Source organism: Brevibacillus panacihumi W25 (assembly GCF_000503775.1).
GTDB classification, from domain to species: Bacteria; Bacillota; Bacilli; order Brevibacillales; family Brevibacillaceae; genus Brevibacillus; species Brevibacillus panacihumi_A.
Genome location: NZ_KI629782.1, coordinates 1232045 through 1289715, shown reverse-complemented (window position 1 = coordinate 1289715; position 57671 = coordinate 1232045). Strand labels below are relative to the sequence as shown.

Sequence of the window (57671 nt, the reverse complement as noted above, 5' to 3'; positions counted from 1 at the left end):
CTATGGAGATAAGCTCGATCCCGCTCATGGCGCCGCATTTTTTCGGGGTAACCTGGTCTTCCAAGTGAATCGCCGAAACGCCGCTGGCCTCATACTCTTGAACTGTACGAATGACATTATTACGGTTCCCATATCCCGTATCTGCATCGGAAATAACGGGGATATCAACGGCTGAAACAATGCCTCTAGCCCTGGAAACCATTTCTGTCATGGTAAGGAAACCCAAATCCGGTTTTCCAATCGCACTAGCTGAGGTTCCGTTCCCTGTCATATATACGGCATCAAACCCGGCACTTTCAATGATTTTGGCTCCCAATGCATCATGACAGCCTGGTGCGACAACGATTCCTTCTCGTTGAAGCAATTGCTTTAAAGGTACTCTATTGCCCATTTTCGTTCCCCCTCTGCTTTCTATGAAAAATCTAGCTCATGATCATACCGCCGCAAATGTTAATAGACTGCCCGGTGATATACTCTGCTTCTGGTGAACTCAGATAGGCTACCAATCCGGAAATCTCATCCAATTCCGCTAATCTGCCCAATGGAATCAAGCCGGTAATATTTTCAATGGCTTTCCCGATCGGCTGATTGTAGATTCGGGCACGATCGCTGTCGATCTGATCCCACATGGCCGTGTGCACGACTCCCGGGCAGATCGCGTTGATCGAAATTTTAGAAGCAGCGAAGTTTGCTGCTGCCGTTTTCGTAATACTCAAGACAGCGGCTTTGGATGCCCCATACACGGAAAGGTCGGGTTTCGTAGGTTGCTTCCCTGCGATTGAGGCGAAATTGATGATTCTTCCACCACCTGTTGCCATCATCTGTTTCGCAGCTTGTTGTACACAGAAGAATAGGGCTTTGGCATTGACATCCATGACGAAATCCCAGTCACTTCCTGTTATTTCCATAAAATCTTTTGTCAAGGCTACGCCAGCTGCGTGTACCGCAATATCGATTCGACCAAAATCTTTGGCAATTGTTTCATATAAGGGGGCAATCGCTTCCGTATGTTTCAAATCCAGCACATACCCTTTGCAATCCTTATCCAGCTCCTTGATTTCGTTAGCCGTTTGGATAATCTTTTCTTCATTTCGATCGACGACGGCTACATTTGCTCCTTCTTTGGCAAGTCTCAGCGCAATCGCCTTTCCGATCCCTTGGGCCGCTCCTGTTACGACTGCTGTTTTTCCTGATAGTTTTGTCATTTTTTTCACCTTTATCTCGTTTTATTTCGCTGCGCCGACTACTTGAAGGAACTCGTTCACGATATCTTGATCCAGTTCTTTCGTATGCTTCTCGATCACTGGCTTGATAATCTCTTTGGCCTTTGTGATTTCTTCTTCGCTAAATTCGTTTACTTCCATCCCTGCGTTTTGCAAGTTTGTAATGGATTGTTGAGCTTGCGCGCGGACATTTTTCTTCTCGTTTTCTCCGGCTTGAATCGCTGCATCCTGGATGAGCTTCTTCTCTTCATCAGACAATTGATCCCAGAATTTTTTGCTCATCAAAAGAGCGATAGGGGAGTAGATATGGTTCGTCAGTGAAAGATATTTTTGTACCTCGTTGTACTTGTTATCTTCAATAGCTCCGACAGGATTTTCTTGTCCGTCAATAGCCCCGCTTTCAAGTCCGGAGAAAACCTCACTGTATGCCATGGGAGTGGCATTGGCGCCTAACGCGTTGAATACATCGATGTGAATGTTATTTTGCTGTGTACGAATTTTTAGGCCTGCAAAATCTTCTACTTTCACTACCGGTCTCTTTTTGTTGGTGAGATTCCGGAATCCATACTCCCAATACGTAAGACCAATCAAACCGTGGTCAGGCAGTTTGTCCAAAAGTTTTTGGCCAACGGGACTGGAAAGAACTTTGTCCGCTTGTTCCGCGTTGCTAATGGTAAATGGCAAATCGAAAATCCCGAAATCTTTCACTGTACCGACTAATGGAGCGGTTGTTGGCGTAGACATTTCCAGGGTGCCGGCTTTCAGAGCGTCGATCATTTGTTTATCATCACCCAGCTGGCTGCTAGGGAAGGTTTGTACCTTGATTTTTCCACCGCTCTTTTCCTCGACTATTTTTTTGAACTCAACCATGGCTTGTCCTACTGGGGAATTATCCGTTGCACCTGATCCGATTTTAATCGTCCGTTCACTAATTCCACTTGCAGCTGGTGGTGCTGATTGCGTTTGTCCTGTTGTTGTTCCCCCACATGCTGCCAGACTCATGACTAGACTGCTTGCCAAAAGAGCACTCATCGTTTTTTTGATCATTTTTTTCATGTTTACCATCCCCTTATTTATTGGTGAAATTGGCTGCCTTCATTTTCTGTAAGATCGCGTCTCTGTCAAAGTTGTAGCGTTCATGCGGAAGATATGCTTGGAGGTTTGTCTTCCCGATAACTTGTCGATTGGCAAGGTATTTCGGATATTCCCCATAAACGAGTACATCCATCACCCCCAAGGCTGTTTTGGATCGAACTTCCACAGCGGCCTCTTCCGAATACCAAGCGGAGTGGGGCGTCAAGACGACATTGTTCATGGAAAGGAAAGGGTGATCGGTAGCAATCGGCTCTTGATCCACCACATCCAGCCCGGCTCCCGCGACTATTCCATCCTGTAATGCTTCAATGAATGCCGTTTCATCAATAACAGGACCTCGTGAAGTATTGATGATCGATACCCCTTTTTTCATCAGTTGGAATTGTTCTTTTCCAATCATCCCCTTTGTAGACGAGAGAAGGGGGGCGTGAACAGAGATTAGGTCTGAATTCTGACAAAGCTCATTCAAAGAGACTAAAGCGACATTCCGGCTTTTTGCCACCTCCTCGGGAATATAGGGGTCGTAAGCGATTACGTGAAGTCCTAATGGCATGACTTTTTCTGCTAATCTTTGTGCGATATTTCCAAACCCAACCAAGCCAAGCGTTAAGCCGGTCAGTCGGTAGATGGGCTGAAGCGGTTTGAAATCCCACTTTCCTTGTTTGACATCCTGGTTCGCGAATGTGATTTTTCTCGCTACATTCATGAGTAATGCCAGAGCATGGTTGGATACTTCATCGATGCCATAATCGGGCGCATTCGCGACACATATTCCCTTTTCTGTTGCTGCATCCAGGTCAATGGTGTTCAAGCCAATCCCGTAACGGGTAATCACCTTGCATTTTTCCAAAGATTCAATAACTTTCCGTGTGATGGGAGCGTATTGATTAATAATCGCATCTGCGCCCTGACAAGCTTTGATGACCTCTTCTTCTGTACGGCATTGAAAGGCTGCTATTTCTACGTCCGGATGGTGTAATACTTGTTCTTCATAACGGAGATCCTCAAATTCCCAATCTGTGATTACGACTTTGTATGTAGCCATATATACCTCCTTTTTCTAGTATTAGCGGCTTAAAAACGCGATAGGTGCGGTGATGATGGATGGAAATACAATTAAGAGCAAGAGAATAACGAGGTGGACGATTAGATAGGGCCAAACCCCTTTCAAAATTCCCTGCATGTCCGTTTTTCCTACACTGCAGGCCACATTTAGAACCGTTCCCACAGGAGGAGTCAACAATCCAATACAGTTCGTGAAGATAAACAAGATTCCAAAATAGACAGGATCGATGCCAGCTTGCAGAACGATCGGCATGATGACTGGCGTGAGGATGAGAAGAGTCGGCGTTAAATCCATCGCTGTTCCGATAAGAAGCACCAGTGCCATGATCACCAAAAGCAACAGGGTTTGATTCTCCATAAACGGACTGAGTAGATGCACCAGATCTGCTGGAATGTTGGCGATCGTGATCAGCCAAGCGGACACCATCGCGGCAGCGGCCAGAAACATAACGGTGCTCGTGGTTTTCGCCGATGCAACCAAAACCTCTATCAAAGCCGAAATGGTCAACTCCCGGTAAATGACAAAACCAACAAACAGCGCATAAAAAACAGCGACAACAGCAGCTTCAGTCGGAGTAAAAATCCCGCCTCTCATCCCTACGATAATAATCACAGGCAATAGAAGCGCCCAAAAAGCTTGCAGGGTTGTTTTGAAAATCTCTTTCATCGATTTACGAGGAAGAACTTCAACCTTCGTCTTTCTACTGAGCATCCACCAGGCAATTGCGATCCCGATCCCCATTAATAAACCAGGAACAATGCCTCCCATAAATAATTTGGTAATGGAAACGTTGGCCGTTACTCCAAAAATAATCATCGGGATGCTAGGCGGGATGACGGGTGCGATGATGCCGCTGCCTGCTATCAAACCGCTGGAAGAATTTCTGTCGTACCCGGCTTTTACCATCATCGGGATCAAAATGGCGCCTAATGCAGCAGTATCAGCGACAGCAGAACCGGAAAGCCCAGCAAATAAAACGCTGCCAATAACAGCTACGTATCCCAGTCCGCCGCGAAGATGACCGACGAGAGCTAAGGCAAAAGCGACGATTCGGTTTGAAATTCCACCTCGATTCATCAACTCTCCAGCCAGAATGAAAAAGGGGATGGCCATAAGCGGAAAGTTATCTGCTCCACTGATCAGATTTTGAGCAATAATTTGCGTATCAAAAACATCGAGATAGAACATCAAGGCAATTCCGCTAAGCAGGAGAGCAAAGGCAATCGGTACACCAATCGCCATCGCTGCGAGCAGGGAGCCCACGAAAATGGTTAAGGTCATTTTCCCTCCTCCTTTGCTAAAGGCTCCGTCAGCTCCTCAGAATCTTTCGTCATGACGAAATGATCTGTATCTTTTTTAAAAAGACCGTTATACAGGTTTCTGAAAATGACGATTCCCATTCCGATACTCGCAATGATGCCTATGCCATAAAAATAGGAGTAGGGCAAGCCTGTTGCGGGTGCGACTGAATCGACGCTGAGCAGGGTTAATTTCCAGCTTCCGTTCAATAGCAAGATCAGACTGTACAGGATTAACAAGTTACAAATGACATAGAGAATCTTTTTGAATCTTCGGGATACTTTCTTTACCAGCATATCGACGCCCAAATGTTCATTGTCTTTCAACCCGAGGATGGCTCCTAAGAAAATCAACCAAACAAACATGAACCTTGCCATTTCCTCTGACCAGGTAATCCCCGAGTTGAAAAAATAGCGCAACACGACATTTCCAAATACGAGAATACACATCACAGCCAGGAGAAGGGAGATCAGGAGAACGGAAAGTCGGTTTGCAAAATGTATGAATTTCTGCATGACAACACTCCTCACTTTCTTTGAATAAGGACAAAGGTAAGCGATTTCAAAAAACGAATAGACTCAGCTCTCCTTTCTTAGTATATTCTTATGGTCAGACCATGGAAAAAAATCAGATCAAAACCTATCTTATCTAGTTAATTAATGATGGTCAGACCAATGTGGAGAGAAAGCTACCAAATTGGATAAAGTCAGTATATGGTAGAGTGTTTTATTAGTCAATACCTTTAGATATTTCTAATAATTTTAATTTGCCTTAAAATAACATACTTCGATCCATGTATTTTGGAGGTTTTGTTGATCAATTTTCTTTTTACGAACGTATTTGTTAAAATCATAGGGAACCCTTTTCGGGAGGAGAATCCGTGGTGAACACCAATAAACATATTAAATCGATTCCCAGAATGTTTGAACAGGTGACGCAACAAATCGTCGATCACATCGACAGCACTCCGCTAGAACCTGGTCAAAAACTGCCAACAGAAAGACAACTGAGTGAGCTACTGCAAGTAAGCCGTTCTTCTGTACGGGAAGGAATTAAAGTATTAGAGCTACTGCGCTTCCTCGAATCCAAACAAGGAGAAGGAACCTTTGTCGCCAGCCCGCAGCCTTATATCATTCCTAGTCGCGTCATCAACAAAAGAATCCCTACGCTAGAGCTGGATCACTATTTTCAGGTTGCTGTGATGTGTGCAAAAACCATCGTCATTTCCTTTCTGAAATCAGAGGAATTCTTGCCTGATCACCAGGAGCGCGATTCATTTTGGGAAAACTTTTGTCAATTGGTTTCGTCATTGGGAAAGGAGATTCCAAACCCGTATTTTCATTCTCTGTGGGAAGAATCGTATCAGCTCTTACTGGCAAACCATTTCTTTGAAGGGAAGCAACAGCCTTTTGAGTGGAGTGAGTTGGATACAGCCATTCAAAAAAGAGATTTACAAGAAACCATTTATTTGCTAGATTTATTGGGAATTGAAGGAGCATAAATCGTATCTACTTATTCATTTTCACTATATAAAATTGGTCTAACCATAAGAAAACCATATGACTAAAAAACGTTTATCCATCGTGCTATTTGGGTCGAAATATTGGTCAGACCACCATATTTATAAAGGAGTTGATTCTATGGCTTTAAAGCCAATCAAAAAGAAACGATTATTTGAAGAAATTATATTTGCGATAGAACAATATATTCAGGAAGAAAAAATCCAGCCTGGAGAAAGGCTGCCTTCAGAAAATGAATTGTCTTCGATTTTTAATGTAAGTAAAACAGCCGTGAGAGAAGCGATGAGCGTCTTAAGTGCTAATGGCATTATTGAAACCCGTCCTGGATCGGGAATTTTTCTTAAAGATATTCATGGCGATTCGATCATCCTGCGTGTTACCTCCAACTTGATGGAAAAAAGAGAGCTAAATGAAGTCCTTGAATTTCGTCGTGGATTTGAAGTAGAAGCAGCTGGTTTGGCTGCTGAAAAAGGAATGAAGAAGGATCTATTAAAAATCAAGGATTGCAATGAGGAATTATTGAAAGCGGTCCAAAATGGCTCCACTGGATTGGAAGAGGATTATTTATTTCATTACTCGATTATTTTAGCTTCACAAAACTCAATCTATATAGACTTTTTCAAAGCTGTTTCAACAAAAATTAAAGAAGTCATCCGAATCAGCAAAATGCACTCCATGAAAGAACCGAATCGCTTTATGCAAGCCTATGATGAGCATCAATCTATTGTAGATGCCATTTTGCAAGGGGATTCAGAGGCAGCTTCGAGGAGCATGAGGGAGCATTTGCTTTGGAATGAGAGAAAGATCTGGGAGATATTTGAGTCGACGAAAAACGCATAATCCCAGCTTGCTTCCTATATGAAATACGTGAAAACACTTGGAAGTGACCCCAAAAAGGTAGACAGTTTTTATTAAGCAGCGCGTAAGGTTTGAGTTCGGTATTGCACCGGACGGGTATTATCCCCTCATGGTGGACAATGAAAAAAGTCTGTCTGATAAGATAGGCTTACCATTGTTGACCGGAGGGGATTTTCGTGTCTGAGGCGAGACGTATCAATAAAAGGTATTCGGATGAATTTAAAGCTGAAGCAGTTAGACTGTACCTAGAGGAGGGATGGAGTCCGTATCGGATTGCAGCACAGTTAGGGGTACGTAGTCTACTAGGCAGCCATTGAATCGTTCTTTTCCCATTTAAAAACGGAAAAAACTTCTGCAAGCTATATCTGAGTACATTTTCTATTATAACCATGATCGTTTCCAGAAAAAATTTAGCGACCGCTCTCCGATTGAATACCGGAAAGCAGTCGCTGCATAAACAGACATTTTATTGTTGTCTACTTGACGGGGTTATGACCAGTCGGCCCCGTATTTTGTTCAACTAACGCACCATTTAATTGAACAGACCAATGGGTATTGTATAAGCGACAGTTAAATAACTGACTACCGAACTGAGCCTGAAAATTCAACCTGCTTACTATTTAACTTCTTTACCCATTCACTATCATTCCATCTATTAGGGTTGTCAATCGTTAGATTTTCTCCACGCACTATGAAATCATAACTATCTTTTCCACCATCATACCAATCAACAATGACTAACTTGCCGTTTACATTACGTACAAGAAATTCAGTAACTTCACCACGACTACCTTCAGCCATTTTTATTTCCGCAGGTAATTTTAAATAGAGAAAACCCCCATCTGCGTCATCAGTATACTCCACTTCCCAATCCACTCCTTGAGTGCCAATATTAACACTCTTCACCACATTATCAGTAAGATTGTGCCTTGAATGCAAGTCAAATTGGTATTGAATCTTCTTTTGCGTATACCGTTTAAGGTTTTCGTTATCGATAAATACACCCAATTCAATATCCGTGCCGTTCCAGACCGCTTTATAATAGTCAGTCAGCACTCTCACACACATTTCATAAGCCGTTTCAGCATCCTGAATAGATATTTCCCTTTCATTTTTAGCTACATATTCGGGAGAATCTTGTAATACATTCCCTTCAGTGTTGGGCGTAATTTCAATGTTTATAGCATGATCTTCGCTGCTATCTCCAGGGACTACAGGCGTATTTTTTTCGTTACTACCATTTGTTTTATCTGCACTACACCCAACTAATATAAGTCCAATTGCTATAAAAAGCATAATAAATCTTGTCAAAACATCAGCTCCTTCCTTTCCTATAAGACGATAATTACTTTACGGAGGTTACAATGCCTTTCAAAATTATTCAAATAATCCATAATGTGAATGCTAATCTAATTATTGACCACCTAGTGGTACATCGCTCATAAAAAAGTTGACCACCTGAGCACCTCTTTCCTGTATCTTGAAGTTGTCGAGACACCAAGATATAGGAGGAAAGGAAATGCTTCAGATGGCTAATTATGAGTTTATCAGGAAACAACACGTTCTGCTAGGAAAGCCAATTCGTCAAATTTCTCGCGAAACCGGCTATTCCCGCCAAGTGATACGAAAAGCCTTGAAATCCTCTGAGATCCCTATGTATCAACTCTCAAAACCGAAGCCAAAGCCAGTCATTGATTCTGTCCAGCCCATCATCTTGGAATGGCTACGCCAAGATGAACAAGCACCCCCAAAGCAGCGACATACTGCCAAACGAATCTACCAGAGACTCGTCGATGAATACGGATTTACCGGAGGTGAATCAACGGTACGCCGTTATGTCAGGCAATTGCGGGTTTCTCCTCCCAAAGCATTTGTCCCCCTCGATTTCCCGCCAGGGCGATTTGCTCAATTTGACTGGGGTGAGGTTACAGTTCTTTTACAGGGTAAACAGGTGAAAATTCAAGTCTTTTGTATGCGTTGCACCTACAGCAGAAAGATCTTTATCAAAACATTCGCTCATCAAAAGCAAGAAGCACTTCTCCAAGGTCATGTAGATGCTTTTGGTTTTTTCGGTGCTGTTCCCCAGATCATTACGTACGACAACCTGACGACCGCCGTAAAAAAGGTTTTGGAGGGCAAAAACCGTGAGGAGCAAGAACGGTTTGTTCAGCTACGTGCCCATTATCTGTTCGAAAGCTATTTCTGTGATCCGGGAAAAGGGCATCAAAAAGGCCAAGTGGAAAATCTCGTGCAGTTTGTTCAGAAGCAATTCTTTACCCCTGTACCAAGTGTTTCTTCTTTAGATGAATTGAATCAAATTCTCCTCGAAAAATGTATCTCTTACGAGAAAACAACCGTTCCGAGGTCTTCCCTAACCGTTGGAGAAGCATTTGCTCAAGAGCAGCTTATCATGCTCTCATTGCCCCCACGACCATTGGAATGTTGTCGTATCGTATCCGTGAAAAGTAATACGCTGTCCATGATTCACTTCGAGAAAAATGCTTATTCTGTCCCAGTTTCTCATGCGTCAACTGAGCTTATTTGTCGTGTGTTTGCCGAAAGAATCGAGGTCTACCACGGCAAAAACCTGATTGCTACGCATGAGCGATGCTTAGATAAGGGAAAAGAGCTTTTGCAGTACGATCATTATCTGGATTTGCTTCTTACTCGCCCAGGAGCCGTTTTATATGCGAGGCCAATACATCAGGCGGGATTGCCTGCCATTTACCAAAAGTTCTTGGACAAGTGCCGTTATCGGCCTGGGGGAATGAAGGAATTCGTTCGACTCTTGCTATTACACCGAGAATTCGATGCATCCCTTGTGGAAGAAGCACTTAATGAAGCTTGTCAAAAGGGTATGTTCCAGTACGATGCCGTAAGGCAATTGTTGTTTCAGCGTACATTGCCAGAACATCGTGTCCCCCAACTCGCGTTGGCCGAGGATAGCTCTATTCCGCGTATTCAAGTAAAATCGCCTGATCTTAGCCAGTACAATCGTTTGTTACATAAAGGGAGTGTGGTTCATTGAGTACAACCTTTTTGCTCGAAAACTATGCGAAACGTCTACGACTACCCGCGATCAAGCGTGTCTATAAGGAAATGGCCCATGATGCTGCTGAACGACAAATTCCCTACGAGGAGTTCCTGTTAGCTCTTTTGGAGCAAGAAGTTCAGCAAAGAGATGCCAATCAAATCGCAAGTCGAATAAAGCACGCCAAGTTTCCGTCCGTTAAAACTCTCGATCAATATGAATTTTCAGCGATTCCATCCCTCAATAAACCCAAATTACTTCAACTGGCTCGTTGTGAATACATTGAAAAAGCTGAGAACATCATGTTTATTGGAAACTCCGGCACTGGCAAGACTCATCTCTCCATAGCACTCGGGAAAGAAGCATGCCATCATGGCTATTCCGTACAGTTTTGGACAGCGGCTAAGATATGCAACGAGCTGATGGAAGCTCAGTCCCAAAAGCGAATCCTCCAGCTAGAGAAACAGTGGCTGAAAACTGATTTGATCATCTTGGATGAAGTAGGATTTGTCCCTCTCAGCAGAACAGGGGCGGAGCTATTGTTTCAATTTTGTGCAGTTCGTTATGAGAAAGGAAGCATGATCATTACGAGTAATCTGGAATTTGCTGATTGGACCCAGATATTTAAAGATGAGCAGATGACGTCAGCCCTGGTTGATCGGCTAACGCACCGAGCCCATATCTTTGCTATGAATGGAGACAGTTATCGCTTTAAGCAGAGCATTCAAAGATCGTGATCATGAAAAAGTTACCCACCCAACGGGTGGATTCATTTTGTCATGGTGGTCAATTTTTTGATGAGCACGGTGGTCAACTTTTTAATTGACATTCACACCATAACCCTCTATTTTTGGCCTTTCCGCCACGTTTTGGTGGTTTATGTTTCGCAATGCCCCGTTGTTCTTTTTGAGAATACAGGAAATAGTCTCGTCAATTTCAAGTTGCCGACCTTTATATTTTCCGAATCGAACAACGTGTTCTGATGAACAATGCGGAAATATGTCTATAAACTTTAACAAGTTGTTAAACGCTTTGCTCACCTTGACAGGGAAAGGGATGGTCCCTAAGCGATTTATTGTTGTGGTGCATATCCGCGGCTATTGTGAGATGATGGATCGAAGATGAAGAGTATTCGTCAGACGAGGAGGGTAAATATGAAGATAGAAAAAGTGGAAGCAGCCGGAGGCAATATCGCCATCGTGAGCAGCAACGAAATCCTGATCGAGGACGTCCAGTCAGCATTGGATCTGATGGCCACGGTACAATATGAAGCTGACTGCGATCGGATCATCATAAACAAATCCCTGATCAGCGAGCGCTTTTTCGATTTGAAAACACGTCTGGCAGGCGAAATCCTTCAGAAGTTCATCAATTATCGCAAGAAGCTTGCCATTGTTGGAGATTTCTCCGTGTATTCCAGTCAAAGCCTAAAAGATTTCATCTATGAATCGAATAAGGGCAACGCTATTTTTTTCTTGCCGTCCGAAGAACAAGCGATTGAGAAGTTAAGCATATAGCACTAACCCATGCCCATATGACATACCTGTCACCAATCTGCGAATTGTCTACGATCCCTGAAAATTTCGCAGATTGGTGGCAAGAGAAAGGGTTTGATTGCGATGAGAGTATGTTCATTCCTCTTATTCATCGTTTTGCTGATGAGTTCGGTCTTTACCGGGAGTGCGCTGGCGAAGGAGAATTCGAAACAAGCGGCTGATTTGATCTTTGAAAATGGTAGCGTTTACACGGTTGACAAGGATCGCAGCAGGGCTGAAGCTGTTGCGGTGAAGGATGGCAAGATACTCTATGTTGGTGATAGCAAAGGAGCCGCCGCTTTCAAAGATTCCAACACCAGAGTGATTGATCTGAAGGGAAAAATGCTTTTGCCCGGATTTATCGACAGCCATGCCCATGCTTACCTGATGGCGGAAAGTCTTTTTTGGTTGGATATTACAAATTATTCGACCTTGGAAGAATACGCACAGGCCATCAAGGATTACTTGAAGGAGCATCCCGATAGTAAGCAACTGCGCGGCGTAGGCTGGAAACGAGATTTAATCGAATCCAGCGGGCTCGCTCCGAATGAATGGCTCGACCAGGTATTTCCTGATATTCCTGCTGTCTTTATCTCGAGCAGCCATCACGATTTATGGGTAAACTCAAAGGCCCTTGCGAATGCAGGGATAGACAAAAACACCCCTGATCCAAAAGGAGGAATGATTGAACGCGATCCGAAAACAGGAGAGCCGACAGGAATTTTACAAGAATTTTCCGCCCATAATCTTGTGATTAACGCTCTTCCCCAATCGGACTTTACGGTGCAGGAATATAAAGAGACGATTATAGCGTGGCAGGAATATTCAGCTAAAAATGGTGTTACCGGCGTATTCGTGCCTATTCACTACCCAACCGAAAACCTGTTGAAAGCATTTGAAGAAATGGACAATGCAGGCAAATTGACTATGCGATACGATTTAGCATTGTGGGCTGATGAAAATAGAGGGACAGAGCAGATCAGTATGTTTAAGGAACTGCGCGACAAATATCAAGGAGAGCTGTACAAGGTAGATTCCATTAAAATATTTGCAGACGGTGTCGGCGACGATCTGCTGGTTTGGGATCAGGATGTATTAGAGGAAACTGTGGCTGCTTTAGATAAAGAAGGGTTCCGCGTCTATGTCCATGCGATTGGCATTCAAGGATTTTACCCTAGTGGCAATGCTTTAGACGCTTTTGAATATGCTGCTAAAGTAAATGGAAGAAGAGATTCCCGGCATGCCATTACCCATATAAGCTGGGTTCGGGAAGATGATGTTGCTCGGTTTAAGAACCTGGATGTAATTCCTGTTCCACAGCCTGCCTGGTTTGCCAGCAGGAAGAGTGATTATGATTTAAGTGAGGAAAATTTGAGGGATCTTCGTCGGATGAACAGCTATTTTGAAGCTGGAATTCCTGTTGCTTCATCAAGTGATTATCCTTCAACAGCTCAATTTCTTAGCGACTTCATACCCTTTACAGGGCTAGAGGTAGGGGTGACCAGATTGGATCGGGATAAAGCCGTCGAAGCTGATCTGGGCAAGGCAGCATGGCCGAAGGAAAGAGCTTCCCTCGAGGATATGATTGCCAGCTATACAATCAACGGAGCCCATTTGATTTTCGCGGAGGATGAAAGAGGTTCTATCGAGGTTGGCAAAAAAGCGGACCTGGTCGTTGTGGATAAAAATCTTTTCGAGCTTCCTGTAACACAGATTAATCAAGCGAAGGTCTTGTTGACTTTGTTTGAGGGCAAGGAAGTATTCCGTGATCGTACATTTATTGACGCATCCTATCTGCAAGCACTTGTCGAGCAATTCGAAAAGGCTGGGGAATTTTCCAACCATGGGGCGGCTCGTTCCTTGCAAGCCCATTTGGACACAGCGGCACGTTTTGAACAACAGGAGGCAGCCGAACAGGTTGTGAAGTACATGCAAAGCTTTAACCAGTTGCTCGATCAACATAAAAAAGCGGGGTCAGTATCCGAGGATGCGTATCAATCCCTGAAAACCCATGCTGAAGCTTTGCTGAAGAAGTGGCAAGAGAGCAGGAAGTAAAACGAAAGTGAATCCCCCCTCTATTCTTCTTACCAAGATAAAGGGGGATTCGTCCCGTGGATTAACCAAAAATTTTCTTCAAGCGTCCTGCAAGAGGGATGACAATGATAGCGGCGATTACGATCTGTAGAACGTTTCCTGGGATGGACCCGAATGGCTGAATCCAGTTGCTGTAAAGGATGACTTCGACAAAGTAGTAGCCCACGACTTTGATAATCAGTGCTGCTGCAACTGCCAGCGTGTATACAAGTGCTCTCTTGCCGGGAACCTTTTCAGAGATGAGTCCGGCTGCATAGCCCATAGCCCCTACGATGACAAAAGTAAACGGAGCCCATGCCATCCAACCGGAGATCACATCGAATAAGCCCATTCCGAAGGCGCCTGCTACGGCTCCCGTTCTTCTGCCGAAAACAAAGGCAGCTATCAAAAGAGGCACGTTGCCCAGATGAATGAGGCCTCCATTTCCCATGATCGGCAGCCTTAGGTTGACGAACATGGTAGCAGCAAGGGTAAAAGCGATGAAAAGTGCATTGATGACCAAGGTTTGTGTTTTCGTCCTGTTTCTTGGTGAAAATGAATCCATGATGACAGCCTCTTTCTTTTTTAGCTATTATCATACTCGTAATTGGAGCATTAATAAATATCCTTCATGCGAGAATCGTAACCACGCTACTTCAGGCGTGGTTTTTTTCGTCTGCCATTTTGTGAACCCACCACAAAGTTATGACAATATATAGGTGAAGGATCCTTCAGAAAGGAGTGCCTACTTGGATATCGACGAGCTAACCAATCTAATCAACATACACGGCAAAGCGGTCTACGGATTTTGCTACAGGCTTGCGGGAAACAAGGAAGATGCAGATGACCTGTATCAAGAAACCTTCCTGAAAGCAATCGAAGTCATCCATAAAATGGACAAGAACCAAAATCCCAAGAGCTTTCTCATCGCCATTGCCATCCGCGTGCGCAAAAACAATCGCCGCAAGTTCGCCTGGAGGCAGCGAATTGCGCCTATAGCAGGGCTCAGCGAGGATGTAGATCATGCTTTTGTGTCAGAAAGTGAAGCGACTCCCGAGGACGCTGTGCTGTCCCATGAGCTTCGCGGCATGATACAAGCTGCTGCGGACAGGCTGGATGACAAGCTGAAAATTCCGCTCTACATGCACTATACCGCTGAAATGTCCATTGAAGAGATCGCACAAGCATTGCGAATTCCGCCGGGTACCGTCAAAAGCAGGCTTTTCAAGGCCAGGAGAAACATGAAAAAGCTGTTGGAGGTGGAGTCCTCATGAATGATTCCGAAAAGTGGGAACGAATGCTCAAGCAAGCACTTGCTGCTCCAGGTGAACCGGAAGAGAAACTGAATCAAAGCATACTCAATCGGGCAGAGGAGAGAAATTCGATGAATCGTGTGTATAGAAAAAGGATATCCGCAGGAGTGATGGTTGCCGCCCTGACGCTTGTCATGTCTGTAACGGCGATTGCGGCCACACAGTTTTTCAGTTCCGACCAGGTTGCTGTTCAACTGGGTGAGAAAATGTTGGCGAAGGCGTTTGAAAGCAAAGACGCTATCGAAATCAATCAATCGGCCGTTTCCGGGGATTACAAATTTACATTGCACGGGATCGTCTCAGGAGCGGGACTGAAAGAACTGAACGACTCCAACTCGACGAATGAGATCCATCCGGAAAGAACCTATGCGGTCGTATCCATCGCCAGACAGGATGGCCGCCCGATGCCGAGAACGAGCGATCCGGAATACGGAGAAGAATCATTCTTCATCTCACCTCTCATAAAAGGCCTGAAACCGTGGCAGGTAAATATTGCTTCGATGAAAGGCGGTTACAGCGAGGTTGTATTGGACGGCATTCAGTACAGACTGATCGAATGCGACGGCGTGGAAATGTTTGCCGACAGAGGGGTGTATCTCGCAATCAGCAGCGGAAGCCCCTTCTATAACAGTGAAGCGTTCGCTTTCAATGAAAGTACAGGCGAGGTAACGACCAAATCCGATTATAAAGGTGTATCGTTGCTGATGGATCTGCCTTTGAACAAAGCTAAGGCCGATCCCGCCAAGGCAGAGACTTACTTAAAAGAACTGTTGAAAGAGCCGGAATCCGGTACCAAGGCTGATCCAGCTGAAGAGGAGCTAGTAAACCAGATCGAAGACCTGAAGAAAAGACTTGCGGATGGCAAGGTCATACCGGAATCCGTCAAGGAAGTAACCTATGACAAACAAGGCAGGATCAACTATGAGTATGACGGCTGGAATGTTAAGCTCTCCCCTGAAACGTTGTTCGCAGAGGGCCAAACCGGTTTCTCGGACTCGGTACAATTCAGCGAGGCTGATGGTCATTATCTGGGGCTTCAATTCCACAAGGATGAGAAAGGTGTCATTACCGGCATGGTAATTGATCTGAAATAAGCGGAAATCCGGCAAGAGCGAAGCTGCTCTTGCCGGATTTTTTTATGCAAAAACCGGGAGCGAAGAGATCGCGTCCCGGTTTTATCTCAATGAGCAGCCCCTGCCTCATCCACATGCCCCACATGGGTACGATTGGCCAGTACGAAAAGAACGGATAGGAGAACAAAACCTGCACCAACGATAAAAGGAACATGAGGGTTGTATATCTCCGCCAGTTTACCAGCCATGAATGGTGCCACCGCACCTCCCAAGAAACGGAGGAAACTGTACGTTGCAGACGCAGTAGCCCGCTCTACAGGAGCTGCGTTCATGACAGCCGTCGTAATCAAGGTGTTGTTATTCCCTAACAAGGCACCCGCAAAAATGACGGCTGCGATGACAACCCATTGCGTCGATGTCCAAATCCCGATGGCGAGCAGATCCAGCGCAAACAAGAACAGCATGATGCACATGGATGTAACGGTTCCGAACCTTTGTTGAAATTTGGGCGCCGTAAAAACGGAGGTAATCGCCAGCAGTACACCCCAGCCCAGAAAGACATAGCCCAAGCCATGCTCATCCAAGCCCATGACGAACGGAGCATACGCCAACAGGGTGAAAAATCCGAAATTGTACAGACAAGCTGTAATGCCAAAGACGAGCAGCGAACGGTGTTTCATAGCTCGGAATGGATCGAGCAACGATGTTTTGGCTTTCGCAGCATGCGACGTTTGCTTGTTTGGCATCATAACGAACAGGCCAACAAACGCTACCGCCATCAGGACAGCAACCCCTAAAAAAGGCCCGCGCCATGAGATGGCACCCAGCTCTCCGCCCAGGAGGGGACCCACAGAGATCCCAAGTCCGATTGCTGCTTCATATAAAATAATGGCCTGCGCAGTACCCGATGATGATAGGGATACAATGGCAGTCAGAGCGGTTGCCACAAATAAGGCATTCCCGAAGCCCCAGCCACCGCGTAATCCGATCAGCTCCCAGATTCCATTGGATAAACCGCCAAGAGCAGAAAAAACAGCTATAATGACAATACCGGCAAGCAAGGTCCGCTTGATTCCCAGCCTGGACGAAACGGTACCGGTAATCAGCATCGCCACCGCCATTACGGCATTGTAGCTGGTGAACAGAAGGGTAACTTCACTCTGAGATGCGTGAAGCTGTTTGGCGATTGCGGGCAAAATCGGGTCTACAAGCCCAATTCCCATAAACGCGATGATACAGGCAAAAAATACAGCCCAAACCGAGCGAGGCTGCTGTAAAAGACTCTGCCCCTCTCGAGGTGAATGCAAGTGATTTTGAGAAGACATGAAGTTTGACACCTTTCTGAGTAAAATGTAATCTAAAAATATGATTGCATTATACAACTATTTTTTTGAATGTCAAATTGATTTCGGGGGATAAAGATGGACGAAAAAGCATTGGAAATCATAGAACTAGAATTAGCAGTATTGGTCCGACATATTACTTCCATTACAACGGAAAAATCGATTGGTAAACTGGAACGATCTGCTTATCTCTTTCTTCACCACATAGCGACCCATGATGCAGTAGGAGTCAAAGCGTTGGCAGAGGAATTTGGCCTGGATGTATCCACGGCAAGCAGACAAATGGCCGCCTTGGAGAAAAAAGGATATGTGCTGCGCATGTCCGATCCATTGGACGGGAGGGCGAGTTCCTTTGAGATAACCGATTTAGGCAAACAGGAATTGGCTGATACGAAAGAGGCGAGATTGGAGAGAGTCACGAAAAAATTGAGGAACTGGTCTTCTGAGGAGCGCCAGCAGTTCGCGCAATTACTGCAGAAATTCAACAGCAAATAGACTGAAGCAAATGAGTGTCTTCCTGGGCATCCGCACAGTCATCTGGTTATGAACCCACATATGGTACCTCATATAGTCAAAAGGTATCCAGCATATAACCGATGAATAGGGGATGCTTCCTTTGCACAGACCAATTCGAGGGCAAGTGTATCAAAACGATGCCTCTCCTCTTACTTTGCTTGATTGGATGCAAGGGGATGTGACGGGGGACGGCGTGGCGGACAACATCTATTTGTACGGCGATACATCGGCAGGAACCGGAAACTTCGCGGATCATATCACGCTGGTGATCCAAGATGGAGTCTCCCAACGCTCTACAAGAGTAGAGTTTCCCAACGATGCAGGCTATAACGCGAGGCTGTTCCTTGGGGATTTTTCAAAGGATCACGTACCAGACATCTTGGTCAGTATCGATTCGGGAGGCAGCGGCGGATACGGATTCTTTTACATGTATTCCTTCAAAAATCATGTGCTCCGCGAGATGTTCGACGTTGATAAATACAATCAAGCATACCAATTCCAGGTGAATTACGAGGACTACTACAAGGTTAGTGTCGGGAGTCGTCGGTTGAACGTGTTCTTCACGATTGATATCAGCCAGAAAGGACGGGACTATTTATCGCAGTATTACTACGATAATGGCAAGCTGAAACAACCTGCGACAGGAGAAGTGCTTGCTCTAGGAGCGCTGTATCCCATCGTGACAAATGAAAACAGGATGGGATACGATCTCTTGGCTCTTCAGCGGATTATTGGAACGATCAATGCTGATACGCTCGGCTATGTCGAAAACCTGATGACGTGGAATGGCGATCAATTTCAATCCGTCCGATTGTCCGTATCCATACCAGGTGCGTCATTTCCCTCAGCCAGATGAACAGAGAAACGCAGCCGATAAGGGCTGCGTTTTTTATGCCAGCCTGGACCCCAAAACCTTCACCTTTTCCAGCCATTTGGCGCGTTTTGCCTCTGTGGATGTGTTGACCGGACTGATCTCGGTGATTCGCACAGGCTTGATTCCGCAAAAATGCAGGATGTTCCGCTTCATGACTTGATGTCCGGCTTGTCTGTATATCCATCTGTTGTACCAGGCTGGCGTATCCATCGTGACGATCAGATGGGCGGTTTTCCCGGTTAAAAGCTTATCCCACAACGAAGAATTTTCACGATATTGATACGCGAAGCCGGGCAAGAAGACGCGATCGAAAAATCCCTTCAGGACAGCGGGCATCGTCCCCCACCAGGTCGGGTAGACAAAGACAAGGTGATCAGCCCAACGGATCAATTCCTGCGCTTCTATCAGATCATCCTCAAGCTCTGTTCTTTTCCGGTACCCGTATTTTAAATTTGGCTCAAACGAGATCTGGCTCAAGTCAATCGTTCGAACATTTGCGGATCCCATCGCTGCTCCTTCCATATAAGCGCGAGCCAAGGACGAGCAAAAGCTCTCCGGGTCAGGATGGCCGTTGATAACGAGAATTTTCAAATTTGTATCCTCCTTTTAGAATGCTTGGATCGTTCAGATCCCTTTGCATTGATCTGTGATATGATGGGAATCGAGATATTTTCAGCATACCTTGATAATTGCGACAGATGTATGCGCCAACACGTAAAAATCATGCTGAATGGCGCATAAGGAGAAGGAGGCTTGGGCGGTGAGCAGTGTCCAGGAATTTGCTATTTCCATGGTGTACCCGATCATGAAAACGATCGTTCAAAAAGGGTATGATTTTGAGCATTTTTGCCGCCAGGTTTCCTTTGACAGCAACCTGCTGCAGGATGTGGAGGCTCGCATTGAGGAGCAGGAACTTGTCCGTCTGATGCAAGAGGCCGCGACCTACACGAAGGATGATCACTTCGGCTTGCATCAGGGGCAGCTAACGGACGTAGCGGACATGGGCATCCTGGGTTATGTGATGATGCATTCCGAAAAGATCGTCGATGCATTGACAGCCTATCAGCGGTATAACGTGATCTTATGCAGCGGCTATCAGGTGAAATGGGAGGAGCGGGGCAACGATGTCTACCTTCATTTTTTGAAACAGACCCCGACGCAAATGTCCCGTCATTGCTTGGAAGATATGGTCAGCTCCTTGTATCATTTGATCGTTCGCATGAGCAATCGCGTCATTCACGTAAAAGAACTGCAATTCGCCCATGCCGCTCCCGCTGATACCAGGCCGTATTTGTCCCTGTTTGGGGTAGAGCCCCGCTTTGGCGGCACAGATACCTGGTTGCGGCTTAGCAGAGATGTGCTGCAATATCCGATCTTGTATGCAGATCCCAGGCTGCGCAGAGCTTTTGAACCCGTTGCTGAGGAGATCAGGGAAAAGCTGATCCGGGGAAGGGAATTTTCAGACAGGGTCTTTCAATGGATGCTGTCATGCATGCCGGTGTTTTTTCCTACCCTGCAGCAGACGGCTGATTCCTTTTATATGAGTACGAGATCGCTTCAAGCCAGGCTGAAGGAAGAGAACACGTCTTACAATGAACTGTCTGCCAATGCTCGCAAGGAAATAGCATTGGGGTATTTGAACAAAAAGGAATATCCCATTACCGAGATTGCCTACCTGCTTCATTTTTCCGATCCAAGCGCCTTTCAAAATGCTTTCAAAAAGTGGACGGGACTAACACCAGGGCAATACAGGGCCAATGCGATGCAGAGGGCCTGAATCAAGAAAACTGCTCAGGCTTTTCATTGCCTGAGCAGTTTCCCATTCCAGCTGCTACCTCATCTATTTACTCCACCAACGGCTTGATCTTGGGGAACACCTTCAATGCGGTCTTGTAAAACACATCCTCGTGATGCTCCACCGGGATCAGCTCTTTCACGAACTCGATGTACGGCTTCACCGGAGCCAAGGGCCAATCCGTTCCAAACAAAAATTTGTCGTAATGATCACAATAGGTGATGGCGTGGCGCAGATGGGCGAAAAAGAGCGGTGAGTCCTTCAGCCGCTGGCAATTGGCCGCATCGCCTACCATCAAGCCGGATAGATCGGCAAACATATTGCGGTTTTTATAGACCACTTCCGCACCATCCAGCACCCACGGGTCGCCAAAATGGGCCATCATGAAGGTAACGTCCCGATGCTTCACGGCCACCTCGTCCAGTGTGAGCGGATGGGAGTATTTCAACAGCCCTCGCTCCGAATACGTATCACCGGTGTGGAAGACTACCGGCACCTGGTATTTTGCGGCCAGCTTATAGACCGGATCATAGACGCTGTCATAGGCGTAGAAGGGATAGTAGCCCAGGTAGATTTTTAATCCGACCGCATTGGGCTTTTGCAGGTCTTCTTCGAGTCTTGCCATCGCCGCTTCATCCAGCTTGAACGGATTGATTCCCAGGCAGTAGACGAGCTGTGGGGGAAGCTCGTCGGTCAAGTCGAGTCCCATCGGAGTGACAGCCTCCGCGTCGGGAAAGCCGTCCTGCTGCGTCTCCGTCAACCCCATGCCGATGCCGAGCACCACCCCGTTTTCGGCATATTCCTGCAGGATGCCTGCGACCGAGTAATCGACAAACGACTTTTCTGCTGCTGTCCGTTTAAACTCCTCGATATGTGACAAATGCATGTGCGCATCAATAATCTTCAATCTGTACCCTCCTTCGATGGATTGGTGAATCGAATCGCCCGCAAGGCAGACAAGGATTCAGAAGGAATCATCTTGTCCGCGAACAGGAAAAAGACGGGCGGGGTAAAGGAGATGCCTTTGTCTGCAAGATTCAGATTGCGCACGATCGAGGCGACAGCCACTTCCTTGTTGGAGTAGGTATGCATCTGAGCTGAATCCAGGTCCGTCACGATCTGCATCCGGTCTTTTCGAGAAGCCGAACCAATCAGATAATCGGAGGTTTCGCTAATGCTCAACTCTCCCTGCGCCAGTTGGTAAGTCAACTCCTCGCTGTTCGCTCCGGTGGTTTTCAACCAGACGTTCTCGCCCGACTCCCCTGTATGCAAAAAGATGTCAGTCGTCCAGCCCTTGTCAGCAAAATACGTTCCGGTATTTTGCACGATCTCTACCGTATGGCAAAGGACTGGCACTCCGGGCAGCAGCAGGTAATACTGATGGCATGTCAACCCGCGATATTTTTCCTGTTTTTTCACATCGTAGCTCAGCTTGATTCCCCGCCATGTATTTTGCCTGTTATCGGTCAGCTCGACGAAGGAGGCTGTTCGCTCTTCTTTGACCAGTGAAAACCCGCTCAGTTCTTCAATATGGTTGCTGATTCCCCCTGTCCACGGATTCCACCATGATTGGGGCCTCCGCTCAGGAAAGGAGCTGGCTAGCCATTCCTGTCCATTGCTGGCAAGGGAGTAGAGCGTAGGGAAAAAGTCCGGCGCTGCTTTGATGCGCAACGGTCCATTGTCGGCAAGGTAGACCGTTTGTCCCTCTTCCTCGGTTACTTCCAGCGTCATCTTGTCTTGTCCAACTGGAAAAACGGTGCTGCGCAAGGAGGTTTCATGTGTAGCAAAATGCCCCTCTACCTGTACGATTTCATACGGAATTCTTGGGGCAGCAAAGGAGAAGCTGGATTCCGTCGCCTCCTCGTCCTCGGTATAGCGCTGAGTGTGTTCAGCAAGAGATTCACTCGACAGGCGAGCTGTCAATTCTCCCTCCAGATACTGCTGCTTGTACTCCTTGACGAGCACGCCAAATTCTTCGCCCGCGACAAACGGGTTGTGTTCATTGGCTGCAAGCTCCAGATGGGCGGTCAAGGACAATTCTGCAGGAAGTGCTTCTTGTCGGGCGAACGCACGGAACTCCTTCCAGTCGGTAAAGCCTCCATGTGCAAGGTAAACAGGACCGAACGATTTTTTCTCTTGCGGCTGCAGAATGCCGAGGTTGTCTTCCAGCGTGATGTACCAGCCTTGGAAATCGAGGCGGTACTCCTCAGGCCAGCACATTCCCCAAGGCGCGGGTTCGTCCCTCGAAAACAGCCAGTTTTCCGTGATGGATTCGCCATCCCAATAATCGGTATCGCTCCCGTAGGAGGATGGTGTCTCGACATAGCGGCCTTGATAGGGCAGAATGGGGCGTTGAAGCTGATGCGAAATGCCCTGATTCAGCCAAAGCTCCGGCGATGTCCGCTCTGCTGAAAGATTTTCCAGCTCTACGTTGTATACGACCGTACCGTCTCCATACAGCAGTGTTTTTCCAATCAGCGCGATTTGAGGATAAGCGCCGGAGTGATAGGTGGCGCGAATGCCAATGGCTCCCTTTTCCTGGATGAATTCTACTCGTTCGGCACGCTTTTTGGAAAACTCGCTGGAATACGGTCTGCCGATCTTGGGGTAGTTGAAATAGGTCGGCTCCTGGCAGGAATCGCTGGCAACGGTAATCTCGTTATCGTCCTTGTTCAAATAGAGGGAGTGTCGCCCATGGTGAATCTCCCAGGCTTGTTCCGTTTCCCCCGACAGCATGGCTCCCAGTCCCGTAAAGGCGGCACCGATTTTTTTGACAAAAGAGACAGAGGTGCCATTTTGCAGCTTTGCCTCCACACGAAGATCCGTCTCGTAGAAGCCATGTTCATAGAGCTCAGCGACTAGAGGGTAGGAGATGCGTTCTTTGCCGAGCAATCGGAGTGTGCGGGGCTGCTCTTTCATGTGGAGAAAGGAACGTGAGGGCAAATCGAATGAAAATGCTGCTTCTTCGGTGAAGTTGTTCTCCACATCCAGATAAAAACGCACCTGCTGTCCCGGGTAGGTCAGGCCAGGTACATGCAAGGAAAGGGAAGCGGGGAACTTGGGAAGAATCCCCACCTGAAACAGCGCGCTTTTTCCATTAATGAGAATCTGTGTGCTGACACGGGGATGGGTGCGCCAGACGCTCTGCTCTTCGCTGATCTCACCGACGAAAAAACTGGCTGACAGCGTCGTTTCCCCCGTAACCTCCAGCTCCTGCTGATAGTCAAAGCGGATTGTTTCGTTGGATTCCCCTTTCAAAGAGAGGTGCAACGGCTTGCCTGATTTGTTGACAATCCGGTAGTGTATCTGGTATTCCCGGCCGAACACCAGGTCCAGCTTCTCTACCTCGACAGACAACAGGTAATTCTCCGTCTCGATGAGGCGCATGCCTCGGCCTCTGCGCTCAAACTCCACGCGCAGGCTCCTATCTCCTTTTTCCCACGAGTAGGTGAAGTAATCAAATCCGTTTTCCTTGCGTCCGTCCGGTTCCACCACAATCTCCCGCGTCGAGTCCCGATACCAGTCAAGCTCCTCAAAATAGGAAGCGATCGCTTCCGTACGCAAAACCGTGGGAATCATGTTCATCAGATGGGTGGAATCGTCCCGGTCTTCCCAGAAAAAGCCGAATTTCTTATAGAGCGGTACAGCCTTCGTGTTCCCGGCCCAGGTGTAGAGGTCAAGCCGCGGCCAGCCAAGCTGAACCGTTTGCTCCAGCACGCGCCCGAGCAGCATGCGTCCCACCTTTTTGCCGTGGTATTCTGGCCGTACATTCAGGAGCGGGATGTATAAGGCCCCGGTGTCCTCCCTGTACTCTGCCAGGCTGCAATAGCCAACCACTGCTTCGCCGTCCATCGCCAGATAGACAGCGAGGGCATCGGAGCTTGCTTCTTCCTGTCGGATCTGTTCGGCTGTCGTAATCGAATTGCCGCCTCCCCAGCTATCCCGGCTGGCATTCCACATATCGGCTACTGCGGCGGCGAGTTCGGGACGGTAGGGGACAATAGAGATGCTTTCCATCTTTTCTTGCACCTCGATTCCATTGTAAAATTTTGTATCCTACTAGAGTGAATACGATGGAGAGATAGGTTTTGTTTCGGGTTTATCCCGTTTTTATTGCTATTTCCATAGAAACTCCAGGAAAAGCATATTGACTTGCCTGGTAAATAACGGTATTCTCTTAGCAAGGAATGTTAGTGTGTACTAACTAACGTCATGGTTTGTAGAAGGGAAGGCGAGGATGTGGACAATAAAAACAAATTGATGCTGGCAGCAATCGATTTGATGGCGGAAAAAGGATACAAAGGTGTTTCCACAAAGGAGATCGCAGCAGCGGCAGGCGTCAGTGAGATGACCTTATTCCGCAATTTTGGGAGCAAGCAGAATCTGCTGGAAAAGGCAGTAGACCACTATCATTATTCGATAGAAATGACCAATGTGTTTCAAGAGAAAATCATCTGGGATTTACGTACGGATTTACTGATGATAAGCCACATGTATTTTGAAATCATGGAGCGTAATCGAAAATTGTTCCTCATCGTATTGAAGGATGATGAATTGTTTGAGATCCGCGAAAAAGCACAGAAGCATCCCCGAATCCTGCTGGATCTGCTGACGAATTATTTCACTGAGATGCAGAAAAAGAAGAAAATGGTTGCAACCGCTGCAGAGACGCAAGCGATTACTTTCATGTGGATGAATTACGGTGCGTTCATGTCGCAGTTGTTTGGTGCGTCAACGATTACCAAAATACCGATGCATGATTTTATCAAGTCGAGTGTTGAATTATTCGTTAGAGCTTTAACCCCAGCATTTTTAGAATGATCAGGTAGTGAGTGCTAACAAACGTCTAGAGGCGAGGTGTGGACGATGAACCAAAAACAGCATTTTGAATCAGGCAAGATCGTTGGCAAGACAGCCGCGGCGGGCTTCCAGGCCGGTGTTCGCAGGACGCTTCCGATCACTCCTGAACGGGCGTGGGCATTTCTCACGTCTTACGAAGGGGTAAAATTATGGATCGGAAGCGTACCGTCCCTTGCCATTTCGGAGGGGGAAACCTTTACATGCGTGGAGGGAATCACGGGGGAATTCAGGGTAGTAAAACCGTACCGCCAACTTCGCTTGAGGTGGGGAAAGAAGGAATGGGAGAAACCTTCCACGCTGCAAATCCGCCTGTTATCCGACAAGCCGGACCGAACCACGATCAGCTTTCATCAGGAGAATCTGGACAACCAGGATACACGGGAACAAATGAAGCAGCATTGGGAGACGGTATTGAATACGATGCGGCAAAAAACAAGTGATGCTGGCAATGAAGAAGAGGAGGGAAGATGACATATGAATAAGTTCAGCCATATTGATCTTCGCGTACATGATTTGCAGCGTGTAATGCCTTTTTATGAAAAGCTTCTGCCCGAATTGGGATTTACTCAAACGTTTCACAGCGCCAATTGGAGGGTGTTCGCCGCGGAAGGAAAACTGCCTGACGTGCCTTATTTTGCAATCACGGAAGACAAGGAGCATCAACCTAATTCCAATTTGATCGGCTTTTGGGCGAAGGATCAGGCTGAAGTGGATCAGATTGCGAAGCTGGTCCAGGAATGCGGCGGAACCATTAACGACGGTCCACGGTTATTTCCGATAAGTCCGACCTATTATGCGGTTTATTTTGAAGATCCTTGCGGGAATAAGTATGAGATGGTGCATCGATTGAATTAGACGGCCGAATCGTTTGGCCGTTTTTTATTTTTCCAACAAAATCCTTTACTATCGAAAAGATACTTAGTATAATTTCGATATAAATATCTGGGGGTGCGCTATGTATAAGTCCGGAGTTACTGTTTGGTACAACGTTTCCAGGTTGGATGCTACAATTGCGTTCTACACGGAGAAGCTTGGTTTTGAGACGATTTTTCACGATGTCGCATCCGGTATGGCGATGGTTAGTACAAATACCCCTGATTGTGTGATCGGGTTTTCCGAAGCCGAAGCGGTTATTCCTTCCACATCCTCGACTGTCTTTGAAGTCATCAACATTGAGGAAGCGATGCAGCATTTGCAGCAGCAAGGCGTCCCGTTTGTCGGTGGAGTCGAAACGATCCCAGACATGGTTAAATTGGCCACATTCACTGATCCTGATGGGCATAACCTGATGCTTGCGGAGACACTGGCCCCGCTTTGATTGCAGTAGATCGCGTCCTGCGGTTATCCCAAGAAATATCCGGTCAGTGGACCGTGCCTGTGCTGCTCACTCTGGAATCCTGCGGCGGCCGCTTTACGCCGCTCCAGAAGAATCTTGGCATCACACCGGCTCGTCTGAGCGATAACTTGAAACGGATGGTCGAAGCAGGCTTGATCCAGCATCTATCTCCTTTCGAGCGCCGCCATCCTTTGCTTCCGGAATATGTGCTGACGGAGAAAGGCAGATTGTATCGCGAGGCGGCCAAAGTGGTTCAAGCAGCGGAAGAGGAGATCGGATTTGGCCGTTTGTCCGCGAAAGCCTGGAATATTCCGATCCTGCTCGCACTCGATTTTGAGTACGAACGGTTTCAAGAGATTCGCCTTGCTCTGCAACAGGTGACGCCGCGCATGCTGTCCACAAGATTGGACGAGCTGAACGGCAACGGATTGGTCCACAAGCTCGTAACGGAACAGCCGCGGCCTTCTTTTTTGTACCACCTCGATCGATCAGTGAAAAAACCCGTTCATCAAATGGCAGCCGATCTAGGTTCTTTGGTGTAGGCTGCCAACCTGACATAAATACGGCATTCAAATTCGTTGGGGGGTTGAATGCCCTCCGCCAACATTTTTCGAGAGAGGTTGACATTGGGGAGGGAATTCACTATCCTATCTCTAAGAATCTGAAATCGAATATGCGACATACGTTGAAAGAGACCAGTAGCCGCTTCGTCCCTGTTCTAGAAAGCCGGGGGTTGATGGAACCCGGTACACACGCAAGCTGGCGAATTACACTCTGGAGTATCTCGGGTAATGCTGAGCGGAATGGCGAACGATACCTCGCTTAAGAGCGGCATCATGGCGTGCAATTGCACAACGGCCATTGGTGCAATCTGGGTGGTAACGCGGTTATGCAATCGTCCCTATGTCTAAGACAAGGGGCGATTTTTTATTTTTTCAACGCGCAATCATGATTCTACTAGCACAACTTTTGAATTGAGGGAGTGGTTTGGCAATGAACATTATCGACGAATTGGAGTGGCGCGACGCCATCAATCAACAGACAGATGCGGAAGGCCTTCGCGAATTGACGGAGCAGAAATCGATTTCGGTATACTGTGGGGTGGACCCAACCGGTGACAGCATGCATATTGGTCACCTGATTCCATTCATGGTGCTCAAGCGCTTCCAGCTTGCCGGACATCGGCCCGTCATTCTGATCGGAGGAGCAACGGGGACCATTGGCGATCCGAGCGGCCGTCAAACCGAGCGTTCCTTGCAAACGCTGGAACAAGTCCAGGCGAACGTGGATGCGCTGACCGCGCAGATGAAAAAGCTGTTCGTGACGGAAGGCGACAACCAGATCCGCTTGGTCAACAATTACGATTGGACCCATAAAATCAATGTTATCGAATTTTTACGTGATTACGGCAAGAACTTCAGCATTAATGCGATGCTTGCCAAGGATGTTGTCGCAAGCAGGCTGGAGAGCGGCATTTCCTTTACCGAGTTCTCGTATCAAATCCTGCAGTCCCTGGATTACCTGCATCTGTACAGAAATGAAGACGTACAACTGCAGATCGGCGGCTCCGACCAATGGGGCAATATTACAAGCGGCCTCGATCTGATCCGCAAAAAAGAAGGACCGGAGGCAAAAGCGTTCGGGCTGACCATTCCGCTGATGCTCAAAGCGGACGGGACGAAATTCGGGAAAACGGCCGGTGGAGCGATCTGGCTCGACCCGAACAAAACAACGCCATTCGAGTTCTACCAGTTCTGGGCGAACACCGACGACCGCGATGTGGTGAAATACCTGAAATACTTCACGTTCCTGAGCAAAGAGGAAATTGACGAGCTGGCACAAAAAGTGGAGACAGAGCCGCATAAACGCGAAGCGCAGAAAAAGCTGGCTGAGGAAATGACCCGATTCGTACACGGCGAGGAGATGCTGGAGCAGGCGCAACGGATTACGGCTGCTTTGTTCAGCGGCGACATCAAATCGCTGACTGCCGATGAGATCGAACAAGGCTTTAAAGACATGCCGACATTCGAGGCTTCCAAGGAATCCAAAAATATCGTCGACTGGCTGGTAGAGGTCGGAATCGAGCCATCCAAGCGACAAGCGCGCGAGGATCTGACCAAAGGCGCGATCTATGTGAATGGAGAGCGCATCAGCGACCTGGAGCTGGAAGTGACGGCGGACCTGGCTATTGGCGGACGGTTTATCATCATCCGCAAAGGAAAGAAAAACTACAGCTTGGTGAAAATTTCCTAACATAAGAAAAGCTCCCCTTCAACCATGAGGGGGAGCTTTTCATTTATTTTACCCCTGTTGCCCATTGCCTTCTGTGCTGATTTGCCACTTGATCCCGAACTTGTCCTCCAAGCGGCCAAACAGGCTGCCCCAGAATTGCTTTTCCAGCGGCATGATCACGTTGCCGCCTTCTGCAAGCCTGGTGAATGCCTGCCTGGCATCTTCCTCTGCTGCGAATTCGAGGTTGAGATCATATCCGCTGCTGTGTCCCAAAGACTCGTGCATGGTATCCGCGATATAGAAATTCACTCCTGCCGCAGTAAAAACCATGTGAATGATTTTGTCCTTCATGGCTTCATCGGTACCGGGGGCTTGACCATATGTCATGTAGTGGCCGATTTCCCCACCCAATGCATCCACATAGAATTGTGCCTGTGCTTTTGCGTCCTGCGAATAAAAATACGGGGTCAGCTTTGCCAAGCTTATCACTTCTTTCCGCTAAAGGTTTATCATCTGGCACTCCTATTAAGATTCCCCAAAAAATGCTCGAGCACCTGTCCAGGGCTTTTCGAATACACTTAAAAGGTTGACGCCTTCCTTGGTTTCCAGTAAGCTACGAGTTATTTACAACTACGTAAACGCAGCGATCTGCGAATCCATATATGCGAATAGGGTGATTGGTTTGAAAATCAAGAAAAAATACGAACATGTGCTGTTTACTTTTTTTATGGCTTTGGGGATGTCATGCTTCATTTCTTTCGTCATGATGCTCATCAACTTCGGGTTCAGCTCCCTCCTTCTAACGAAATGGCTGACAGCATGGCCGATTGCATTTGCGCTGGCCTTTCCTTCCGCCTATTTTTTGCCGCGAGGAATCAGAAAATTGATGAAAAAAATCACGTTTGTGGAAGGCGAATAATCAACGCGGAAACGGCAGAAATGTCGTTTTTTTATTTAGACAATTTTCGACAATAAAATTAAAATAGAAAATGCAGGAAAAATACGTTTCTAGAGGAGGTAATCATGAAGCAAGGAAAGCACTTGAGACTCTTCGTTGCGTTTGTGCTGCTTTTCACCACCATGCTGGCGAGTACTGCCGCTGCCCAAACGTATACGGTAAAGAAAGGCGACAACCTGTGGCGGATCTCTCGAAACCATGGAACAACCGTCGCTGAAATGCAAAAACTCAATAAGCTGCCAGATGTAAATTTCTTGAGAATCGGTCAAAAGCTGCAATTGCCTGAGGGCGCAGCAGCGGTTGCATCCGAGAAGCCTGTCCAGGCAGCCCAACCCGTAAAACCAGCAATACCGGCTCCATCTGCTGCAGCGAAGCCAGTTGAGAACCCAGCCCCAGCCCCTGTACCTGCTGCTACTCCAGCGCCAGCTGAAAAACCGGAAGCCGCAAGCACAACGATCACAATCCTCGGAACCTCGGATGTTCATGGAAATCTCTGGGGCTATACATACGAGGACAGCAAAGAGACAGCCAACAACGGCTTGGCGAGAATTTCCACCTATGTCAAAGAAGTGAAGGAATCCTCTCCCCATGTGCTGCTCATCGATAACGGCGATACCTATCAAGGGAATATTTTGACGGATGACATTTACAGAAAAAAACCGGAAGTGACTCATCCTGTATCGGTTGCGATGAATGCGATGAACTACAATGCCATGGTTTTGGGCAATCATGAATTTAATTTTGGACTTGATTTGATTGATCGCATGCAAAAGGAACTGACATTCCCTGTTCTGAGTGCCAACACGACCACGAAGCAAGGCGAACAGTTCGTCAAGCCGTATACAATCGTCGATGTAGACGGAATCAAGGTGGGCATCATCGGCGTTACCACTCCGAACATTCCGCGCTGGGATGGCGAGAAGGTAGACAGCCTCTCTTTCCAACACATGGGCGAAACCGTTAAGAAATATGCAAAAGAGCTGAGAGAGGTAGAAAAAGTCGATGTCCTCATCGCCAGCGCTCATTCAGGTTTGGTTGCAGAATTTGATGAAGATGGCGGATCGGATGCGGCTTCCAAAATCGTGGAGATGGTTCCCGAGCTGGATGCTCTTCTCGTCGGTCATATGCATATTATTGTGAACGAGAAAATCGGCCAAACTGTTGTCGGCGGCCCGCGCAACCTCGGCCGCGATGTGGTTCGCTTTGATCTTGAAGTGAAACAAGAAGCGGGTCAAGCGAAGGTAGTGGATCGCAAGGTAGAAGTGGTAGACATGGCAAGCTACGAGCCAGACCCAGCCATACGCGATCTGATTAAAGAAGCGCATGAAGCGACAATTCAATTCATCGCTGGCGGCGGTGGCGCTGGCGAAGCAGGTGCTTCGGGCGGTCTCTTCGGAATCGCGACAGCCGACTTCCAGCCTGTCAACGAAATCAACGGCATTCCGGAAGGCAAACTGCGGGATACAGCAGTCGTAGATTTGATCAACAAAGTTCAGTTGAAAGCGACTGGCGCAGATGTATCCGCAGCGGCTCTCTTTAAAGACACCTCTGATCTGAAGCAAGGCAATATTACTTATGCGAACATCTTTGACATCTACAAATTCGACAACACGCTCTATACCGTCAAGGTCACTGGAGCTGAGTTGAAGAACTACATGGAATGGTCCGCCAAGCACTACAATCAGTGGAAAGAAGGAGACATCTCGATCAGCTTCGATCCGGAAGTGCCGGGATACCTGTATGATATGTTTGCCGGTGTGGATTACAAAATCGATTTGTCCAAACCAGCAGGTGAGCGAATCGTAGACGTGATGTATAAAGGCAAGCCATTGTCTGATACCGAGGAACTCACTCTGGCAGTCAATAACTATCGCTACAGCAGTGCATTGAAGGCTTTCAAAATGGTAAGCGCGAACCGCGATTGGGAATCTCCGCGCAGCATTCGCGATTATCTGGTAGAATATATCCAGGAGCAAAAAGAGATTTCTCCTGAAGTAGACAACAACTGGGAAATTATCGGCATCGATCTCGAGAGCCCGTACCGTGATGAAGTGATCAAAATGGTCAACGAAGGCAAGCTCGAGGTACCGTACGAAAAATCGTTGAATGTCAACGAGCTGCTTGAAGCAGGTGTGATTCAAGCGAAATAATAGAATGATTGGCATGGACATCCCGTTTTCACAAACAAATGTGAGGGCGGGATGTTTTCTTGCCTGCAACAGAAAGGAGTCATTATGGACAAGATGAAGGTTTATCTCTTGATTGGTGCTGTGCTGATAATCATCGTCCTGGCCATTGCCATCAAACAGTGGATTCAGGGCAGTCCATCACCCTCGTCCCTTGCTCCTCACTCTGTCGTGACGAATTTTAAAGGCAATCCGCAGACGAGCCGTGCTTTTACCTGGCATACAAAGAGCCCCGATGCGGCTACTGTACTCCAGCTTGCTCCAGGGTCCGGGGTTACGAGCTTTGACGGGAAGGATGTCATGACTTTTTACGGGAAGACTTCTCAGATCCGATTAAAGGATGGGGTCCTGCAAGGGGTTCACAAGGTGGAGGCTACCGATCTGGCACCGGGCACCCGCTATTCTTATCGGGTGGGAAACGGGGAGAAGAACGGCTGGAGCCAGCCAGCAGAATTCGAGACTGAGGCAAGGGGAACGAAGGAGTTTACCTTCATCAATGTCACCGATTCGCAAGGCATCACCGATGATGATTTCAAGCTTTGGGGACAAACGCTTGGCAAGGCATTTGATACCTTCCCGGATGCGAAGTTTATCATCCATAACGGCGATTTGACAGAAGATCCCGAGGACGAAAGCGCCTGGTATTCCTTCTTTCGTCATGCCGAGCCGTGGTTGCGCAGCTCCGCCCTCATGCCTGTTACCGGCAACCACGATGAAATAGACGGCAAGGCAGAACTGTTTCTTTCCCATTTCAACCTGCCCGAGAATGGAGAAAAAAGCGCAAATCCCGGTACGAGCTATTCGTTCGATTACGGACCGGTTCACTTTGTTTTCCTCAACACTGAGTCAAAAGTGAAAAAACAAGCGGAATGGCTGAGAGCGGATTTGGCTGCTACGAATCAGCCATGGATCATTGTCGCCTTGCATCAAGGGCCATACGGAGGCAAGCAGAAAAAATCCATCGTGGAGCATTGGGTCCCGCTTTTCGATGAATTTGGCGTCGACCTCGTGCTGCAAGGACATAATCATGAATATTCCCGTTCGCATCCATTGAAAGGCAATCAAATCACAGAAGAGGGAACAGGGACGGTATACGTCGTTACGAATGCATCAGGCAGGAAATTAAATAAGAAAAAAGACGATCAGTTCTATCATCGCGTTCATCTGCAAAACGGCAAGCCCATGTTTGCCGGCATTCGGATCCAAGAGAATGCATTAGCGTATGAAGCATATGACATCGACGGGGGGCGTATTGATGGTTTTGTTCTTCGGAAATAACGCGGTCTGAAAAAGGGAGAGGGATTGACCGAACCTTCTATATAATGGAAAATGGAGCGAGACCTACGGCAAGATTGGAGGCGTTCCCATGTCCAAACCCCATAACCTCTGGCTCTTCTTATGCATCTCGTTCCTTCTCACGGCATGCTCGATGCAGACCTGGTCGCATAAATACGAAGGTAATTCCGCCAACTGGCAGATCGTCCTGGATGTCGTGCCGGATAAAGACGTGGGGGCCATTTTTATCGGGAAGCTGGACCAGCGATCCACGCATCAGATCCAGCATGTGAATTATGAGATCGAGTTAAAAAACGGGGGCCGCGGAGGCAACCTGAAAAACCCCGAATTCGACCATGGTCCGATCAAGATTTTTGAGGATATCCCCCATTCGGATACTTATCAGCAAGAGTTCAAGGACGGCTTGTACGATGCTGATATCCAGCAATTTTTCACTAGCAACCCCGTCCTGACGATTACCTGGACGGATGATCAAGGGAAGAGTCATAAGGAAGTCATCGAGCTGATCCTCGTCGAATCCAAATAATCAAGCTTGCAAAAAAAGCACTGCCTTCATGCATGAAAGGTGGTGCTTTTTTCAATATTTTCAACGATTTCCAATCGTTCCTGTTTCCCAGGCTACGCTCGCGCTCTTTTCATTTCCCATGCGAAAGGATAAAATTTGAAGAATAATCATCGGTTTCTGGCATCTTGAATGGGGTGAGTGTATGCGTTTTACCTTGACATACCTGAAAAAATACGGCGTGGCGATCGGGGTCTCCTTCTTTTTCCTCGCCGTGGAAGCCATAAGCGACCTGCTGCAGCCGACCATTATGGCGATGATGATCGACCGGGGCGTGGCGAATCGCGACATGGATTACGTCTTGCAGATGGGCGGGCTGATGCTTTTGATTACCGCATTGGGAGCGGTCGCTGCGACGATGCGAAATCTCTTGTCCAGCTACGTGTCCCAGAATTTCGGGGCTTTGCTGCGCTCCGATCTGTTCCGCAAAATCCAGTCCTTGTCCTTCGCCAATGTCGACAAGTTCGACCGGGCATCGCTGGTCACGCGGCTCACAAACGACGTCAACCAGGTGCAAGTCTTCGTCAACGGGATGATGCGGATTTTCGTCAAAGCGCCCTTGCTGTGCATCGGCGGGCTGATCATGGCCGCACAGCTGAATCTGCAATTGTCCGTCGTGCTGGCAGTAGTCGTGCCGATTGTCGGTTTGTTTATTGTGTTGAATATGAAGATTGGTTTCCCTTTTTTTGGAAAGGTACAAGCTGCCCTGGACCGCGTGAACGGGACCATGCGGGAATACCTCTCCGGCGTGCGGGTTGTCAAAGCGTTTCACCGGTACGCATTTGAAAGTGAAAAATTCAATGCAGCCAATGAAGAGCTGCAAGCGAAGACGATCTCTGCTACCCGCATCATGTCCGTGTTCGGTCCGGCGATCATGCTGGTGGTCAATCTCGGGATTGTGGCGGGTCTGTGGATCGGAGGGGACGGCGTCGAAGAGGGAAGCATCGAGGTGGGGCATATCATCGCCTTTACCAACTACATGACCCAGATCCTGTTCGCCTTGATGATGATCTCGATGGTGTTCAATCTGTTCGTGCGCGCCAAGGCATCCGCGCAGCGAATCGGGGAAGTGTTTGCGGAGGAGAATCAGATGACCTGGGATGATTCGCTGCAGGAGACAACCGCCCAGAAAGGCCGAATCGACTTCGAGGAGGTCAGCTTCTCTTACGAGGGGACGGGAGGGGAGCTGGTTCTGAAGAAAATCAGCTTTACGTGTCTGCCGGGTGAGACAGTAGGGATTATCGGTTCGACTGGATCGGGAAAAAGCAGTCTGGTAGGGCTGATTCCGCGTTATTACGATGTGACCTCCGGTACGCTGCGGGTCGATGGGGTAGATGTGCGCCAGGTCGATCCGAAAAAGCTGCGGAAGACAATGGCGATCGTACCGCAAAAGACGGTCTTGTTTACGGGAACTGTCCTGGAAAATATCCGCTGGGGGAAAGAGGATGCAACTCCTGAAGAGGTGGAGCAGGCAGCAAGGATGGCAGAAGCTCATGACTTCGTCGCGGCCACCGAGAACGGTTATGAGGCTCGCGTCGGTCAAGGCGGCGTCAATTTTTCCGGAGGGCAAAAGCAACGGTTGTCCATCGCCCGCGCCCTGGTGCGAAAGCCGCAGATCCTGATTCTGGACGACAGCACCAGCGCCGTGGATGTAGCGACAGAGGGAAGAATCAAGGAGTCCCTGCGCAAGTACGCAAAAGGCCTGACCTGCATTCTGATTGCGCAACGCATCACCTCCGTGATGGACGCTGACAAGATCGTCGTGCTGGACAAAGGTGAGGTCGTCGGCATCGGGACGCATGAGGAATTGCTGCAAAGCTGCGGAGTGTACCAGGAAATCTACCACTCCCAGTTCGGACGGGAGGTGAGCTAATATGGCACTGCAGCAACAACAGCCTAGAGAACAGCCAGTCATGGCGCCGCGGCACGGCAACCGCTTCGGGATGGCAGCCAGAGGAGCGCAAAGCAAACCGAAAAACTTCAAGGCGACGATAAAGCGGCTTTGGCAGTCCTTTGGCAAGGAGAAGAAAGTGCTGCCGCTCGTGTTTGTCATCGTCCTTATCGATGCCCTGCTGATGCTTTCGGCGCCTTATCTGATCGGGGAGTCCATTGATGCGATGACGCGTGGGGAAGCGTTGACAGGCATGCTCGGCGTGATCATTCTCGTCCTGCTCATCGCCTATATTGCGGATGGAATCCTTACCTTTTTGCAGGGCTGGATCATCGCGGGAATCTCGCAGCGGGTTGTGAAAAATCTGCGCCAAGCCCTGTTTGATAAGCTGCAAAAGCTGCCGGTTTCTTTTTTCGACTCCCGTACGCACGGGGAGCTGATGAGTCGGTTGACCAATGACATCGACAACGTCAGCAACTCGATTTCCCAGTCTACGACGCAATTGATGTCCGGTGCATTGATGATTGTCGGGTCGTTGGCCATGATGCTGGTGCTAAGCCCCATTCTCACGTTGACCTGCCTGGTCACGGTTCCACTCGTCTATCTGCTCACACGGACAATTGCGCGCAGAACCAGTGTTCTGTTCAAGGACCAGCAGAAGCAGCTCGGCAAGCTGAATGGACATATCGAAGAGACGATCTCCGGGATATTGGTAGTCAAGGCGTTCAATCACGAGCAAAAGGCGATTCAGGAATTCGATGAGATCAACGACTCGCTGCGCAAGGTAGGCTTGCGGGCACAAATCTGGTCGGGCTTTCTGATGCCGATCATGAACGTGATCAACAATCTCGGATTTGCGTTGGTCGCTATCGTCGGAGGAGTGCTGGCGATTGACGAGATGATTACCGTCGGGGTGATCGCCAGCTTTCTGACCTACTCGCGGCAATTCGTCCGGCCGCTCAATGATCTGGCGAATATTTTCAACGTGCTGCAGTCAGGTGTGGCAGGGGCAGAGCGGGTTTTTGAAGTGTTGGATGAAAAAGACGAGCCAGCCGATGTGGATGGGGCGGTCGAGCTGACCAATCCGAAGGGGCATGTGGTCTTTGAAAATGTCAGCTTCGGCTATCGGCCCGATCAGCTCATCCTGAAAAATGTCAGCTTTGAATCGCAAGCTGGCAGCATCACGGCTCTGGTCGGCCCTACCGGAGCGGGCAAGACGACGATCGTCAATCTGCTGACCCGCTTTTACGATGTGACGAGCGGGACGATTTATCTGGATGGACGCGACATCCGGGAGTACACCCGGGACAGCCTGCGCAGCAGCTTTGGTTTCGTCTTGCAGGATACCTATCTGTTTTCCGGCACGATCAAGGAAAATATCAAATACGGCAAGCCGGACGCGACCGACGCCGAGGTAGAGGCGGCGGCCGCCATGGCCAATGCGGACGTGTTCATCAACCGTCTGCCGAAGCGCTACGATACGATGCTCAACGAAAACGGCGGCAATCTCAGCCAGGGACAACGGCAGCTGCTGGCGATCGCGCGGGTGATCCTGGCGAAGCCATCTCTCCTGATTCTCGACGAGGCGACGAGCAGCATCGATACCCGGACGGAAATTCACATTCAGGAAGCCTTGCTGAAGCTGATGGAGGGCCGCACGAGCTTCGTCATCGCCCACAGGCTGAATACGATTCGCGATGCCGATACGATCATGGTGGTGGAGGGCGGGCAGATCGCCGAGCAGGGAAGCCACGAAGAGCTGATGAATAAGCGCGGTAGCTACCAGAAGCTGTTTTCCAACCAGTTTAAAAACGTGGAAGTGGCCTATTAATCCACAGCCAGCAGAAAACTGTCTTTTGTCCGTAAGGGATGAGGGACAGTTTTTTTGTGGAGCAGGAAGGAAATGGTTGAATGATAGAGAATGTATGTTCTTATCTTGGATGTGGAGGAATCAGGTATGAAATCAGACGTGCTACTGGCAAACCAAAAAAGCTGGAATCAAGCAGCATCCCGTTTTTACGGGCGCAATCCGCTGCCCGAATACGGCCCGCTGGCGCCGAAGGAAGACGAGCTGAATCTGCTGGGAGATGTCGCCGGTCGAAAGGTGCTGGAGATCGGCTGCGGGAGCGGGCATTCGCTTTTGTATATGGACCAACGTCAGGCAGCGGAGCTTTGGGGGCTGGATTTGTCTTCTGCCCAGATTGAAAGCGCGACGAAGCTGCTTGCGAACTGCCAGGCTCCGGTCCATCTGTTTGAATCTCCGATGGAACACGATCCCGGCTTGCCGCATGGCTATTTTGATCTGGTCTATTCTATCTTTGCACTCGGCTGGACGGTCGACCTGCATCAGACGCTGTCTCAGGTTCACCGCTATTTGAAGCCCGGGGGAGTCTTCGTCTTTAGCTGGGAGCATCCGCTGCACAACCGCTTCACCCAACAGGAAGGAAATCTGGTGCTGACCAAATCCTATCTCGAAGAGGGGGCGTACAAGCACGAAGCGTGGCCGGAGACGGCGATCATGCAGCAGTTTCGCGTAAGCACCTATCTCAATGCCTGCATCCAGTCGGGCTTTGTCATCGAGCAGGTGGTGGAGGATGTATCCCTCTCGGACGAGGATATAGAGAAGCATGCAAAGGGCTGGTACAACGCCGAGAAAGCTGCTGCCGTCCCCACGACGCTCATCATCAAATGTCGGAAGGCGCAGGCGTAGAAGTAGACACCCCGAAGTAGCGCAGCACAAATTCCTGAAACCGCTGTGCCGCAGGCGACATGTATCTGCCTTCCACCAATGCCATGCCGATTACCCTGTAACAAGCGGGTTCGCGGATCTGGAGCTGGACGATTTTGCTCGTGTCGATCCCGCGAAGCTCAGGCAAGAGGGAGACGCCAAGCCCGGCACCGACGAGTCCGGCAGCAGTAGCGGCTTCTTCTCCTTCAAACATCACAGGAGGGGTCATATCGATCTGCTGGAATAACGAGTCGGTCGTTCTGCGCAGCGCATACCCCTTTTTCAAGAAAATCATGGGTTCACCCGCCAAGTCCTCCAGGAGAATGCTTTTTTGTCCAGCCAGTCGATGCCCCAGCGGCACATAAGCAAAAATCTCTTCACTCCACAGCGGAGTCCACTGAATCGGCAGTTTGGTTTCGGTAGGCTCCGCGATGATGCATAAATCCAGCACGCCTGCATCGAGATGTTCCAGCAGAGAGTAGCTGTGGTTTTGGATCAGCTGAAACCGGGCAGAGGGGGAATCCAGCCGGAACGTGCCGATCAAGTCAGGGATCAGGCTCATGCCCAAGGTATGCAAAAAGCCGAGGGCGATCTCTCCGTTTTCAGGATGAACCAAGTCCAGCAGCTCCTGCTTACCGCTCTCATATTCGGCAAGGATGCGCTGCACACGGTGCAAAAAAAGCTGGCCGTAGCGATTCAAGGAAATGCTGCGCCCCTGACGGGAGAAAAGCGGGACGCCCAATTCTTCTTCCAATCGGGCAATGGAACGGCTCAGTGCAGGCTGTGACAGGGATAAAAGCTCTGCCGCCTGCGTCACATGCTGGACGCGTGCGAGTGTCTGAAAATACTCGAGTTGCTGCCACTCCATAGAAATACCTCCCGTTCAATCATTACTGTCATGCATCGTTTTGATACTAATAATAAATTATACATTATAAATGATGGGTGATACGATACAAACAAGAGAGTGTGGAGCTGGGGAGGTAGCATCCAAGTGGAACACATCAAGAAAGGGACCAAGGCCTTTCGCAAAACAAATATCGCTTTTTTTGCCGCTGGCTTTAATACATTTGCCATTCTGTACAGTACACAGCCCCTGATGCCGGAGTTTACCAAAGATTTTGGCGTCTCTCCGACGATGGCGAGTCTTTCGCTGTCAGTGACGACGATTTCGCTTGCAGTCAGCATGCTGTTTTTTGGTGTTTTGTCAGAGGTGTGGGGACGTAAGCCTGTCATGATGGCATCCTTGCTGGCTGCGTCTGCCATGTCTGTCCTGACTGCCTGCAGCCCGAGCTTTGAGACGCTCTTGTTGCTGCGGATGATTCAGGGCATTGCCCTAGGAGGCTTGCCCTCGATTGCCATGGCCTATCTGGGGGAAGAAATGGACGGCGGTAGCCTGGGGGTCGCGATGGGACTCTATATTAGCGGCAACTCGTTGGGGGCCGTCTTCGGGCGGATTCTCACGGGAATGATGACGGACTTCTTTAGCTGGCATGTGGCATTGGGGACGATCAGCTTCATCAGCTTTTTGGCTTGCCTGATCTTTTGGCTGAGCTTGCCGCCATCCCGCCATTTTCACCCGCGTTCTCCAGAGCCGCGAAAACTGCTGCTCTCGTTCGGGCACCATCTGAGAGACCGGGGGATGCTTTGCCTGTACGGGATTGGCTTTCTCATTCTGGGGAGCAATGTCGCGCTGTTCAATTACTTAGGCTATGTGCTGACGGCACCGCCCTATCATCTCAGCCAGACACTGGTCGGCTGGATTTTCATCATCTATCTCGTCGGGACGGTCAGCTCAGTATGGATGGCGAAGCTGGCGGACACCTACGGACGGCAAAAAATCCTGATCGTCGCACTGGGACTGACCTTGATCGGCGTACTCATCACATTGGAGTCGAACCTGTGGGTGAAAATGCTCGGATTGCCGATCCTCGTCTTTGGCTTTTTTGGCAGCCATTCCATCGCCAGCGCTTGGGTGGGCAGACGTGCTTTGCAGGATAAAGCGCAGGCCTCCTCGCTCTACCTGTTTTTCTACTATGCCGGTTCGAGTGTAGCGGGTACGGCCGGAGGGGTCTTCTGGTCTGAATATGGTTGGGCTGGCGTAGTAGGTCTGATCACAGGCTTTTTGCTTCTCGCTCTTCTGTTGGCAGTCAGCCTGGCGAAAGCAGCCAAACCAGTCGCAGTCGCGATGCATCACGAACGTTAGAATGACATCGGTTAAACGAAACAACGGCAGCTTTGGACAAACAAAAAGGTCCGAAACTGCCGTTGTTTCAATAATCAATCAAACTCATTTTACTTATTGCATGAATTTTTCGAAGCCCTAGAGCTTCTGCCTCCTCCAAATATTCCCTAACTCCTTCGCCGATGTCCAGTAGCCTCGATCTTATCGGTATCTACCTTTTCTTCAATAAATGCTTTTAACGTAGAATGATCCGTGCCAATCCATTTCGTTTAGCAGCATTGATACGAAAACAACGCATTCTCAAAGCGCTTCGCTTTCAAATCTTCCAAAGAGAGGACGAAGTAGATCGTACCGACATCCCCCCACATAATCCCGAGGTTATCCACATCGGTATCGACCTGCAGCAAAAGGGTGTAAGGGCCGCCATTTTCCTTGCCCTGGAGGTAGTCTACTTCCTCAAAGACATCGCCCTGGATGTTGTTCGGGCGGCCCAGCACCTGGTGGTTCCATGTATGCGAGCCGTTGATCTCGGCAAAGGCGGGCAAAAACTCGTCGTAATACGTGTCCCACAAGGCGTCAGGAACCTTGATCCCGTCCCCGTGAAGCGACAGTCCCTTATTCATCTGCAGATGGTTGGCGTAAAGTACCCCGTATTCCTGGTCGGTACCGGGATAAGGCACGGACTGTACGGCGGAGAGATCGCCATCGTAATACAAGACGCGCCAACCGTCCCTGTTTTCGAGTTCGCCAAATACCGACTGCTCCCTGGCTTCGTAGAAAAAGTAGAGAATGCCGCGCGCAGGCAGTTCGTTGGCTATGCCTAGGCTTTGGATTTCCCCCAGGTTGAGCTGACCGATGAAGACAAGCGGTTCGCCATTGTACAACGGGTAGCTCCAGCCAGGAGGAAAATCGGGATATCCGCCTAATCGGCTCTTGGCTAACTCAGGAAATTCGGTTCGCTGCGGCAGCAGATAGATGCAGGGATGAAGATGAGCGAGGATAGTTTCTTTCATCTCTTCCAAACCATATTTCTCAATGAGGGAAATTACCTTTTCATTCATCGACATTCTCCTTTTCACATTGCCAAATAATAGGTAAGATAGACGCAATCCAATCTGCTCACGATGATGCCAGTAAGAGAGAAGGGTTCGTTTTGAAAATTGAATTCCTTACCCTGTCAGAGGGAACCAGACTTCAATATTCTATTCGGGGAGAAGGGCAGCCAATCCTCGTGCTGCATGGCGGTCATTCCAATTGCACAGAAGAGTTTGGCTATCAGGCGCTGTTGGATGCAGGCTACTCCCTGATCACGCCGTCACGTCCAGGGTATGGCGAGACTTCCCGCGAGCTCGGAGAAAGCCTCAGGACAGCCTGTCAGGCGTATGAAGAATTGCTTCGCCATTTGCAAATCAAAAAGCTCCATGTCATCGCGGTCTCTGCCGGCGGACCAAGCGGCATATTCTTTGCCTCCCAATACCCGCAGCGAATATGTACACTGACACTGCAATCAGCGGTGACAGGCCCATGGCTGACTTCAAAAGACAAGGAGTACAAGGCGGCAAAAATTCTGTTTCGACCCGGAGTGGAGGCCTATGTCTGGAAGCTGCTTGCATCCGTGACCGACCGCTTCCCACGTTACATGTTCAAACAGATGGCCTCGTCCTTTACGAAGCTGCCCTGGAGAGAAGTCGAATCTTATCTCCTGCCCGAAGATTTGGAGGCATTTCGTGCAATGAATCGTCGTCAGCGGTCGGGGCATGGCTTCATAATTGACCTTGTACACCCCGGACAGATTGAGATTCAGCATCTGCAGAACGTGACGTGTCCCGTACTGATCATGCATAGTCGGCAGGATGGGACGGTTCCGCTCGAACACGCCCATCGCGCATCGAAACACATGCCGAACGCACAGCTATGTCTCCTCGATACCTGGGGGCATCTGATATGGCTGGGCAAAGGTTCTGAGCAGGTAAATCAGGAGCTGCTTTCTTTCCTCAGTCAATGGGACAAAAATACGAATGAATCTGAAACTTCAGTCCCCCTTTCACGTATAGACTAGAGATACAGAAATAGAGAAGGGGAGGCGGAATATGAGCGACGATAATGTAGTGAACATGAATTCCTTCAAACAGGGAGGAAGATGGCTTGTTACCATTTTAGTAATTGCTGTCATCGCATTGTTGGGAACACAGTCCTTTGCGATTATTTCGGCAGGTCATAGTGGTATCGTGCTGCAATTGGGAGCCGTCCAGCCGAAAGTGCTGCAAGAAGGTCTTCATTTCAAGATTCCGTTTATTCAAACAGTAATTCCGATCGAGGTCCGTGTGCAAAAGTCAGAGACGAGTCAGACATCTGCATCACGCGATCTGCAAACCGTATCGACAACGATAGCGGTCAACCACCACCTGGATGCCAACAGCGTCAACAAATTGTATCAGCAGGTCGGCCTGGATTATAATACCCGCATTGTAGACCCGGCCATAGCCGAGGCGCTCAAAGCGGTGACGGCTCAGTATACAGCCGAGGAACTGATCTCCAAACGCTCGGAAGTGAGCGCTAAAGTGAAGGAACTGCTGACCACGAAGCTCTCGACCTATTACATTGTGCTGGATGAAATCAACATCCGTGAATTTACCTTCAGCGAAGAGTTTAACCGTGCGATTGAATCCAAGCAGATCGCCGAGCAGCAAGCGCTCAAATCCAAGCTGGATCTCGAGCGCATCAAGATCGAGAAAGAGCAGGAAATTACCAAAGCTCAAGCGCAGGCGGAAGCACTCCGCTTGCAAAAGCAGGAAGTAACGCCGGAGCTGATCCAGCTCAGACAGATCGAAGCGCAGCTGGAAGCGATCCGCAAATGGGACGGCAAAATGCCGAATGTCACTGGCGGCGCCATGCCATTCATCGATGTGAACAAGCAGTAAATAAAAGACGGGTGCTCGGCAGAAGATCAGCTTCTGATGAGCACCCGTTTTTCGTTTCTAGCAGGATATACCTGTCACTTCGCCCCAGCGTTTGTCAGAAGCTCGATCATTTCCTGATACCCGCGCTTCTTCGCGTGCTGCAAGGGAGTCACGCCATCGTGATCAGCCAGGTTAACGTCAGCATCGTGATCGATCAACAGCTTCACAATCTCCTGATGATTTTTCCCGCCGTCGCCCAAAATCACGGCTTCCAGCAGGGCGGTCCAGCCCAGATTGTTGACGTGGTTCACATTGACATCGGAGTTGGCGAGCAGCTCGCGAACGACCTCCACATGGCCGCGGTCGGCAGCAGGAATCAGGGCCGTGCCGCCAAAACGGTTGGTGACCGTCGTATCGGCGCCAGCTGCGATCGCTGCTTTTACGAAATCGAGCTTTCCTTCCGCGCCAGTGTAAAGCAAAGGATTGTCCAGACGCTGATCCCGGATGTTGATGTTCGCTCCTTGTGACGCCAGGAACTGGAAAACATCGAGCTGGTCGGTATGAACCGCGATCATGGCAGAGGTTCTGCCTCTTTCGTCCGTGGCATCAATATCTGCCCCATCTGCCAGGAGCCGTTTGATCTCAGCTTGATCGCCGTGGTTAACAGCCTGTAGCAAAGACTCATTCAACTGCCCCATCTCCTTGTTCACCGCTTCGATTGTTTGCTGCTCTTCACTTTTGAGCAAGTCGTTCGTGTCCCCGCCGCATCCAGACAACGTGATGGCGAGTAAAAGAAGACCGACGCGCAGCATCACTTACCAGCACCTTTCCCGAATTTTACTCATTGCACCGCCAATTCGACCTGGGAGTTGCCTGCCCAGTCGCCAACAGGTGTTACGGTATAGGTAGTCCCTGCTTTCAATGTATCATTTTGCTGGAGATCAAACACGCCTGTAGCGCCTTTGCGGCTGGAATACTTATAGGTAGCCACGAGTTTTTCTCCGGCAGGGCTGGTCAGCTCTACTCTGCGCCCAGAAAATAGCTCGTCGCCTGGGTCTGAGCTCAATGTGACCGTAATCGAGTTATCACTGACGGCTTCTGCTTGGCTCAATTGCAGTGGCGCGATTTCTTCAGCCACAAAGTTGGGATTCGCAATCTCAGCCCACTCCGAGGTTACTGTGTATCGGACGCCTGGTTCCAGTGTCTGTCCTTCTGGAAGACGGAATTTCGGTTCTTGTTTGCCGTCCGTCGATTTTGTGAATGGTACGTAATTGGCTACGATGGGTTGACCGCCTTCAGGAGTGATCGTTACCTGACGAGCCTGCATGGAGGAGATGATCTGATAGGTTTTACCATCCGCGGCATCGTTTTCATCCAGCACGAATGCGTTTGCCCCACGGCCAGCACTGTAAGCGGAGATGACATACCCGTAATCTGTCACACCTGCCGATTTCAGCGCTTCGAGCTCGAAAGTACCGTTCGTCACCTGTCTGGCCTCGGTCATGTTTAGTTTAGTTCCTTGGCCCGCGAATGTGCCCGCTTGTTTCCCTTTATAGGTCAGCGTGTAGATGGTACCGGGTTTTTGTGGTGATGTAGGTACGATATACGTAGAGACAGAACCTGTTTTCAGACGAGGCATGTTGGTCAACGCTAGCCCGTCGCTAAATGCGAATTGTTCTTTTGATACAGCAAAAGCCTCGTCCTCCGCTGTCAAAGGAGCATCAAAGGTGATGATCAGCGTGATTGTATTCAGAGGACGTATGTCGGTGATGGTGGCAGTGGCAGAAGGAATCGCTTGATACGCCGTATTCAACAGATACGCGACTTCTCCGCGTGAAAGCGGGCCATTGGTGGCAGAAACGCGTTCCATCCAGTATTGGACGGATTTTAGGTCGCGTTTGAGAGCTTTGGCAATGATCTGCTCTAATTCTCTAGCTGTTACCGTGCCTTCTGGATCAAAGCGTCCCTTGTCAGCCTGGATAATGTCTTGTCCTACCGCACTTGTGACAAAATCGTAGTACCAAGCATCTTTTTTGACATCGTCAAAGCTTGGCAATTGGGTTCGTTTTTCTTTCCAAACCAAATGTCCGTACCACCATTTTTGCCAGCTCCGCACGTGTGACGGGTTGGTGCACGCCCATCGAGTGATCGGGATAGCCTTGCAAGACCCGCAGTTGAGTCAGTTCATTTACGGCTTGCTGAATTTCTTGCGAGGTTAATGGCGAAGCAGCTTGCGCGTTCAACGCTGCGAAGGGAAGCGTTCCTGCACTGACAGCAGTCGCAAGCAACATGGTAGCTAATTTCTTGGAAAAGGGATTCATCAGTAGATCCTCCTTTTGCATATCAAGGTAAGGTGCCTATACCTGTATCCTAGAGGAGAGACCTAAATTCCCAAGAAACCAGAGATTAATAAATTCTAAAATCCTTCTTAAATAACTCTAAATATTACACAGTAAAACGGTACCCGGCACCCCAGACGGTTTCGATATACTGTGGATTGGATGGATCAACCTCGATTTTTTCCCTCAGCTTGCGTATATGGACGGTGACCGTCGCGATGTCTCCGCTGGAATCCATTCCCCAGATTCGTTCGAACAGTTCATTTTTGCTAAATACGCGATTAGGATGAGTCGCTAAAAATTCGAGCAAGTTAAATTCCCGAGTCGTAAAGACAACCTCCTGGTTACGTACATAGACTCTGCGCGACTCTTTGTCGATGGTGAGACCGCGAATATGAATTTCCGCTTTTGAAACGGGCTCCTGCCTGGAGAGGAGCCGTTCATATCTCGTCAGATGGGCTTTGGCTCTGGCGACGAGCTCGCTCGGGCTAAAGGGCTTGGTGATATAATCATCTGCGCCGAGGTTAAAGGCGCGTATCTTATCGATTTCTTCTTTTTTTGCCGAGACGATCAGAATCGGAACTTCCTTGGACTGCCTGATTTGACTGCATAACGCGAAGCCGTCCATTCCGGGAAGCTGGAGGTCCACGATGATCAGATTGTAATCGCCATTCAAGGCCAGTTGAAGTCCTTCTGTACCCGTATGACATAAATCCACGTCATAGCCATTCAGTTCAAAATAATCCCGTTCCAGTTGGGCGATGGTGGTTTCGTCCTCAATGATGAGAATGGTTGGCGGCATGGGAATCTGGTCCTCCTTGTTCATTTGCGCGTTTGAGGGTAAAGAACAGGCTGGTTCCTACTCCCAGTTCACTTTTTACCCAAATGGAGCCGCCATGTCCTTCGATGATCTGGCGGGCGATGGCAAGACCGAGTCCGCTGCCGCCAGTCGAAGAATTGCGAGACTGCTCCGCGCGGTAAAAGCGTTCAAAAATATGCGGGACAGCCTCAGGCGGGATCCCCGTCCCGTTATCCCTGATTTCAACCGTCACCCATTGCGGATCGCTTTGAAGCGACAGTTGAATCGTTTTGTTCTCTTTGTCCATGAATTTTTGCGCATTTTCCACGATGTTGAGCAGGGTCCGTTTGATTTTCTCCACATCGGCGATCACCTTAGTGTCCGCATCGATCCGCTCCCCCCAGCCGATCTCGATCCCCTTTTTCTCCAGCGCATAGTGCAGCTCGTCGATGCAATCATCCAAGAACGGAACAATTTCCACGTGTTCAAACGTAAACGGCACCTGCTTCAAATCGAGCTTCGAGTAGAGGAACAGCTCGTCTACCAGCCTGTCCAGATCCACGGCCTTGGAGTAGATGATGTTGACGTACTTGTCCATTTTCTCCGGCGTATCCGCGACACCGTCTCGAATTCCTTCGATGTAGCCTTTGATATTGGTAATCGGCGTTCGCAAGTCATGAGAGATATTGGAGATCAGTTCCTTGCGATTTTCTTCATCCTGCAGACGAAGGGCGACAGATTCCTGCAATCGCTTGCGCATGTTCTCGAACGCTGCGTTGAGCTGTCCGATTTCGTCCTTGGAGGAAAGATCGAGAGAGAAATCCAGATTGCCCTCCTTGATCTGTTCCGCAGAGTGGCGCATGGAGTCGAGCGGTTTGATCACACTGCGGGTAATCCAGCGGTACAGCAGGATGTTGGCGATGACGATAAACCCGATAAGCAGAATCAGGAGAATCGGGAGGAGCCTGCGGGTCACTTCGGCAAACGGACTGCGCTCGCGAATGACAAACACACTTCCTTTGGCGCCGTCCGTATAGTGGAAATCGAATTTGGCATAAGCGTAGAAGCGTTCCCCGATGTTGAAGGTATTGCGGATCTGATTGTTGTTCAAATCATAGCCGGGCAGATGCTTGGCCAAATCAGGCTGATGAAACGTCTCGGATGCAAAGACCTGATTGCTCTCCCGGCGGATAAAAAGACCGGCGCGTACGGTTCTGAGCTGAAAATCATAGTCCTTCAGAAGCTGTTCGTCCTGCAGCTCATCCGGAGAGTTTTTGGCCAGGTATTTCAACTCGAGGAAAATGGATTCCTCCTCTTCCGTCTATGGATTGAGCTGATAATGGACTTTATAGAAATCCCGAAAGCTGTGCAGATCGCCAGTCGTTGCGATCGTGATTAATACGGCAGTCAGGAAAAACATAAGCAGGCTGATGACGAGCATGCCTGTATAGGAAAGCAAAAGCTTGAGCCGAATGGACACGGTATTCACCTCTCAGGGTCAAAGAAACATGGGGATGATGTCACATTCATTATATAGGAGACATTGCTGCAGTAAAGGGAATTCAATGGGAGAAGACGAGCTGCCACCCTAAAAAAGGAAAATAAGCAGTTGACTGGCAATGAAAGAGGTGGTAATGTTTTAGAAAATAATTCCGAGTAAACAGGTTTGAATAGTGTAATTTGAAATTGCGGAGAAAGAGAGGATAACCGTATGACCAGTAGACAGATCAAATTGGCAGCCTATCTGGTGGGGACGGGAATGCACGTCGCATCCTGGCGCCATCCAGCGGCTCAAGCAGATGCCAGCATTGATATTGATTTCTACAAAAGCCTGGCGCAGTTGGCTGAACGCGGCAAATTCGACATGGTGTTTATCGCGGACAGCCTGGGGATTAACGAAGCGTCCCATCCCAATATCCTCAACCGATTTGAACCGATTACACTGATTACGGCTCTGGCAGGGGCAACCGCAAAGATCGGGGTGGTGGCGACGGCATCCACCTCCTATATCGAGCCGTACAATTTGGCCCGTCTTCTGCTGTCCGCAGACCAGATCAGCAAGGGCAGAGTGGGTTGGAACATCGTCACGACGAGGGATTTGTCAGGAAATACGGCACGCAATTTCGGCCGGGAGGAGCATTTTGACCATACCCTGCGCTACAAGCGTGCGGAGGAATTCGTCGAGGTGATCAGAGGCCTGTGGGACTCGTGGGAGGAAGACGCCTTTATCCGGGACAAAGCAAGCGGCAGGTTTTTTGACCGGAGCAAGCTGCATCGCTTGGATCATCAAGGGACATTTTTCTCCGTCCAGGGCCCCCTGAATATCGGCCGCTCGCCGCAAGGATATCCGGTCCTGGTCCAAGCGGGCTCCTCTGAATCAGGACAGAATTTTGCGGCGAGTACAGCAGAGGTAATCTTTTCGATCAAATACAACCTCGAGGACGCCCAAGCGTTTTACCGCTCCTTTAAAGGAAAAGCAGCCGCAGCCGGACGCTCCCCAGACGATGTATACATCCTGCAAGGCATCTCGCCCATCATCGGCGGGACGGAGGAGGAAGCGCGACAGATCCAGCAGCAGCTCGACTCCTTGATTACGGACGAAACAGCGTTTGGCTTTTTGACGGACTATTTCAAAGGCATCGACTTTAGCCAGGCAACCCTGGAGACGAAATCGGCGGAGCTGGGGCTGGACCGCCTGCCGGAGACCAAAGCGGATTACCGGAAGCATCAGCCGGTTATTGCCAGGGAAAATCCAACCTTGCGTGAGCTGTACTCGCTGCTGACCGGTTCTCGCACCCACGATGGCTTCGTGGGACCGCCGGAAAAAATTGCCGCTACACTGGAAACGTGGTTTACGCAGAAGGCTGCTGACGGATTCATGCTGATGGCGCCTTTGCTTCCCGATGTTCTCGAGAGGTTCGTCGAGCATGTCGTGCCCATCCTGCAGCGCAAGGGACTCTTCCGCATCGATTATGAACGGGACACCTTGCGCGGACATTTTGGACTGCCAATTCCGAAGAATCGCTATATGGCTTCACCTGCCTTCCCGTTGAAAGGGCGGTGACAGCATGATCGCGATACGCAATCTCAGCAAGTCATACAAGACCCCATAGGGAGCAGTCACAGCCCTTGACAATATCAACCTGGAGATTCAAAAAGGCGATATTTTCGGGATTATCGGATTTAGCGGTGCGGGAAAGTCGACATTGATCCGTTGTCTCAATCGTCTGGAGGAGCCTGATCAGGGGGACATTGAGATCGAAGGCAGGCTGATCACACAATGCACGCCAGCAGAGTTGCAGCAAGCGAGACAAAAAATAGGGATGATATTCCAACACTTCAATCTCTTCGACTCCAAAACAGTCTTTCAAAACGTGGCCTTTCCGCTGAAAGTGGCGGGGCATCCCGAAGCACATATCCAACGCCGGGTGAGAGAAATCCTCGAGCTGGTTCAGCTCCAAGACAAGGAAAAGGCGTATCCCTTTCAGCTTAGCGGAGGCCAAAAGCAGCGGGTGGGCATCGCCAGGGCATTGGTCAACGAGCCAGACGTCTTGCTCAGCGACGAGGCCACCTCTGCATTGGATCCGCAAACGACCTACTCCATCCTGGAGCTATTGAAGGAGATCAACCGGGAGTTGAACCTGACGATCGTCCTGATCACGCATGAGTTGGATGTCCTGCAGCACATCTGCCGCAATATGGCAGTCATCGAACACGGCCGCATCGTGGAGACGGGGCCAGTCGACAAGTTTTTCCTGAATCCCGAGAGCGACACAGCCAGACGCTTTGTCAAAATCATCGAGTATTACCGTGAGCAAAGGATCGTGATGGAAGGAGTGGGGGCCGGCATATGAAGGATGATTTGCTCGAACTGCTGTGGCGAGGACTGCTGGAGACTCTCTATATGGTGCTCTGGTCCTCTTTGTTCGCGCTCTTGCTCGGGATGGCACTGGGAGTGGTCCTGGTTGTCACAGAAAAAGGCGGGCTTCTGCAAGCCCAAAGGCTGCACAAGGTGATCAGCACGGTGATCAACAGTGTACGTTCGCTTCCTTTTATTATCCTGATCGTCCTGCTGCTGCCGCTCGCCCGTTTTGTCGTGGGGACGACACTGGGTCCGACTGCCGCCATAGTGGCGCTGTCGATCGGAGCGGCTCCGTTTCTTGGTCGCATCATCGAGAACTCGCTGAAGGAGGTCAGTGTCGGGAAAATCGAAGCGGCGAGAGCGATGGGGGCGAATGCATCCACGATTATTTTCCGCGTGATGATTCCGGAAGCCCTGCCTGCCTTAATTCGCAGTATGACTATCGGTATTATTGGTATAGTCGAGTTCACTGCCATCGCCGGGGCCATTGGCGCAGGAGGGCTCGGCAGTTTGGCCATCCGCTTCGGCTATCAGCGGTTTCGGGAGGATGTCTTGCTTTCCACCGTCATCCTGATCATCGTGCTGGTTCAAGTTATCCAGTGGACAGGTGATACGGTCGCGGGACGGATCGAGAGAAAGCGCACCAGATTTGAATAATGGCAACCAAATAAGGAGTGGAGAGTTCATGTTCAAGAAAAAAGGCTTGTTCAGTGTTTCCGTAGTATCCGTAATCCTCGCTTCGCTGCTTGCCGGCTGCGGCTCGGGTACCAGTGCCTCAGAAAGCTCTTCCCAGCCGCCAAAGGAGGTAACGCTCAAAGTAGGGGCGGCTCCCGTTCCGCACGCGGAAATCCTGGAATTTATCAAGCCGAAGCTGAAGGAGAACGGGGTCCAGCTCGAAGTGATTGTGCTGGATGACGAGGGTCAGCTCAACCCATCCCTGAAAGACGGGCAAATTGACGCGAACTTTTTCCAGCACGTACCCTATCTGGATTCGGTCAGTGCGGAAAAAGGCTTCGACTTTGCCGTTACAACCAAGGTTCATGTCGAGCCGATCGGCTTCTATTCGCAGAAGCTGGGCTCTAAGGATGAACTGAAGGAGGGAGCCAAAATCGGGATTCCCAACAACCCCTCCAACGAGTACAGAGCATTGGTCTTGCTGCAGCAGCAGGGATTGATCAAGCTCAAGGACGGTATTAACAACTATGAGGCGACACCTAAGGATATAGCGGAAAATCCAAAAAAGCTGGAATTCATTGAGACGGAAGCAGCGACACTGCCGAGAGTTTTGCCCGACCTGGACGGTGCAGTGATCAACACCAATGTGGTATTGGAAGCCAAACTCGATCCCAACTCCGCGCTGTTCCGGGAAGACAAGGATTCTCCCTATGCCAACGTAATCGCGGTTCGCAAAGGTGACGAAAACCGCGAAGAGATCAAAAAGCTTGATGCCGCTCTGCAAAGTGCCGAAGTGAAAAAATTCATCGAAGAAAAATACGGTGTCGCAGTCGTGCCAGCTTTTTAACAGATTTTCTGATGAAAGGGGAGGGATTCAGATGACGATCCAATTGAGCTTGCTAGATCAAAGCCCGATTTTCCCGGGGGAGACTGCGGCTGAGGCTTTGCATCGCACCGTACAACTCGCCAAATTTGCCGAAGAGCACGGCTTTCATCGCTTTTGGGTGTCAGAGCACCATGATTCAGACTTGGTGGCTGGTTCATCGCCAGAGATTCTGATCGCGTATCTTCTTGCCCATACCGAGCGCATTCGGATCGGTTCGGGCGGGGTGATGCTGCAGCATTACAGCCCGTATAAAGTGGCGGAAAACTTCAATGTCCTCGCTTCCCTGGCACCGGGCCGCATCGATCTGGGAATAGGCCGGTCGCCTGGGGGATTGCCTCTCTCCACGCGGGCATTGCGGCAGGGAGCGGGCCCAGAAGGAACTGATCTCAAGGAAAAAATCAAAGAGGTGGAAAAATTCCTCACGAATTCGCTGGAGGAGGAGCATCCGCTCTACGGCCTTCGCGCCACGCCGGTTCCTGAGAAAGCAGCAGACCTGTTCATGCTGGGCACCAGCATCGCCAGTGCAGAAATCGCCGCTGAGCTGGGCTTGCCCTACGTTTTTTCCCTTTTTATCAATGGTGATGAGGATACGGCAAAGATCGCGATCGACACGTACCGCAACCAATTTCGCACGTTTCGCGGGACGAAGCGGCAGCCGATCCTGGCGATTTCCGTCATCGCGGCTGAAACGGACGAAGAGGCGGAGAACCTTGCCAGGGACATCCTGCTCACCAAGGTTCACCTGGCAAGCGGAAAAAGCTTTATCTTGAACACGGTGGAACAGGCGGAGGAATTCGGCAAGCAATCCGGGCAGGCATACACGATCGAGGTGCTGGAAGCAAAGATTTTGAAGGGCTCGAAGGAAACCGTGCGAGCGGGCCTGCTGGCTGCCAAGGAGAAATTCGGCGTGAACGAATTCATCGTGACATCGGCGGTCAAGGATTTTCAGAAACGGCTGGATTCATTTGCTTTCTTGCAGGCGGCCATTGCGGATTTGCAGCAGCAGACTGCCGTGTAAAGGGCTTGGAATAAGGAGGAAAATGGTCCATGGGACATCTGGCTCATACACGTATCGGTGCGGAGGAATTGGCGAACAGATTGGTGGAATATCGCCGCCACCTGCACCAGTATCCCGAATTGTCGGGAGAGGAAAGAAAGACCACAGCAAAGCTTCTAGAATGGCTCTCGGAAGCAGGGATACAGACCGTGGATTACGGGCTGGCCACGGGAGTGATAGCGGAAATCGGAAAAGGGAACAGCGGCCCGATCATCGCGCTGCGAGCCGATATTGACGCGCTGCCGATCCAGGAGGAAACAGGGTTTCCCTACGCGTCGCGCAATCAAGGGAAAATGCATGCGTGCGGGCATGATTTTCACACGGCGGCCTTGCTGGGTGCAGCGATCTTGCTGAAAAACAAGGAAAGCGAGCTTCAGGGCAAAGTGAGATTGATTTTTCAACCGACGGAAGAAAAGGCTGTCGGCGCGCTGCAGGTGATCGAGAGCGGGGCACTGGAAGGTGTGAAGGCTATTTTGGGCCTGCACAATAAACCGGATTTGCCGGTCGGCGCCATCGGCATCAAAGAGGGGCCATTGATGGCGGCAGCAGACGGTTTTGTACTGGAGGTAAAGGGACAGGGGACACACGCGGCTGTACCGGAAGTCGGAGTCGATCCCATCGTAGCCGCCTCGCAGATCGTTACGTCCCTGCAATCGATCGTAAGCCGCAATCTCAGTTCGCTGCAGCAAGCAGTGGTAAGCGTCACGCGTTTTCACAGCGGGACCTCCTGGAACGTGATCCCGGAGAACGCCGTCCTGGATGGGACAATCCGCACGTTTGAGGAGAATGCGAGAGCGACGGTGCGGGAGCGGTTTGCGCAAATTGTGGAGGGGGTTGCGGCGGCGTATCAGGTGAAGACACAGTTGCGCTGGATACAGGGTCCGCCGGCTGTTCGCAACGATAACCGGCTGGCTGAATTGGCGCGGGAGACAACTGCCGCTTTAGGCCTGACAGCGGTTGAGCCTGCGCAGTCCTTGGCCGGGGAGGATTTTGCCTATTATCAACAAAAGGTACCCGGACTGTTTCTTTTCGTAGGAACATCAGGCTCACGGGAGTGGCATCACCCAGCTTTTGATCTCGATGAACGGGCACTGCCCATTACTGCCGAATTTTTGGCGGAACTGGCTGAGCTTGCTTTACGTGCTTTGTCGGAGTAGCCGGGTCAGGAGAGGTGAGAGAATGAACAATTTCCGAGAATCCATAACAATCCGGGAAGCCGATGAAGCGGAGCAGGAAGCCGTGCGCAGCGTTATGTTGGAAGCATACGGTCAGTATGCGGATTTGTTTCCAGCCGAAGTGTGGAAGAAATACCAGCATGAGATCGGAAGCTCCGTCAGCGGGGAGGGGACAATCGCCCGGCTTGTAGCCGAAATCGATGGGGACATCATCGGAAGCGTCCAGTTGTATCCGTCATCGGAAGCAGCGTATCGGGGGACCGATATGGGTATCAACAGTCCTGTCATTCGTTTCCTATGTGTATCGCGAAGGGCGAGAGGAAAGGGCGTAGCGACTGCATTGATCGAGGAGGTAGTGAAGAGGTCTTTGGCGATTGGGGCTTCTTATCTCTACCTGCATACCATAGATATGATGGCATCGGCGATCCGCCTGTACAAAAGGATGGGCTTCGAACGAGCCTATGAGAAGGAGTATCACAACGGCCTGCACCTGGTGAAGTGCTATCGGCTCTCCTTGTCACAGGCGAAGAGAGTTGATGCAGCCGAGCTTATGGTTCTTATCCGCCCAGAGATTGGGATATAATGGATGAAACACAAGCCAATAGAGGAGGGGTAAACCATGGAGGAACTGCGCTATCCGATCGGATCGTTCCAAAGGCAGGACTCGCTGGATGTGGAGACAAGGGCGGAATTCATTGCCGTAATTGAAGATGCGCCCGTCAAGCTGTCGGAGGCGGTCTTGGACCTGACGAACGAACAACTCGATACACCTTACCGACCAGACGGGTGGACGGTGAGGCAGGTCGTACATCATTTGGCAGATGCGAATCTGAATTTCTTTTTCCGTACGAAGCTGGCGTTGACAGAAACCGAGCCGGTGGTCAAAACTTTCGATGAAGAGGGATGGGCGGAGCTGCCGGACAGCAAAGTGTTGCCGATTGAATTATCGCTTGCACTGATCGAGCAATTGAACCGCAGATTGGTGTTCCTGCTGCGCTCAACTCCTGTGGCTGATTTCGCCCGAACTTTCCGTCACCCGGTGAATGGCGTTTGGACGCTGGACGCAGCTCTTTCGTTTTCTGTATGGCATAATCTGCACCATACAGCGCATATTACGAAGCTTCGTGAGCGGAAGAATTGGTAGAGGGGAATCGGTAAAAGCGGGATTACGCAACGTCGCTCGACGAGATCTTCTTTTGAAGGAAAACCAGGGTGGGGAAATTCTCCATTCTGGTTTTTTATGGTGTGCCCGGCATGGGCGTTGTCTCTAGGGTGAAAGTCCCGAATGGCGAAGGCAACAGTAGCCACTAGCTTACGACAAGGGTGTCCACCGCGAGGTGGAATCTGAAGGAAGTCTGCGGCAAACCTCCGGCCTGAGGAACACGAACTTCATATGAGGCTAACGATAGCTGGATGAGTCTGCCATACAAGACGAAGTCCATGTTGCCAAAGGCTATCGGGAGTAAATGAAGCAGGTCGATGGAGGGAAAGACAACGTTCTTACCCGGGGAGACCTGACTGGGACGCCATGCCCTCATGGTAACCTTCTCCGCTAGGAGAAACTGAACGGTCAGGAGTCAGCAGAGGCCATAGTACCGGAGTAGAGGACGCTTGAAACGGGAAGGGCCGAACATTTAGGAAGAACGGGACGCTAGGCGTTCACTCTTTATGATGATGCAGACAATCCAGATGGACTTACTTGAAGGAGGAAATGGTGAATCCATGGGGGACTTCAAGAGGGCGGAATAGAGAGTGGCACAAGTAGAAAGAACGTTCACGCGAAAGGATATCTGGTTTTATGATGGGACAACTGCTGTCACGGGAAAACCTCCTGTTGGCACTAAAGCGAGTAGAAAAGAACAAAGGAAGCCACGGTGTGGATGGTATGTCCGTAAAATCCCTACGTCAACATATCTTATCCAACTGGGACTCCCTACGAGCGTCATTGGAGAATGGAACCTATGTACCTTCGCCAGTCCGACGAGTCGAAATCCCGAAACTGAACGGTGGTGTTCGGCTATTAGGCATTCCTACCGTGACCGACCGTCTCATCCAACAAGCAATTGCACAGGTTCTTTCTCCGATATTTGATCCTATGTTCTCCGAACATAGTCATGGATTCCGTCCAAGAAGACGGGGACATGACGCAGTCAAGAAGGCACAGACATACATCGAGGAAGGATACCGTTGGGTCGTAGACATGGATCTTGAGAAGTTCTTCGATAAGGTAAACCACGATAAACTTATGGGGCTTATCGCAAAACATGTCAAAGACAGAACTATCCTAACCCTCATCCGACGCTATCTCGAATCAGGGATTATGGTTAATGGTATGGAAATTGAAAGCGATCAAGGGGTGCCGCAAGGTGGCCCGTTGAGTCCGCTCTTATCCAATATCATGTTGCACGAACTCGACAAGGAACTGGAAAAGCGGGGGCTTCGATTCCTTCGCTACGCAGATGACTGCAACATCTATGTGAAGTCAAAGAAGGCAGGAATCCGCGTGATGGATTCCGTGACCACGTTCATTGAGAGAAAGCTCAAGCTAAAAGTCAACATGGAGAAAAGCGCCGTTGATCGCCCATGGAATCGTAAATTTCTTGGTTTCAGTTTCACGGTGAACAAATCGCCCAAGATTCGAATAGCGAACGATAGTCTGAAGCGAGCAAAACAGAGGATTCGGGAGATCACCTCCCGCACTAAACCACTCCCAATGGAATACAGAATTGACGATCTCAATGAGTACCTTACAGGTTGGTGTGGCTATTTTGCCTTGGCTGATACCCCTTCGGTGTTCAGCCATCTTGACGAATGGATTCGAAGAAGACTCCGAATGTGTCTCTGGAAAGAGTGGAAGCGCCCGAAAACAAAAGTAAAAAGGCTTATCTCCTTAGGAGTTCCCAAGGAAAAAGCCTATGAATGGGGCAATTCACGAAAGAAACAATGGCGAATTGCATGTAGTCCAATTCTTCACCGAGCATTGAATAATGCTTACTGGCGTAATCAAGGTTTGAAGAGTTTGTCAGACAGATACACCTATTTGCGTCATACCTAAATGAACCGCCGTATACCGAACGGTACGTACGGTGGTGTGAGAGGACGGGGGTTAGTCACCCCCTCCTACTCGATT

Annotated in this window: 56 protein-coding genes, 3 pseudogenes and 1 other annotated feature (1 of these 60 cut by a window edge); of the genes and pseudogenes, 38 read left to right on the top strand and 21 right to left on the bottom strand. The window is 49.4% G+C overall.

Annotated features, from left to right (window positions below; translation table 11 throughout):
* The 6 genes in view from T458_RS35530 to T458_RS35505 are tightly spaced (at most 31 nt apart) and all read right to left on the bottom strand, a layout consistent with a single transcriptional unit that may run on beyond the window.
* Positions 1–391, bottom strand: the 5' end (the start) of a protein-coding gene (locus tag T458_RS35530; RefSeq protein ID WP_023555782.1) for an isocitrate lyase/PEP mutase family protein. Its footprint begins 449 nt before the window's first position; 391 of the gene's 840 nt are visible here — the first part of the coding sequence; the start codon lies at positions 389–391; the stop codon falls past the left edge of the window.
* A 31-nt stretch (positions 392–422) separates the two neighbouring features.
* Complete coding sequence (locus tag T458_RS35525) at positions 423–1205, bottom strand: SDR family NAD(P)-dependent oxidoreductase (protein WP_023555781.1); 783 nt, start codon at positions 1203–1205, stop codon at positions 423–425.
* Positions 1206–1226: 21 nt separating this feature from the next.
* The gene (locus T458_RS35520) at positions 1227–2279 is read right to left on the bottom strand and encodes a TRAP transporter substrate-binding protein (protein WP_023555780.1); all 1053 of its coding nucleotides are present in this window, start codon (positions 2277–2279) and stop codon (positions 1227–1229) included.
* 13 nt (positions 2280–2292) lie between these two features.
* Complete coding sequence (locus T458_RS35515; protein ID WP_023555779.1) at positions 2293–3363, bottom strand: C-terminal binding protein; 1071 nt, start codon at positions 3361–3363, stop codon at positions 2293–2295.
* A gap of 21 nt (positions 3364–3384) precedes the next feature.
* Entirely contained in the window at positions 3385–4665 is a 1281-nt protein-coding gene (locus T458_RS35510; RefSeq protein WP_023555778.1) for a TRAP transporter large permease, read from the bottom strand.
* A complete protein-coding gene (locus T458_RS35505) occupies positions 4662–5198 on the bottom strand; it encodes a TRAP transporter small permease (protein WP_023555777.1) in 537 nt (178 codons plus the stop codon). Before T458_RS35505 ends, T458_RS35510 begins: the two co-directional genes overlap by 4 nt.
* Positions 5199–5602: 404 nt before the next feature.
* Between T458_RS35505 and T458_RS55985 the strand changes: the two genes are divergently transcribed.
* The 4 genes and pseudogenes from T458_RS55985 to T458_RS56375 all read left to right on the top strand — a co-directional run.
* On the top strand, positions 5603–6184 hold the full coding sequence (locus T458_RS55985; RefSeq protein ID WP_144083811.1) for a FadR/GntR family transcriptional regulator: 582 nt from the start codon (positions 5603–5605) through the stop codon (positions 6182–6184).
* A 139-nt stretch (positions 6185–6323) separates the two neighbouring features.
* Positions 6324–7043 (top strand): FadR/GntR family transcriptional regulator, encoded by a 720-nt coding sequence (locus T458_RS35495; protein WP_023555775.1) that lies wholly within the window; start codon positions 6324–6326, stop codon positions 7041–7043.
* A gap of 194 nt (positions 7044–7237) precedes the next feature.
* The gene (locus T458_RS57880; protein WP_171819357.1) at positions 7238–7378 is read left to right on the top strand and encodes a transposase; all 141 of its coding nucleotides are present in this window, start codon (positions 7238–7240) and stop codon (positions 7376–7378) included.
* Positions 7368–7518, top strand: a pseudogene (locus T458_RS56375) (IS3 family transposase); the annotation flags it as partial. The gene T458_RS57880 and the pseudogene T458_RS56375, both read left to right, overlap by 11 nt.
* 125 nt (positions 7519–7643) lie before the next feature.
* On the opposite strand, the gene T458_RS35490 reads toward T458_RS56375, so the two are convergent.
* Positions 7644–8372: a hypothetical protein gene (locus T458_RS35490; protein ID WP_023555734.1), complete on the bottom strand. Its 729-nt coding sequence runs from the start codon at positions 8370–8372 to the stop codon at positions 7644–7646.
* Between the two features lie 208 nt (positions 8373–8580).
* Here T458_RS35490 and istA point away from each other — a divergent pair, with 208 nt between their 5' ends.
* Positions 8581–10089 carry an IS21 family transposase gene (gene istA / locus T458_RS56370; RefSeq protein ID WP_023555611.1) on the top strand — a complete coding sequence of 503 codons (1509 nt, stop codon included), beginning with the start codon at positions 8581–8583 and terminating at the stop codon, positions 10087–10089.
* Positions 10086–10829 (top strand): IS21-like element helper ATPase IstB, encoded by a 744-nt coding sequence (gene istB, locus T458_RS35480; RefSeq protein WP_023555612.1) that lies wholly within the window; start codon positions 10086–10088, stop codon positions 10827–10829. Before istA ends, istB begins: the two co-directional genes overlap by 4 nt.
* A gap of 100 nt (positions 10830–10929) precedes the next feature.
* Here the strand turns inward: istB and T458_RS58030 are convergent.
* Positions 10930–11057, bottom strand: a pseudogene (locus tag T458_RS58030) (IS1595 family transposase); the annotation flags it as partial.
* Positions 11058–11246: 189 nt separating this feature from the next.
* Between T458_RS58030 and T458_RS35475 the strand changes: the two are divergent.
* Both T458_RS35475 and T458_RS35470 read left to right on the top strand, forming a co-directional pair.
* Positions 11247–11609 (top strand): DUF4180 domain-containing protein, encoded by a 363-nt coding sequence (locus T458_RS35475; protein WP_023555774.1) that lies wholly within the window; start codon positions 11247–11249, stop codon positions 11607–11609.
* A gap of 102 nt (positions 11610–11711) precedes the next feature.
* On the top strand, positions 11712–13682 hold the full coding sequence (locus tag T458_RS35470; protein ID WP_252989817.1) for an amidohydrolase: 1971 nt from the start codon (positions 11712–11714) through the stop codon (positions 13680–13682).
* 61 nt (positions 13683–13743) lie between these two features.
* On the opposite strand, the gene T458_RS35465 is transcribed toward T458_RS35470, so the two are convergent.
* A complete protein-coding gene (locus tag T458_RS35465; RefSeq protein ID WP_023555772.1) occupies positions 13744–14265 on the bottom strand; it encodes an ECF transporter S component in 522 nt (173 codons plus the stop codon).
* A 184-nt stretch (positions 14266–14449) separates the two neighbouring features.
* On the opposite strand from T458_RS35465, the gene T458_RS35460 reads away from it, so the two are divergent.
* Together T458_RS35460 and T458_RS35455 are read left to right on the top strand one after the other, a co-directional pair.
* A complete protein-coding gene (locus T458_RS35460) occupies positions 14450–14974 on the top strand; it encodes an RNA polymerase sigma factor (protein ID WP_023555771.1) in 525 nt (174 codons plus the stop codon).
* Positions 14971–16107, top strand: a complete 1137-nt coding sequence (locus tag T458_RS35455; protein WP_023555770.1) for a DUF4179 domain-containing protein — start codon at positions 14971–14973, stop codon at positions 16105–16107. Before T458_RS35460 ends, T458_RS35455 begins: the two co-directional genes overlap by 4 nt.
* 86 nt (positions 16108–16193) lie before the next feature.
* Here the strand turns inward: T458_RS35455 and T458_RS35450 are convergent, their stop codons facing one another.
* Positions 16194–17411 carry an MFS transporter gene (locus T458_RS35450; protein ID WP_023555769.1) on the bottom strand — a complete coding sequence of 406 codons (1218 nt, stop codon included), beginning with the start codon at positions 17409–17411 and terminating at the stop codon, positions 16194–16196.
* 96 nt (positions 17412–17507) lie between these two features.
* Between T458_RS35450 and T458_RS35445 the strand changes: the two genes are divergently transcribed.
* Together T458_RS35445 and T458_RS0128500 are read left to right on the top strand one after the other, a co-directional pair.
* Positions 17508–17924: a MarR family winged helix-turn-helix transcriptional regulator gene (locus T458_RS35445; protein ID WP_023555768.1), complete on the top strand. Its 417-nt coding sequence runs from the start codon at positions 17508–17510 to the stop codon at positions 17922–17924.
* Between the two features lie 112 nt (positions 17925–18036).
* On the top strand, positions 18037–18801 hold the full coding sequence (locus tag T458_RS0128500; protein WP_051410022.1) for a hypothetical protein: 765 nt from the start codon (positions 18037–18039) through the stop codon (positions 18799–18801).
* Between the two features lie 33 nt (positions 18802–18834).
* Here the strand turns inward: T458_RS0128500 and T458_RS35440 are convergent, their stop codons facing one another.
* Positions 18835–19410: an NAD(P)H-dependent oxidoreductase gene (locus T458_RS35440; RefSeq protein ID WP_023555767.1), complete on the bottom strand. Its 576-nt coding sequence runs from the start codon at positions 19408–19410 to the stop codon at positions 18835–18837.
* 199 nt (positions 19411–19609) lie between these two features.
* Here T458_RS35440 and T458_RS35435 point away from each other — a divergent pair, with 199 nt between their 5' ends.
* The gene (locus T458_RS35435; RefSeq protein WP_031305468.1) at positions 19610–20596 is read left to right on the top strand and encodes an AraC family transcriptional regulator; all 987 of its coding nucleotides are present in this window, start codon (positions 19610–19612) and stop codon (positions 20594–20596) included.
* A 67-nt stretch (positions 20597–20663) separates the two neighbouring features.
* Here the strand turns inward: T458_RS35435 and T458_RS35430 are convergent, their stop codons facing one another.
* A complete protein-coding gene (locus T458_RS35430) occupies positions 20664–21521 on the bottom strand; it encodes an amidohydrolase family protein (protein WP_023555765.1) in 858 nt (285 codons plus the stop codon).
* Positions 21518–24631, bottom strand: coding sequence for a GNAT family N-acetyltransferase (locus T458_RS35425; protein ID WP_023555764.1), 3114 nt, complete (start codon positions 24629–24631; stop codon positions 21518–21520). The genes T458_RS35430 and T458_RS35425 overlap by 4 nt, the downstream gene beginning before the upstream one ends.
* 195 nt (positions 24632–24826) lie before the next feature.
* Here T458_RS35425 and T458_RS35420 point away from each other — a divergent pair, with 195 nt between their 5' ends.
* From T458_RS35420 to tyrS, 6 genes are all read left to right on the top strand, one after another.
* Positions 24827–25435, top strand: coding sequence for a TetR/AcrR family transcriptional regulator (locus tag T458_RS35420; RefSeq protein WP_031305467.1), 609 nt, complete (start codon positions 24827–24829; stop codon positions 25433–25435).
* Positions 25436–25480: 45 nt separating this feature from the next.
* The gene (locus T458_RS35415; RefSeq protein WP_023555762.1) at positions 25481–25945 is read left to right on the top strand and encodes an SRPBCC family protein; all 465 of its coding nucleotides are present in this window, start codon (positions 25481–25483) and stop codon (positions 25943–25945) included.
* A 3-nt stretch (positions 25946–25948) separates the two neighbouring features.
* Positions 25949–26329 (top strand): VOC family protein, encoded by a 381-nt coding sequence (locus T458_RS35410; protein ID WP_023555761.1) that lies wholly within the window; start codon positions 25949–25951, stop codon positions 26327–26329.
* Between the two features lie 100 nt (positions 26330–26429).
* Positions 26430–26792: a VOC family protein gene (locus T458_RS35405; protein ID WP_023555760.1), complete on the top strand. Its 363-nt coding sequence runs from the start codon at positions 26430–26432 to the stop codon at positions 26790–26792.
* Entirely contained in the window at positions 26789–27352 is a 564-nt protein-coding gene (locus T458_RS0128495; RefSeq protein ID WP_031305466.1) for a winged helix-turn-helix transcriptional regulator, read from the top strand. The genes T458_RS35405 and T458_RS0128495 overlap by 4 nt, the downstream gene beginning before the upstream one ends.
* Positions 27353–27486: 134 nt before the next feature.
* Positions 27487–27716 (top strand) — a binding site (T-box leader).
* An 87-nt stretch (positions 27717–27803) separates the two neighbouring features.
* On the top strand, positions 27804–29063 hold the full coding sequence (tyrS, locus tag T458_RS35400; protein WP_023555759.1) for a tyrosine--tRNA ligase: 1260 nt from the start codon (positions 27804–27806) through the stop codon (positions 29061–29063).
* Positions 29064–29111: 48 nt separating this feature from the next.
* Here tyrS and T458_RS35395 read toward each other — a convergent pair whose 3' ends face one another.
* Positions 29112–29522, bottom strand: a complete 411-nt coding sequence (locus T458_RS35395; protein ID WP_031305465.1) for a VOC family protein — start codon at positions 29520–29522, stop codon at positions 29112–29114.
* Positions 29523–29724: 202 nt separating this feature from the next.
* Here T458_RS35395 and T458_RS35390 point away from each other — a divergent pair, with 202 nt between their 5' ends.
* The 7 genes from T458_RS35390 to T458_RS35360 all read left to right on the top strand — a co-directional run bounded on the left by T458_RS35390 (position 29725) and on the right by T458_RS35360 (position 38645).
* Complete coding sequence (locus T458_RS35390) at positions 29725–29961, top strand: DUF2798 domain-containing protein (protein WP_023555757.1); 237 nt, start codon at positions 29725–29727, stop codon at positions 29959–29961.
* A gap of 104 nt (positions 29962–30065) precedes the next feature.
* Entirely contained in the window at positions 30066–32150 is a 2085-nt protein-coding gene (locus T458_RS35385) for a 5'-nucleotidase C-terminal domain-containing protein (RefSeq protein ID WP_023555756.1), read from the top strand.
* Between the two features lie 84 nt (positions 32151–32234).
* The gene (locus T458_RS35380; protein ID WP_023555755.1) at positions 32235–33464 is read left to right on the top strand and encodes a purple acid phosphatase family protein; all 1230 of its coding nucleotides are present in this window, start codon (positions 32235–32237) and stop codon (positions 33462–33464) included.
* Between the two features lie 88 nt (positions 33465–33552).
* The gene (locus T458_RS35375) at positions 33553–34008 is read left to right on the top strand and encodes a hypothetical protein (RefSeq protein WP_023555754.1); all 456 of its coding nucleotides are present in this window, start codon (positions 33553–33555) and stop codon (positions 34006–34008) included.
* A 181-nt stretch (positions 34009–34189) separates the two neighbouring features.
* Complete coding sequence (locus tag T458_RS35370; protein ID WP_023555753.1) at positions 34190–35917, top strand: ABC transporter ATP-binding protein; 1728 nt, start codon at positions 34190–34192, stop codon at positions 35915–35917.
* Positions 35918–35957: 40 nt separating this feature from the next.
* Positions 35958–37766, top strand: coding sequence for an ABC transporter ATP-binding protein (locus tag T458_RS35365; protein WP_252989816.1), 1809 nt, complete (start codon positions 35958–35960; stop codon positions 37764–37766).
* 126 nt (positions 37767–37892) lie between these two features.
* Positions 37893–38645, top strand: a complete 753-nt coding sequence (locus T458_RS35360; protein WP_023555751.1) for a class I SAM-dependent methyltransferase — start codon at positions 37893–37895, stop codon at positions 38643–38645.
* Here T458_RS35360 and T458_RS35355 read toward each other — a convergent pair.
* Entirely contained in the window at positions 38620–39531 is a 912-nt protein-coding gene (locus T458_RS35355; protein WP_023555750.1) for a LysR family transcriptional regulator, read from the bottom strand. The two genes, T458_RS35360 and T458_RS35355, sit on opposite strands and share 26 nt — an antisense overlap.
* Positions 39532–39657: 126 nt before the next feature.
* Between T458_RS35355 and T458_RS35350 the strand changes: the two genes are divergently transcribed.
* Positions 39658–40869 carry an MFS transporter gene (locus T458_RS35350; protein WP_023555749.1) on the top strand — a complete coding sequence of 404 codons (1212 nt, stop codon included), beginning with the start codon at positions 39658–39660 and terminating at the stop codon, positions 40867–40869.
* A gap of 248 nt (positions 40870–41117) precedes the next feature.
* On the opposite strand, the gene T458_RS35345 is transcribed toward T458_RS35350, so the two are convergent.
* Positions 41118–41909 carry a YwqG family protein gene (locus tag T458_RS35345; protein WP_023555748.1) on the bottom strand — a complete coding sequence of 264 codons (792 nt, stop codon included), beginning with the start codon at positions 41907–41909 and terminating at the stop codon, positions 41118–41120.
* A gap of 92 nt (positions 41910–42001) precedes the next feature.
* Between T458_RS35345 and T458_RS35340 the strand changes: the two genes are divergently transcribed.
* Together T458_RS35340 and T458_RS35335 are read left to right on the top strand one after the other, a co-directional pair.
* The gene (locus T458_RS35340; RefSeq protein ID WP_023555747.1) at positions 42002–42907 is read left to right on the top strand and encodes an alpha/beta fold hydrolase; all 906 of its coding nucleotides are present in this window, start codon (positions 42002–42004) and stop codon (positions 42905–42907) included.
* A gap of 31 nt (positions 42908–42938) precedes the next feature.
* Positions 42939–43769: a prohibitin family protein gene (locus T458_RS35335; protein ID WP_023555746.1), complete on the top strand. Its 831-nt coding sequence runs from the start codon at positions 42939–42941 to the stop codon at positions 43767–43769.
* Positions 43770–43843: 74 nt separating this feature from the next.
* On the opposite strand, the gene T458_RS35330 is transcribed toward T458_RS35335, so the two are convergent.
* The 5 genes and pseudogenes from T458_RS35330 to T458_RS35315 form a co-directional block, all read right to left on the bottom strand.
* On the bottom strand, positions 43844–44560 hold the full coding sequence (locus T458_RS35330) for an ankyrin repeat domain-containing protein (RefSeq protein WP_023555745.1): 717 nt from the start codon (positions 44558–44560) through the stop codon (positions 43844–43846).
* A 29-nt stretch (positions 44561–44589) separates the two neighbouring features.
* Positions 44590–45831, bottom strand: coding sequence for an S-layer homology domain-containing protein (locus tag T458_RS35325; protein ID WP_252989789.1), 1242 nt, complete (start codon positions 45829–45831; stop codon positions 44590–44592).
* Positions 45791–46069 carry an S-layer homology domain-containing protein gene (locus T458_RS57555; protein WP_252989788.1) on the bottom strand — a complete coding sequence of 93 codons (279 nt, stop codon included), beginning with the start codon at positions 46067–46069 and terminating at the stop codon, positions 45791–45793. The genes T458_RS35325 and T458_RS57555 overlap by 41 nt, the downstream gene beginning before the upstream one ends.
* A 124-nt stretch (positions 46070–46193) precedes the next feature.
* Positions 46194–46889: a response regulator transcription factor gene (locus T458_RS35320; RefSeq protein WP_023555744.1), complete on the bottom strand. Its 696-nt coding sequence runs from the start codon at positions 46887–46889 to the stop codon at positions 46194–46196.
* Positions 46864–48366 (bottom strand): annotated as a pseudogene (locus tag T458_RS35315) (ATP-binding protein). Before T458_RS35315 ends, T458_RS35320 begins: the two are co-directional and overlap by 26 nt.
* Before the next feature lie 231 nt (positions 48367–48597).
* Between T458_RS35315 and T458_RS35310 the strand changes: the two are divergent.
* The 9 genes from T458_RS35310 (at position 48598) to ltrA (ending at position 57596) form a co-directional block, all read left to right on the top strand.
* Positions 48598–49950, top strand: coding sequence for an LLM class flavin-dependent oxidoreductase (locus tag T458_RS35310; RefSeq protein ID WP_023555743.1), 1353 nt, complete (start codon positions 48598–48600; stop codon positions 49948–49950).
* Between the two features lie 73 nt (positions 49951–50023).
* The gene (locus T458_RS35305) at positions 50024–50740 is read left to right on the top strand and encodes a methionine ABC transporter ATP-binding protein (RefSeq protein WP_290367270.1); all 717 of its coding nucleotides are present in this window, start codon (positions 50024–50026) and stop codon (positions 50738–50740) included.
* Positions 50737–51405, top strand: coding sequence for a methionine ABC transporter permease (locus tag T458_RS35300; RefSeq protein WP_023555742.1), 669 nt, complete (start codon positions 50737–50739; stop codon positions 51403–51405). The genes T458_RS35305 and T458_RS35300 overlap by 4 nt, the downstream gene beginning before the upstream one ends.
* Before the next feature lie 28 nt (positions 51406–51433).
* A complete protein-coding gene (locus T458_RS35295) occupies positions 51434–52270 on the top strand; it encodes a MetQ/NlpA family ABC transporter substrate-binding protein (RefSeq protein WP_023555741.1) in 837 nt (278 codons plus the stop codon).
* Positions 52271–52301: 31 nt separating this feature from the next.
* A complete protein-coding gene (locus T458_RS35290) occupies positions 52302–53327 on the top strand; it encodes an LLM class flavin-dependent oxidoreductase (protein ID WP_023555740.1) in 1026 nt (341 codons plus the stop codon).
* 29 nt (positions 53328–53356) lie between these two features.
* Entirely contained in the window at positions 53357–54523 is a 1167-nt protein-coding gene (locus T458_RS35285; RefSeq protein ID WP_023555739.1) for an amidohydrolase, read from the top strand.
* Positions 54524–54545: 22 nt separating this feature from the next.
* On the top strand, positions 54546–55124 hold the full coding sequence (locus T458_RS35280) for a GNAT family N-acetyltransferase (protein ID WP_023555738.1): 579 nt from the start codon (positions 54546–54548) through the stop codon (positions 55122–55124).
* A gap of 36 nt (positions 55125–55160) precedes the next feature.
* A complete protein-coding gene (locus T458_RS35275) occupies positions 55161–55685 on the top strand; it encodes a YfiT family bacillithiol transferase (RefSeq protein ID WP_023555737.1) in 525 nt (174 codons plus the stop codon).
* Positions 55686–56339: 654 nt separating this feature from the next.
* Complete coding sequence (ltrA, locus tag T458_RS35265; protein WP_023554544.1) at positions 56340–57596, top strand: group II intron reverse transcriptase/maturase; 1257 nt, start codon at positions 56340–56342, stop codon at positions 57594–57596.
* Positions 57597–57671: the final 75 nt, after the last annotated feature.

Bases quoted from the DNA above. Each gene is read 5' to 3' on its own strand.
- T458_RS35525 (WP_023555781.1), bottom strand. From the start codon at position 1,205: ATGACAAAACTATCAGGAAAAACAGCAGTCGTAACAGGAGCGGCCCAA.
- T458_RS35520 (WP_023555780.1), bottom strand. From the start codon at position 2,279: ATGAAAAAAATGATCAAAAAAACGATGAGTGCTCTTTTGGCAAGCAGT.
- T458_RS35515 (WP_023555779.1), bottom strand. From the start codon at position 3,363: ATGGCTACATACAAAGTCGTAATCACAGATTGGGAATTTGAGGATCTC.
- T458_RS35510 (WP_023555778.1), bottom strand. From the start codon at position 4,665: ATGACCTTAACCATTTTCGTGGGCTCCCTGCTCGCAGCGATGGCGATT.
- T458_RS35505 (WP_023555777.1), bottom strand. From the start codon at position 5,198: ATGCAGAAATTCATACATTTTGCAAACCGACTTTCCGTTCTCCTGATC.
- T458_RS55985 (WP_144083811.1), top strand. From the start codon at position 5,603: ATGTTTGAACAGGTGACGCAACAAATCGTCGATCACATCGACAGCACT.
- T458_RS35495 (WP_023555775.1), top strand. From the start codon at position 6,324: ATGGCTTTAAAGCCAATCAAAAAGAAACGATTATTTGAAGAAATTATA.
- istA (WP_023555611.1), top strand. From the start codon at position 8,581: ATGCTTCAGATGGCTAATTATGAGTTTATCAGGAAACAACACGTTCTG.
- T458_RS35475 (WP_023555774.1), top strand. From the start codon at position 11,247: ATGAAGATAGAAAAAGTGGAAGCAGCCGGAGGCAATATCGCCATCGTG.
- T458_RS35470 (WP_252989817.1), top strand. From the start codon at position 11,712: ATGAGAGTATGTTCATTCCTCTTATTCATCGTTTTGCTGATGAGTTCG.
- T458_RS35465 (WP_023555772.1), bottom strand. From the start codon at position 14,265: ATGGATTCATTTTCACCAAGAAACAGGACGAAAACACAAACCTTGGTC.
- T458_RS35455 (WP_023555770.1), top strand. From the start codon at position 14,971: ATGAATGATTCCGAAAAGTGGGAACGAATGCTCAAGCAAGCACTTGCT.
- T458_RS35450 (WP_023555769.1), bottom strand. From the start codon at position 17,411: ATGTCTTCTCAAAATCACTTGCATTCACCTCGAGAGGGGCAGAGTCTT.
- T458_RS35445 (WP_023555768.1), top strand. From the start codon at position 17,508: ATGGACGAAAAAGCATTGGAAATCATAGAACTAGAATTAGCAGTATTG.
- T458_RS0128500 (WP_051410022.1), top strand. From the start codon at position 18,037: ATGCTTCCTTTGCACAGACCAATTCGAGGGCAAGTGTATCAAAACGAT.
- T458_RS35435 (WP_031305468.1), top strand. From the start codon at position 19,610: ATGGTGTACCCGATCATGAAAACGATCGTTCAAAAAGGGTATGATTTT.
- T458_RS35425 (WP_023555764.1), bottom strand. From the start codon at position 24,631: ATGGAAAGCATCTCTATTGTCCCCTACCGTCCCGAACTCGCCGCCGCA.
- T458_RS35420 (WP_031305467.1), top strand. From the start codon at position 24,827: ATGGTTTGTAGAAGGGAAGGCGAGGATGTGGACAATAAAAACAAATTG.
- T458_RS35415 (WP_023555762.1), top strand. From the start codon at position 25,481: ATGAACCAAAAACAGCATTTTGAATCAGGCAAGATCGTTGGCAAGACA.
- T458_RS35410 (WP_023555761.1), top strand. From the start codon at position 25,949: ATGAATAAGTTCAGCCATATTGATCTTCGCGTACATGATTTGCAGCGT.
- T458_RS35405 (WP_023555760.1), top strand. From the start codon at position 26,430: ATGTATAAGTCCGGAGTTACTGTTTGGTACAACGTTTCCAGGTTGGAT.
- tyrS (WP_023555759.1), top strand. From the start codon at position 27,804: ATGAACATTATCGACGAATTGGAGTGGCGCGACGCCATCAATCAACAG.
- T458_RS35385 (WP_023555756.1), top strand. From the start codon at position 30,066: ATGAAGCAAGGAAAGCACTTGAGACTCTTCGTTGCGTTTGTGCTGCTT.
- T458_RS35380 (WP_023555755.1), top strand. From the start codon at position 32,235: ATGGACAAGATGAAGGTTTATCTCTTGATTGGTGCTGTGCTGATAATC.
- T458_RS35375 (WP_023555754.1), top strand. From the start codon at position 33,553: ATGTCCAAACCCCATAACCTCTGGCTCTTCTTATGCATCTCGTTCCTT.
- T458_RS35370 (WP_023555753.1), top strand. From the start codon at position 34,190: ATGCGTTTTACCTTGACATACCTGAAAAAATACGGCGTGGCGATCGGG.
- T458_RS35365 (WP_252989816.1), top strand. From the start codon at position 35,958: ATGGCGCCGCGGCACGGCAACCGCTTCGGGATGGCAGCCAGAGGAGCG.
- T458_RS35360 (WP_023555751.1), top strand. From the start codon at position 37,893: ATGAAATCAGACGTGCTACTGGCAAACCAAAAAAGCTGGAATCAAGCA.
- T458_RS35355 (WP_023555750.1), bottom strand. From the start codon at position 39,531: ATGGAGTGGCAGCAACTCGAGTATTTTCAGACACTCGCACGCGTCCAG.
- T458_RS35345 (WP_023555748.1), bottom strand. From the start codon at position 41,909: ATGAATGAAAAGGTAATTTCCCTCATTGAGAAATATGGTTTGGAAGAG.
- T458_RS35335 (WP_023555746.1), top strand. From the start codon at position 42,939: ATGAGCGACGATAATGTAGTGAACATGAATTCCTTCAAACAGGGAGGA.
- T458_RS35330 (WP_023555745.1), bottom strand. From the start codon at position 44,560: ATGCTGCGCGTCGGTCTTCTTTTACTCGCCATCACGTTGTCTGGATGC.
- T458_RS57555 (WP_252989788.1), bottom strand. From the start codon at position 46,069: ATGAATCCCTTTTCCAAGAAATTAGCTACCATGTTGCTTGCGACTGCT.
- T458_RS35320 (WP_023555744.1), bottom strand. From the start codon at position 46,889: ATGCCGCCAACCATTCTCATCATTGAGGACGAAACCACCATCGCCCAA.
- T458_RS35310 (WP_023555743.1), top strand. From the start codon at position 48,598: ATGACCAGTAGACAGATCAAATTGGCAGCCTATCTGGTGGGGACGGGA.
- T458_RS35300 (WP_023555742.1), top strand. From the start codon at position 50,737: ATGAAGGATGATTTGCTCGAACTGCTGTGGCGAGGACTGCTGGAGACT.
- T458_RS35295 (WP_023555741.1), top strand. From the start codon at position 51,434: ATGTTCAAGAAAAAAGGCTTGTTCAGTGTTTCCGTAGTATCCGTAATC.
- T458_RS35290 (WP_023555740.1), top strand. From the start codon at position 52,302: ATGACGATCCAATTGAGCTTGCTAGATCAAAGCCCGATTTTCCCGGGG.
- T458_RS35285 (WP_023555739.1), top strand. From the start codon at position 53,357: ATGGGACATCTGGCTCATACACGTATCGGTGCGGAGGAATTGGCGAAC.
- T458_RS35280 (WP_023555738.1), top strand. From the start codon at position 54,546: ATGAACAATTTCCGAGAATCCATAACAATCCGGGAAGCCGATGAAGCG.
- T458_RS35275 (WP_023555737.1), top strand. From the start codon at position 55,161: ATGGAGGAACTGCGCTATCCGATCGGATCGTTCCAAAGGCAGGACTCG.
- ltrA (WP_023554544.1), top strand. From the start codon at position 56,340: ATGATGGGACAACTGCTGTCACGGGAAAACCTCCTGTTGGCACTAAAG.